The 57671-nt window shown below is 40.5% G+C and carries 57 protein-coding genes, 1 pseudogene and 1 riboswitch (2 of these 59 cut by a window edge); of the genes and pseudogenes, 51 read left to right on the top strand and 7 right to left on the bottom strand.

Going from position 1 to position 57671, the window contains the following annotated elements:
* Nucleotides 1-282 carry the start of a glycoside hydrolase family 27 protein gene (locus DW005_RS02950; RefSeq protein ID WP_242989344.1) on the bottom strand. 894 nt of this gene lie to the left of the window's left edge, so 282 of the gene's 1176 nt are visible here — the first part of the coding sequence; the start codon lies at nt 280-282; its stop codon lies off the left edge, out of view.
* A 91-nt stretch (nt 283-373) separates the two neighbouring features.
* On the opposite strand from DW005_RS02950, the gene DW005_RS02945 reads away from it, so the two are divergent.
* The 7 genes from DW005_RS02945 (at nt 374) to DW005_RS02915 (ending at nt 6067) form a co-directional block, all read left to right on the top strand.
* A complete protein-coding gene (locus tag DW005_RS02945; RefSeq protein WP_022377453.1) occupies nt 374-598 on the top strand; it encodes a hypothetical protein in 225 nt (74 codons plus the stop codon).
* 82 nt (nt 599-680) lie between these two features.
* Nucleotides 681-1088 carry a hypothetical protein gene (locus tag DW005_RS02940; protein WP_117478089.1) on the top strand — a complete coding sequence of 136 codons (408 nt, stop codon included), beginning with the start codon at nt 681-683 and terminating at the stop codon, nt 1086-1088.
* 54 nt (nt 1089-1142) lie between these two features.
* Nucleotides 1143-1958, top strand: a complete 816-nt coding sequence (locus DW005_RS02935; protein ID WP_117478088.1) for a DUF5685 family protein — start codon at nt 1143-1145, stop codon at nt 1956-1958.
* Complete coding sequence (locus DW005_RS02930; protein WP_347461375.1) at nt 1955-2620, top strand: DnaJ domain-containing protein; 666 nt, start codon at nt 1955-1957, stop codon at nt 2618-2620. The genes DW005_RS02935 and DW005_RS02930 overlap by 4 nt, the downstream gene beginning before the upstream one ends.
* On the top strand, nt 2611-3138 hold the full coding sequence (locus DW005_RS02925; protein ID WP_117478086.1) for a hypothetical protein: 528 nt from the start codon (nt 2611-2613) through the stop codon (nt 3136-3138). The genes DW005_RS02930 and DW005_RS02925 overlap by 10 nt, the downstream gene beginning before the upstream one ends.
* A 122-nt stretch (nt 3139-3260) precedes the next feature.
* Complete coding sequence (locus DW005_RS02920; RefSeq protein ID WP_117478085.1) at nt 3261-4235, top strand: beta-ketoacyl-ACP synthase III; 975 nt, start codon at nt 3261-3263, stop codon at nt 4233-4235.
* Between the two features lie 50 nt (nt 4236-4285).
* Entirely contained in the window at nt 4286-6067 is a 1782-nt protein-coding gene (locus DW005_RS02915) for a SpoIID/LytB domain-containing protein (RefSeq protein WP_181974922.1), read from the top strand.
* Here DW005_RS02915 and DW005_RS02910 read toward each other — a convergent pair.
* Nucleotides 6018-6899 carry a YihY/virulence factor BrkB family protein gene (locus tag DW005_RS02910; RefSeq protein ID WP_117478083.1) on the bottom strand — a complete coding sequence of 294 codons (882 nt, stop codon included), beginning with the start codon at nt 6897-6899 and terminating at the stop codon, nt 6018-6020. The genes DW005_RS02915 and DW005_RS02910 overlap by 50 nt on opposite strands.
* Nucleotides 6900-7088: 189 nt before the next feature.
* Between DW005_RS02910 and DW005_RS14115 the strand changes: the two are divergent.
* The 6 genes and pseudogenes from DW005_RS14115 to DW005_RS02885 all read left to right on the top strand — a co-directional run.
* A pseudogene (locus DW005_RS14115) lies at nt 7089-7775 on the top strand (glycoside hydrolase family 11 protein); the annotation flags it as partial.
* Nucleotides 7776-8585: 810 nt separating this feature from the next.
* Nucleotides 8586-8753 carry a hypothetical protein gene (locus DW005_RS13745; protein ID WP_022376885.1) on the top strand — a complete coding sequence of 56 codons (168 nt, stop codon included), beginning with the start codon at nt 8586-8588 and terminating at the stop codon, nt 8751-8753.
* A gap of 142 nt (nt 8754-8895) precedes the next feature.
* On the top strand, nt 8896-9915 hold the full coding sequence (gene pheS / locus DW005_RS02900; RefSeq protein WP_117478081.1) for a phenylalanine--tRNA ligase subunit alpha: 1020 nt from the start codon (nt 8896-8898) through the stop codon (nt 9913-9915).
* Nucleotides 9916-9927: 12 nt separating this feature from the next.
* Entirely contained in the window at nt 9928-12366 is a 2439-nt protein-coding gene (gene pheT, locus DW005_RS02895; protein ID WP_117478080.1) for a phenylalanine--tRNA ligase subunit beta, read from the top strand.
* 33 nt (nt 12367-12399) lie between these two features.
* A complete protein-coding gene (locus DW005_RS02890; RefSeq protein ID WP_117478079.1) occupies nt 12400-12885 on the top strand; it encodes a VanZ family protein in 486 nt (161 codons plus the stop codon).
* A gap of 13 nt (nt 12886-12898) precedes the next feature.
* Nucleotides 12899-13228, top strand: a complete 330-nt coding sequence (locus DW005_RS02885) for a DUF6142 family protein (RefSeq protein ID WP_022376889.1) — start codon at nt 12899-12901, stop codon at nt 13226-13228.
* Here the strand turns inward: DW005_RS02885 and DW005_RS02880 are convergent.
* Nucleotides 13212-14006, bottom strand: coding sequence for a hypothetical protein (locus DW005_RS02880; protein ID WP_117478078.1), 795 nt, complete (start codon nt 14004-14006; stop codon nt 13212-13214). The genes DW005_RS02885 and DW005_RS02880 overlap by 17 nt on opposite strands.
* A gap of 142 nt (nt 14007-14148) precedes the next feature.
* Here DW005_RS02880 and DW005_RS02875 point away from each other — a divergent pair, with 142 nt between their 5' ends.
* The 6 genes from DW005_RS02875 to DW005_RS02850 all read left to right on the top strand — a co-directional run bounded on the left by DW005_RS02875 (nt 14149) and on the right by DW005_RS02850 (nt 20446).
* Nucleotides 14149-14793, top strand: a complete 645-nt coding sequence (locus DW005_RS02875; protein ID WP_117478077.1) for a cell wall hydrolase — start codon at nt 14149-14151, stop codon at nt 14791-14793.
* A 99-nt stretch (nt 14794-14892) separates the two neighbouring features.
* Nucleotides 14893-16377 (top strand): threonine synthase, encoded by a 1485-nt coding sequence (gene thrC, locus DW005_RS02870; RefSeq protein ID WP_117478076.1) that lies wholly within the window; start codon nt 14893-14895, stop codon nt 16375-16377.
* 15 nt (nt 16378-16392) lie between these two features.
* A complete protein-coding gene (hisA, locus tag DW005_RS02865) occupies nt 16393-17166 on the top strand; it encodes a phosphoribosylformimino-5-aminoimidazole carboxamide ribotide isomerase (protein ID WP_117478075.1) in 774 nt (257 codons plus the stop codon).
* Nucleotides 17167-17350: 184 nt separating this feature from the next.
* Nucleotides 17351-17839: a cell wall hydrolase gene (locus DW005_RS02860; RefSeq protein WP_181974921.1), complete on the top strand. Its 489-nt coding sequence runs from the start codon at nt 17351-17353 to the stop codon at nt 17837-17839.
* 73 nt (nt 17840-17912) lie between these two features.
* The gene (locus DW005_RS02855; RefSeq protein WP_117478113.1) at nt 17913-19574 is read left to right on the top strand and encodes a glutamine--tRNA ligase/YqeY domain fusion protein; all 1662 of its coding nucleotides are present in this window, start codon (nt 17913-17915) and stop codon (nt 19572-19574) included.
* Nucleotides 19575-19600: 26 nt separating this feature from the next.
* A complete protein-coding gene (locus tag DW005_RS02850) occupies nt 19601-20446 on the top strand; it encodes a DUF2225 domain-containing protein (protein ID WP_022376896.1) in 846 nt (281 codons plus the stop codon).
* Here DW005_RS02850 and DW005_RS02845 read toward each other — a convergent pair whose 3' ends face one another.
* Entirely contained in the window at nt 20447-21166 is a 720-nt protein-coding gene (locus tag DW005_RS02845) for a DUF6062 family protein (RefSeq protein WP_117478073.1), read from the bottom strand.
* Between the two features lie 187 nt (nt 21167-21353).
* Here DW005_RS02845 and DW005_RS02840 point away from each other — a divergent pair, with 187 nt between their 5' ends.
* Entirely contained in the window at nt 21354-21641 is a 288-nt protein-coding gene (locus tag DW005_RS02840) for a hypothetical protein (RefSeq protein WP_207658723.1), read from the top strand.
* Between the two features lie 273 nt (nt 21642-21914).
* Complete coding sequence (locus DW005_RS02835) at nt 21915-24713, top strand: chitobiase/beta-hexosaminidase C-terminal domain-containing protein (RefSeq protein WP_117478072.1); 2799 nt, start codon at nt 21915-21917, stop codon at nt 24711-24713.
* 108 nt (nt 24714-24821) lie between these two features.
* On the opposite strand, the gene DW005_RS02830 is transcribed toward DW005_RS02835, so the two are convergent.
* Nucleotides 24822-25049, bottom strand: coding sequence for a DUF6061 family protein (locus tag DW005_RS02830; RefSeq protein ID WP_008119346.1), 228 nt, complete (start codon nt 25047-25049; stop codon nt 24822-24824).
* Nucleotides 25050-25466: 417 nt separating this feature from the next.
* Between DW005_RS02830 and DW005_RS02820 the strand changes: the two genes are divergently transcribed.
* From DW005_RS02820 to DW005_RS02770, 11 genes are all read left to right on the top strand, one after another.
* The gene (locus DW005_RS02820; protein ID WP_117478071.1) at nt 25467-26342 is read left to right on the top strand and encodes a helix-turn-helix transcriptional regulator; all 876 of its coding nucleotides are present in this window, start codon (nt 25467-25469) and stop codon (nt 26340-26342) included.
* Nucleotides 26343-26779: 437 nt separating this feature from the next.
* Complete coding sequence (locus tag DW005_RS02815) at nt 26780-27379, top strand: YitT family protein (protein ID WP_117478070.1); 600 nt, start codon at nt 26780-26782, stop codon at nt 27377-27379.
* 53 nt (nt 27380-27432) lie between these two features.
* On the top strand, nt 27433-28179 hold the full coding sequence (locus DW005_RS02810) for a class I SAM-dependent methyltransferase (RefSeq protein ID WP_117478069.1): 747 nt from the start codon (nt 27433-27435) through the stop codon (nt 28177-28179).
* A gap of 121 nt (nt 28180-28300) precedes the next feature.
* A complete protein-coding gene (locus DW005_RS02805; RefSeq protein WP_117478068.1) occupies nt 28301-28567 on the top strand; it encodes a hypothetical protein in 267 nt (88 codons plus the stop codon).
* Nucleotides 28564-28920 (top strand): GNAT family N-acetyltransferase, encoded by a 357-nt coding sequence (locus DW005_RS02800; protein WP_117478067.1) that lies wholly within the window; start codon nt 28564-28566, stop codon nt 28918-28920. The genes DW005_RS02805 and DW005_RS02800 overlap by 4 nt, the downstream gene beginning before the upstream one ends.
* 550 nt (nt 28921-29470) lie before the next feature.
* Nucleotides 29471-29755 carry a co-chaperone GroES gene (gene groES, locus DW005_RS02795; protein WP_022376906.1) on the top strand — a complete coding sequence of 95 codons (285 nt, stop codon included), beginning with the start codon at nt 29471-29473 and terminating at the stop codon, nt 29753-29755.
* Nucleotides 29756-29784: 29 nt separating this feature from the next.
* Nucleotides 29785-31410 (top strand): chaperonin GroEL, encoded by a 1626-nt coding sequence (gene groL / locus DW005_RS02790; protein WP_117478066.1) that lies wholly within the window; start codon nt 29785-29787, stop codon nt 31408-31410.
* Nucleotides 31411-31436: 26 nt separating this feature from the next.
* Entirely contained in the window at nt 31437-31952 is a 516-nt protein-coding gene (locus DW005_RS02785; protein WP_117478065.1) for a hypothetical protein, read from the top strand.
* Nucleotides 31953-32158: 206 nt separating this feature from the next.
* Entirely contained in the window at nt 32159-34201 is a 2043-nt protein-coding gene (locus DW005_RS02780; protein WP_117478064.1) for a methyl-accepting chemotaxis protein, read from the top strand.
* 103 nt (nt 34202-34304) lie between these two features.
* The gene (gene guaB / locus DW005_RS02775; RefSeq protein WP_022376910.1) at nt 34305-35762 is read left to right on the top strand and encodes an IMP dehydrogenase; all 1458 of its coding nucleotides are present in this window, start codon (nt 34305-34307) and stop codon (nt 35760-35762) included.
* Nucleotides 35752-36453 carry a peptidoglycan recognition family protein gene (locus DW005_RS02770; protein WP_242989343.1) on the top strand — a complete coding sequence of 234 codons (702 nt, stop codon included), beginning with the start codon at nt 35752-35754 and terminating at the stop codon, nt 36451-36453. The genes guaB and DW005_RS02770 overlap by 11 nt, the downstream gene beginning before the upstream one ends.
* Before the next feature lie 22 nt (nt 36454-36475).
* On the opposite strand, the gene DW005_RS02765 is transcribed toward DW005_RS02770, so the two are convergent.
* Both DW005_RS02765 and rpsT read right to left on the bottom strand, forming a co-directional pair.
* Entirely contained in the window at nt 36476-36958 is a 483-nt protein-coding gene (locus DW005_RS02765) for a dCMP deaminase family protein (protein ID WP_117478062.1), read from the bottom strand.
* 205 nt (nt 36959-37163) lie between these two features.
* On the bottom strand, nt 37164-37427 hold the full coding sequence (rpsT, locus tag DW005_RS02760; RefSeq protein ID WP_022376913.1) for a 30S ribosomal protein S20: 264 nt from the start codon (nt 37425-37427) through the stop codon (nt 37164-37166).
* Between the two features lie 204 nt (nt 37428-37631).
* Here rpsT and gpr point away from each other — a divergent pair, with 204 nt between their 5' ends.
* The 19 genes from gpr to def form a co-directional block, all read left to right on the top strand.
* On the top strand, nt 37632-38594 hold the full coding sequence (gene gpr, locus DW005_RS02755) for a GPR endopeptidase (protein ID WP_022376914.1): 963 nt from the start codon (nt 37632-37634) through the stop codon (nt 38592-38594).
* A gap of 3 nt (nt 38595-38597) precedes the next feature.
* Nucleotides 38598-39743: a stage II sporulation protein P gene (gene spoIIP, locus DW005_RS02750; protein WP_117478061.1), complete on the top strand. Its 1146-nt coding sequence runs from the start codon at nt 38598-38600 to the stop codon at nt 39741-39743.
* Between the two features lie 142 nt (nt 39744-39885).
* Complete coding sequence (locus tag DW005_RS02745) at nt 39886-40215, top strand: helix-turn-helix transcriptional regulator (RefSeq protein WP_022376916.1); 330 nt, start codon at nt 39886-39888, stop codon at nt 40213-40215.
* Nucleotides 40212-40943 carry a LytTR family transcriptional regulator DNA-binding domain-containing protein gene (locus DW005_RS02740; RefSeq protein ID WP_117478060.1) on the top strand — a complete coding sequence of 244 codons (732 nt, stop codon included), beginning with the start codon at nt 40212-40214 and terminating at the stop codon, nt 40941-40943. Before DW005_RS02745 ends, DW005_RS02740 begins: the two co-directional genes overlap by 4 nt.
* A gap of 13 nt (nt 40944-40956) precedes the next feature.
* On the top strand, nt 40957-41613 hold the full coding sequence (locus DW005_RS02735; protein WP_117478059.1) for a histidine phosphatase family protein: 657 nt from the start codon (nt 40957-40959) through the stop codon (nt 41611-41613).
* Between the two features lie 93 nt (nt 41614-41706).
* Nucleotides 41707-42264 carry an ECF transporter S component gene (locus DW005_RS02730; protein WP_022376919.1) on the top strand — a complete coding sequence of 186 codons (558 nt, stop codon included), beginning with the start codon at nt 41707-41709 and terminating at the stop codon, nt 42262-42264.
* Between the two features lie 33 nt (nt 42265-42297).
* Nucleotides 42298-43425 (top strand): alanine--glyoxylate aminotransferase family protein, encoded by a 1128-nt coding sequence (locus DW005_RS02725; RefSeq protein WP_117478058.1) that lies wholly within the window; start codon nt 42298-42300, stop codon nt 43423-43425.
* Nucleotides 43426-43503: 78 nt separating this feature from the next.
* Nucleotides 43504-45918 carry a homocysteine S-methyltransferase family protein gene (locus DW005_RS02720; RefSeq protein WP_242989342.1) on the top strand — a complete coding sequence of 805 codons (2415 nt, stop codon included), beginning with the start codon at nt 43504-43506 and terminating at the stop codon, nt 45916-45918.
* Between the two features lie 15 nt (nt 45919-45933).
* A complete protein-coding gene (locus DW005_RS02715; RefSeq protein ID WP_117478057.1) occupies nt 45934-46866 on the top strand; it encodes a glycosyltransferase in 933 nt (310 codons plus the stop codon).
* Nucleotides 46863-47783, top strand: coding sequence for a glycosyltransferase family 2 protein (locus tag DW005_RS02710; protein WP_117478056.1), 921 nt, complete (start codon nt 46863-46865; stop codon nt 47781-47783). The genes DW005_RS02715 and DW005_RS02710 overlap by 4 nt, the downstream gene beginning before the upstream one ends.
* 29 nt (nt 47784-47812) lie before the next feature.
* The gene (locus DW005_RS02705) at nt 47813-48838 is read left to right on the top strand and encodes an LCP family protein (RefSeq protein WP_117478055.1); all 1026 of its coding nucleotides are present in this window, start codon (nt 47813-47815) and stop codon (nt 48836-48838) included.
* A gap of 85 nt (nt 48839-48923) precedes the next feature.
* Nucleotides 48924-49427 carry an acetolactate synthase small subunit gene (gene ilvN / locus DW005_RS02700; protein ID WP_022376925.1) on the top strand — a complete coding sequence of 168 codons (504 nt, stop codon included), beginning with the start codon at nt 48924-48926 and terminating at the stop codon, nt 49425-49427.
* A gap of 77 nt (nt 49428-49504) precedes the next feature.
* A complete protein-coding gene (gene ilvC / locus DW005_RS02695; protein ID WP_022376926.1) occupies nt 49505-50527 on the top strand; it encodes a ketol-acid reductoisomerase in 1023 nt (340 codons plus the stop codon).
* Between the two features lie 671 nt (nt 50528-51198).
* On the top strand, nt 51199-51879 hold the full coding sequence (locus DW005_RS02690) for a single-stranded DNA-binding protein (RefSeq protein ID WP_117478054.1): 681 nt from the start codon (nt 51199-51201) through the stop codon (nt 51877-51879).
* A gap of 43 nt (nt 51880-51922) precedes the next feature.
* Nucleotides 51923-52094, top strand: a riboswitch (Lysine riboswitch).
* Nucleotides 52095-52184: 90 nt separating this feature from the next.
* Entirely contained in the window at nt 52185-53072 is an 888-nt protein-coding gene (dapA, locus tag DW005_RS02685) for a 4-hydroxy-tetrahydrodipicolinate synthase (RefSeq protein WP_117478053.1), read from the top strand.
* Between the two features lie 35 nt (nt 53073-53107).
* Complete coding sequence (gene dapB, locus DW005_RS02680) at nt 53108-53869, top strand: 4-hydroxy-tetrahydrodipicolinate reductase (RefSeq protein WP_117478052.1); 762 nt, start codon at nt 53108-53110, stop codon at nt 53867-53869.
* A 13-nt stretch (nt 53870-53882) separates the two neighbouring features.
* A complete protein-coding gene (murF, locus tag DW005_RS02675) occupies nt 53883-55286 on the top strand; it encodes a UDP-N-acetylmuramoyl-tripeptide--D-alanyl-D-alanine ligase (RefSeq protein WP_181974920.1) in 1404 nt (467 codons plus the stop codon).
* Between the two features lie 4 nt (nt 55287-55290).
* Nucleotides 55291-57534 (top strand): primosomal protein N', encoded by a 2244-nt coding sequence (priA, locus tag DW005_RS02670; RefSeq protein ID WP_117478050.1) that lies wholly within the window; start codon nt 55291-55293, stop codon nt 57532-57534.
* Between the two features lie 31 nt (nt 57535-57565).
* Nucleotides 57566-57671: the start of a peptide deformylase gene (gene def, locus DW005_RS02665; protein ID WP_022376932.1), read on the top strand. The gene runs 386 nt beyond the window's last position; only the first 106 of its 492 coding nucleotides appear in the window; its start codon is at nt 57566-57568; its stop codon lies off the right edge, out of view.

Genomic DNA, 57671 nt, shown 5'->3' with positions numbered 1-57671 from the left:
TCCCTTGTCATGGATGTAGTCGGCAACCGCCCTCATGCCATGTGGAAATTTTTTAGGGTCGGCAACTAGATGACCGTTTTCGTTTCGTTCTTTCAGACTCCAGCAGTCATCGATAACAAGATATTCGTAGCCGGCATCTTTATAGCCGTCTTTTACCATGCAGTCTGCAATTTCAAAAATAAGGGATTCGTTAATATCCCATGTAAATGTATTCCAAGAATTCCATCCGAGCGGAGGTAAAAATCCCAGTGCCCTTGTGTTTTCGCTCATATTTTCGTTCATAGATAAACGCTCCTTGATTTTTTTTTAATTCTATTATAGGATATTACTCAGGGCAAAACAATGGATTATTATGTAAAGGATGTGTATTATTATGAGTAAACCACGTGCGATTCGTAACCGTAAGAGTGAAATGATAAGCTGCTGGGTGTGTGCTGCCTTTATTGCTATTTTGTTTATTGGAAAAAATCTGCTGATTGGTTCCGGTTCTATGGGCGTATTTAACACCGCACTTATTATTTTATTTGTCGTATGGATTTTGATTTCTTTGTTTTATACTATCCAGTATTTTAAATGGAAGAAAGCAAATAATATGTAAAAGATTCATAGGAAGTTCACAAAATAGGTGTATCCTTTAGTATGTTTTATTTTATATGGGACAGGTGAAAGGATGTGATGATATGAATTGGTTTCGACGGATGATGTATGGCAGATATGGAAATGATCAGTTTGGAAATTTCTTGTTTGTCCTGTATTTACTATTATTTGTGTTACAGCGGATTTTTATAAGAACGGTGGCGGCACCGATATTTGCACTTGTCAGTATGCTTGTGATTGTACTTTATTTCTTCCGCTGCTTTTCGAGAAATATTGTGAACCGCCAGAGAGAAAATCAGAAATTTTTGAAATTCTGGAACCCGGTAAAAAACTACTTTAAGTTTTGCAGACTTCGTATGAAAGAGCGGAGTGGAACAAAAAAGTTATATCGATGCCCGAAGTGCCACCAGACCATTCGTGTGCCAAAGGGACGTGGAAAAATTGCGATTTCGTGTCCGAAATGTCGATTTGAATTTATTAAGAAAACGTGATGAGTTAGAGACTTCCTATGTGTCTGAATTGTTACCGTTTATAGGAGAAACTGGATGTTTGGTTATGTAACGGCAAATAAACCGGAATTAAAGATAAGAGAATTTGCCAGATACAAAGGATATTACTGCGGACTGTGTCATACACTTTTGAAAAACCATGGCAGGCGCGGACAGATGACACTTACTTATGATATGACATTTCTTGTGATTTTATTGAGTTCTTTATATGAACCAAAAGAGGAAGAAATGAGAAAGCACTGTCTGATTCATCCGGCAAAGAAGCAGTATATGATACAGAATGAAGTATCGTTTTATGCGTCGGACATGAACATTCTTTTAACGTATGACCACTTAAAAGATGATTGGGAAGACGAAAGAAAAATAAGCGGTTTTTTGGGGATGAAGGTTTTTGCTGCAAAAAAGAAAAAGATTGAGAAAAAGTATAAAAGACAAGCTGAGGCAATTGAAAAAGCACTAAAAGAACTTGCAGAATTAGAGAAAGAAAATTGTCAGGATATTGATGCAGCAGCGAGACCGTTTGGCAGTCTGATGGCAGAATTGTTTGTTTGGAAAGAGGATGCTTTTCAGGAGATTTTACGTGCTTTTGGTTTTTACCTTGGTAAATTTATTTATATGATGGACGCCTTTATGGATTTGGCAGACGATGAAAAAAAAGGATGCTATAATCCGTTTATGAACCGAATCGGAGAAGAAGACTTAGAAGAAACAATAAGAGAAATGCTGGATGGAACACTTCGGATGGCAATTGCCGAGTTTGAAAAGTTACCACTGGAACAGGATTTACCGATTTTAAGAAATATTTTATACGAAGGTGTCTGGGTGACGGATGAAAAGAAACGGAGGAAATGATGACAAGAGACCCATATTCAGTATTAGGAGTGACAAGAGGAGCAACGGATCGCGAGATTAAAAAGGCATACCGCACATTAAGCCGGAAATATCATCCGGATTCCTATTCGGATGAATCGCAGAAAAACTGGGCGGAAGAAAAATTCCGCGAAGTACAAGAAGCTTATAACCAGATTGTTAATGAGCGCTCCGGTAAGACAAATCAAAGTTACGGCGGTTACGGTGATGGCGGAGAATATACCGAAGAAGACCAGCATTTGATGGCTGCGATGAATTACATCCGGGCACGTCGTTTTAATGAGGCGATTAACGTGTTAAACAGTATGGAAAACAGAAGTGCCAGATGGTATTATTTCAGTTCGTATGCAAACCTTGGCTTGGGAAATAATGTGGTTGCGATGGATTATGCCAAAAGGGCAGTCGAGTTAGACCCTTCTAATCCTGAATACCAGCAGTATTATCAGCAGCTGCAGCGTGGAGGCGGTGCAAGTCCGTTTGGTGGAAATCCATTTGGCGGTGGTTATGGCGGCTACGGCAGTTACGGTGGCTATGGAAACTACGGTGGCGGCAGTGCATGCGGAACCGGCAATCCCTGTTGTGATTTGTGGATTGCTGATTCTTGTTGTGAATGTATGGGAGGAGATTTGTGCTCATGCATGTAAATAAGACGAAGAAAATAGCAATATTAGGTGTATTCGCAGCACTGAGCACGGTTTTTACGGTGCTTGGTACTGTTATTTCTGTAAATACCGTGTTTTTTACAGCATTGGCGGCATATCTGTTAGGAATTATTGTAGTTCGCTTTGGAATCAAAGAGGGAATCCTTTTTTATTTTGTTTGTGCAGCACTGGACTTTTTTGTGAATCCGGATAAGATGCATGTGATTTTATATCTTGCACTTGCTGCTTACATACTTTTATCAGAAGGGATTTTTTTACTGATGCAAAAAAAGAATCCGAAAGAATGGGTTCATTGTGTAATAAGGCTTATGATATTCCTTTTAATATATGTTCCGATGATATTCTTTTTTCCAAAACTTTTATTTGGAGATGTGATGCAGAAAATGACCGCTTTTTACCCACTGTTAATTCCTGCCGGTGTGATCGGATGGTTTGTTTATGATGTCGCGTACCGGGTGTTTAAACGTATTTTTTATGAGCGGTTTCATACAATAATTTAATGAATAAGACAAAAAGTAGTCCGAAAAATGCCAACACGTAGTATTGATGACTACGATTGACAAGTGGCGTAGTAAGGCTTTATACTATACAATGTTTGAATTTAGGATAAAGGGGAAATGTTATGTCAGTCAGAATTATAGGAACCGGCAGCTACCTTCCAAAAAAAGTAGCGGATAATAACTTTTTGTCAACCATCGTGGATACAGATGATGAGTGGATTCGACAGCGAACCGGTATAAAAGAAAGACATCTCTCGAATGGAAAAGAAGGAACGACTTATATGGCTGCTCATGCGGCAGAGGCTGCACTGGAAAATGCAGGGATAGGAGCCGATGAGTTAGATCTGATTATTGTAGCCACGGTATCGGCGGATACGTATGTGCCAAGTACATCCTGTTCGGTACAGGGAGCAATTGGCGCGATACGGGCAACTTGCTTTGATATTAATGCTGCGTGTTCCGGATTTTTATTTGCCTTAAATACGGCGTATGCTTATATTGAAATGGGAATGGCAAAAACAGTTCTTGTGGCTGGTGCTGAGACTCTATCTCGAGAGGTGGACTGGTCAGACCGAGGTTCCTGCATTTTGTTTGGTGATGGATCAGGGGCTGCGATTGTTCAAAAAGATGATTCTAATGTGGGAGGACTGATTGCCAGTGTGACCGGATCAGATGGTACACAGGGTGATGTACTTACGTGTAAAGGTCGTGGAATTCAAAATCCATTTCATAATTCTAAACGAAAAAAAGACTATATCCGCATGGATGGTCAGGCAGTGTTCCGGTTTGCCGTTACCATGGTGCCACGTTGTGTGAAGCAGATTTTGAAAAAAACAGAAACAGATGTAGATGACATTAAATTCTTTGTACTGCATCAGGCAAATGTCAGAATTTTGGAACTGATTGCGAAACGACTGAAGGTGGACATTGATAAGTTTCCGATGAATCTTGACCGTTATGGAAATACATCGTCTGCAAGTATTCCGATATTACTTGATGAGTTAAACCGTAATCATTTATTAGATCGAGGAGATAAAATTATTTTGTCAGGCTTTGGTGGTGGATTAACTTGGGGCGCAATGCTCATTGAATGGTAATATATATAACCCTCTTTGCATAAACTATAATGCAAAGGGGGATTTTTATTTTGAGAAGGACAGGCAGAGTAATTATTGTATTTTTTATTGTGTTTTTTTGTATGGCCGGATTGTGGCTGTTTCAGTCCTTTCGGGAGAGTCGTGTCGTAAAGACAAAAAAAGAGTATCGCAATGTGTACATAACCGATGTAAAACAACAGAAAGTTGAGGGAATCTGGCGCGGGCAGAAAAAAACGTGGCAGCTTCGTTCTGCTGTTTCCAAAGAAAAAATAAGCGGGGTAGCAGACTTGATTGAAGAGCAGGGAAAAGTTGTAAAACTTCGGAAAAAACCGGATATGATTCAAGGAAAAATTCTGCGTATTATGGATAAAAAACTGCAGATTGAAAATTATGGTTTCGTTTCATTGGATGCAGAATTTTGTGTTTATCATCTGAAAAGTGATGGCATAGTGACACCGGGTGAAGTAAGCGAATTATCGGTAGGGGAGTCGGAGGCAAAATATGTCGCGGCCTCCGGAAAAATCTGCGCGGTACTGCTTTATGAGAGGGCGGAAAAGACAGCAAAAATTCGTGTAATTTTGCAAAATGAAAAGAATCATTCCTATGATTTTCCAAATGTCTGTTTTTCAGCGACAACCGGGTATACCGTGGTTGCCGGAAAGAAGAAGACACATTTTGATGCATCAAAAAAGCAAAAACTGACGGCACAAAACGTGACGGAACATATTGTAGTGATACCGGATACGGGTGGTAAAATCCGGGTAGAGAGTGTAAATAAGCAGTATGGACATCCGGAGTACCGGGGCATTTTTGAAATTGATTTAGTGGACAAGGCATTACATATAATCAATGAGCTGCCATTAGAGGAATATTTATATAGTGTTGTGCCAAGTGAAATGCCGACCGAATATCAAAAGGAGGCATTGAAAGCGCAGGCAGTATGCGCCAGAAGTTATGCCATCAAGCAGATGGCGGGAAAAAGGCTGGCAGCTTTAGGTGCGCACGTCGACGATAGTGTGGCATTCCAAGTGTATAACAATCTGCGTGAGGATGCTGCGTCCATCGCAGCGGTTAATGAAACAAAAGGGCAGGTTGTTTTTGCAGAAAACCAAGTGGCAGAAACTTATTTTTATTCTGTTTCTGCAGGAGTTTCTGCCGGGATTAAGGAGGTATGGTTTGCGAAAAAAGACAGAAGTTATCTTATGCCGTGCGTGTTGTTAGGAGATAGTAGGAAAACACTGGATTTGCAGAAAGAAGCGGATTTTTCTAAATTTTTGAAAGATGAAACAAAAAGTTATGATGCCAATTCGCCATGGTATCGCTGGCGGACAACCGTGTCTGAAAAACAATTGCAGCAATTTATTTCCGAAAAGATAAAAAGCCGGTATGAAAAAAATCCGACACAGATTCAGACAAAACAAAAGGATGGAACATTTTTCAGTACCGGACAGACAGAGTTAGGAGAAATCAAAAAAGTAGAAATTCTAAAAAGAGGAAAAAGCGGTGTGGCAGTGATGGCGCAAATTACAGGGAGCAAAAATACACTGCGGATTTACACAGAATATAATTTAAGAAATTTGTTTGGCGGAGAGAAATTAATTTATTTAAGAAAAGATAAAAAAGAGGTATCGGGACTTAGTTGTCTGCCGAGTGGATATTTTACAATAGAAAAAAAGGGAGATTCTTATATTTTCACCGGAGGCGGTTATGGACACGGCGTTGGGATGAGCCAGAACGGTGCCAATCAAATGGCAGCTCAGGGAAAAAAGTGCGAGGAAATTCTCAAATTTTACTTTTTAGGTAGTATTTTACAATATCAGAAATCCGTCTGAGGTCATTGATGGGGTGAATGCTGTGGTAGGTTTGCAGATATTTGTTTAAAAGCGCACCAAGAAAAAGAAAAGTGATGCAGAAATAAAGCCACAACATCAAGAAGACAATGGATGTCAAACTGCCGTAAATCGATGAAATCGTGCCCCAGGTATCCACATAAAAAGAATACAGATACGAGAACGAAATCCAGAGAAAGGAAGACAGGATGGCACCCGGAAGTTCTTCCCTAAACAACGCATGGCGGCCCGGTATAAAATAGTACAAAAAGGCGAAATAAATCGTAAACAGTAACAGAGAAAATGCCGAGCGCAGCAAAAACAAAAGTAATGTCATGTGCTGCATAAACGGCAGAAAGTGATTAATCAACTGGATAATCTGGTTGCCAAAAACAAGAAGAACTAAGCTGATAATAATCATAATTGTAAACAAAACGGTATCTAAGATGGAATGAAAACGTCTTGAAAAAAAAGAACGGTGTTTATCCAATCCATCACTATATATTGCTTCCAATTCATAGGCAATACTGGCAAACCCTTTTGAACCGGCCCATAATGCGGAAATAACGGTAGCAGAAAGAATGGTCGTAGATGCCTCAAACGATTCATTCAGCCAAGTTGAAATAAGGGAACTTAAACTGGCAGGAATGACCTTCTGTACGGAGGCAAGAAGAACCGCTTCACTGATGGGAGTATGCTTTAACAAGGTAATAAAAAACATTAAAAAAGGAAAAAAGGACACCATGATAAAAAAAGCAACCTGTGCCGCATGAATGGAAATGCGATTGCTTTTAATATTTTTTATGGACCAGATATAAAGGTTATTTGTTTCCATCGAATGACTCCTTTCTTCTTTGCTGTGCTAAGTATATGCAATTCTCGGGGAAAAATCAACATAAAATGCATGCAATTTGCACAAAAACTAATAGTCATATAACCAAAAAACTATAAAAAATCAACAAATATAGTATTTACATTATAGCCAAAATGTGGTATTTTTATGTCAGAGAAAGGAGGTTGCCAAATGCAACGAAACAAACTTATGGGTGTTGTAGCATTGCTTTTATGCATCGGAATGATGATTCCTTCCGTATCAGCTCAGGCAGCTACGACGATCTACAACGAAAAGACCGGCGTTGAAGACGGTTATGATTACGCATTGTGGAAGGATTATGGCGATACAAGCATGACCTTAAACGGTGGTGGAAACTTCAGCTGCTGGTGGGACAACATTGGGAATGCGTTGTTCCGCAAAGGAAAAACCTTTGACTGCACAAAAACATATTCCCAGATTGGTAACATTTCCATTGATTATGGATGTTACTACCAGCCAAAAGGAAATTCTTACCTTTGTGTATATGGCTGGTCCAGAAACCCGTTGGTTGAATATTACATCGTAGACAGTTGGGGAACCTGGCGTCCGCCTGGAGCTTCTTCCAAAGGACAGATTACAGTCGATGGCGGAACGTATGATGTATATGAAACAACTCGTTACAATCAACCGTCAATTGACGGTAACACAACATTCAAACAGTACTGGAGTGTACGTACAAGCAAACGTACAAGCGGAACCATTTCGGTGACAGAACACTTTAAAAAATGGGAAAGCCTTGGCATGCCGATGGGTAAACTCTATGAAGTAGCTTTGAATGTAGAAGGTTACCAGAGCAGCGGTTATGCGGATGTTTACAAAAACAATCTGACGATTGGGGGAAGTACATCCGGTGGAAGTACTGGTGGAAGCAGCTCAGGAGGAAATACTTCCGGTGGAAGCAGCAGTACATGGAATGGGCTCACGGTACAGTGTGAGGACATGACACTGGGCGGCTCATATGCAAGTAAAATCAGCTCTCCATTTAATGGTGTTGCCTTGTATGGAAACAATGATTCCTGTTCATATACGCAGTATTTTGGATACGGAACACATGACTTTACATTGCGTGGCTGTTCAAACAACTCAAAGATGGCGCAAGTAGACTTATTTGTAGGCGGTCAGAAAAAAGGAACGTTCTACTATGGCGGAAGTTATCCGGCAGAATATACGATTAAAAATGTAACACACGGACTTGGCAATCAAGAGGTAAAACTCGTTGTGACAAGTGACGATGGTACATGGGATGGTTATATTGACTATTTGACAATCAAATAAGATGTAGTTTTTAATGAAATAATTCGACTGAAAAGTTTGCACTTCGTGGGCGCTCTCGCTCGTTGAGTGCGTAACAGCAGGGGCACTGAAACTACCGGTGCCACCTGCCGACGCACTCAAAACCCACTCAGTGCAAAACTTTTCAGTTGAATTTTTTTTGATTGAAAACCCATCTAACTGACTTGTTAAAGCAGTAGCCTGTGCCAAGCAATCGTTGCCAGTTTTTAGAATTCCAGTAATTTAGCAAGAAAAGATTTGTACCCACAGGATGTAAACTTTTCTTACTAAATTACGGAAACTAAAAACTAAAACCCTTCCATCGAACACTTGACAGAGAACAACCATATATGCTAAAGTGTAAAAGGTTTCATTATGAAAATGACGCAGAAGGTGTTGGTATTTGCCAGACAGACTGTTAATTTCCTTCAGAGAGACAGAATCATCGGCTGTAAGTTCTGTCAGGTTCCGTTAGCAGTTGAATTTCGCACCGGAGTCTTGCTTTTGAACGGTCAAAAGACAAAAGTAGAAAGTGACGGCTGATATCCGTTATCGTATTATGAGTGCTTATCATTTTGATAAGAATTTGGGTGGTACCGCGAGTTGATTCGTCCCTTGCAGAGAAATCTCTGTAAGGGGCTTTTTTAATTACAAGAAAAGAAATCTTTCAGGAAAGGAGATTATCATGAAAGAAAAATTGGAGCATATTTTAAGCAATGCGATGTCTCAAATTGAGCAGTCGGGGGAACTCGATAAATTAAATGAAATCCGGGTTGCCTTTTTGGGAAAGAAAGGAGAACTTACTGGTGTTCTTAAGTCCATGAAGGATGTGGCACCGGAAGACCGTCCAAAAGTTGGTCAGATGGTGAATGAGGCACGGGCAAAAATCGAGAGCAGTTTAGAGGAAAAGAAAGCTGCTTTTGAGCGCAAACTTCGCGAGGAAAAAATGAAAGCCGAAGTAATCGATGTAACTTTGCCCGGCCGTGAGCGAAAGATGGGTCACCGTCATCCAAACACGATTGCCTTAGAAGAAGTCGAAAAAATCTTTATCGGCATGGGTTATGAGGTTGTCGAAGGTCCGGAAGTAGAGTATGACTACTATAACTTTGAAGCACTTAACATTCCGGCAAATCATCCGGCAAAAGATGAGCAGGATACTTTCTATATTAATGATAAAATTGTACTTCGTACCCAGACTTCTTCCGTTCAGGTACACGAGATGGAAAAAGGGAAGTTACCGATTCGTATGATTTCACCGGGACGAGTATTTAGAAGTGATGATGTCGATGCAACACATTCTCCATCATTCCATCAGATTGAAGGACTTGTTATTGACAAAAACATTACCTTTGCTGATTTGAAAGGTACACTGGAACAGTTTGCAAAGAAATTGTTTGGAGAAGATACCAAAGTAAAATTCCGTCCGCATCATTTTCCATTTACTGAGCCAAGTGCAGAAATGGATGTAACCTGTTTCAAATGCGGCGGTAAGGGCTGTCGTTTCTGTAAAGGTGAGGGCTGGATTGAGATTTTAGGATGCGGTATGGTTCATCCACATGTATTTGAGATGAGTGGTATTGATCCGGAAGAATACACAGGATTTGCCTTTGGTGTCGGCTTAGAGCGTATTGCCCTCTTAAAATATGAGATTGATGACATGCGCCTTTTGTATGAAAATGACAAGAGATTTTTGGAACAGTTTTAAGGAGGTTTAAGAATGAATACACCATTATCATGGATTAAAGCTTATGTACCGGAACTTACCTGTACAGAGCAGGAATATATGGATGCGATGACGATGTCCGGAACAAAGGTCGAAGGATATGAAAAATTCGATGCAGATTTGGACAAAATTATTGTAGGTAAAATTGAGAAAATTGAAAAACACCCGGATGCGGATAAACTGGTTGTCTGCCAGGTGGCAATTGATGAGGAAGGAACAACAACGCAGATTGTAACAGGTGCTTCCAATGTAAAAGAAGGACAGAAAGTGCCGGTTGTTTTAGATGGTGGCCGTGTTGCCGGCGGTCATGATGGCAAAAAAGTTGCCGGTGGCGTAAAAATCAAAAAAGGAAAACTGCGTGGCGTGGAAAGTAACGGCATGATGTGCTCGATTGAGGAACTTGGTTCTTCAACTGATTTTTATCCGGATGCAGCAGAGGATGGTATTTATATTCTCAGTGATAATCCGGAATATAAAGATGCACCGGTTGGCAGTGATGCGATTGCCTTACTTGGCCTTCGTGATGCTGATTTTGAATATGAAGTAACAAGTAACCGTGTGGACTGCTTTGGTGTTCTTGGTATTGCAAGAGAAGCAGCAGCTACATTTCGAAAACCATTTGTTCCGCCGGTTCTAACAGAGAGTGGAAATGATGAAAAGACAGAGGATTACATTTCCGTTGAAATTCAGGCGCCGGATTTGTGTTCCCGTTATGTGGCGCGCGTGGTAAAGAATATTAAGATTGAACCATCGCCAGAGTGGATGCAGCGCAGACTGGCAGCAAGCGGAATCCGTCCGATTAACAATATCGTAGATATTACAAACTATGTAATGCAGGAATATGCGCAGCCGATGCATGCGTATGACTTAGATACAATTGCCGGTCATAAAATCGTAGTAAAGAGAGCAGAAGCCGGTGAGAAATTCCAGACACTCGATGGTCAGGAGAGAGAACTGGATTCTTCCATTCTTATGATTTGTGATGGTGAAAAATCCGTTGGACTTGCCGGAATCATGGGTGGTGAAAATTCCAAAATTACGGACGATGTAAAGACGATGCTGTTTGAGGCTGCCTGCTTTGACGGTACAAACATTCGTCTTTCCGGTAAAAAAATCGGTATGCGAACCGACGCACAGGCAAAATTTGAAAAAGGCTTAGACCCGAATACTACGATGGAAGCGATGAACCGTGCCTGTCAGTTGATTGAAGAATTAGGTGCCGGTGAAGTTGTCGGTGGCTGTGTGGACGTTTATCCGGAGAAAAAAGAGCCGATTGATGTGGCTTATGATGTTGGTAAAATCAACGCATTACTTGGTATTGATGTTTCCGAAGATGAGATGTGTAAATATTGGGAAATGGTTGATCTTGTACCGGATAAGGCAAAGAAATGTGTTCATGTTCCAACTTGGCGTCAGGATATTCTGCGCCTTGCCGATTTGGCAGAGGAAGTAGCAAGATTTTATGGTTATGATAAGATTCCTACAACGCTTCCAAGCGGTGAGGCAACACAGGGCGGTGTTTCCTACCAGACAAGCATTTGCAATATGATTCGTAATGTGATTGAGTCGTATGGTTTTTCGGAAGGAATGACTTATTCTTTTGAAAGCCCGAAAGCATTTGATAAACTGCTGATTCCAAAAGGGGATGAGCTTCGCAAGGCAATTGAAATTTCCAATCCGCTTGGAGTGGATTACAGTATCATGCGTACAACACCGTTAAACGGTATGCTTACCTCGCTTTCGACAAACTATAATCACCGCAACAAAGATGTGCGTTTGTATGAAATGGCAAATGTATATCTGCCGGAATCCCTTCCGCTTACCAAACTGCCGGAAGAAAAAATGATGTTAGCACTTGGTATGTACGGACAGGGCGATTTCTTTGATATGAAAGGCTGTGTGGAAGCAATTCTTGACAGACTTGGTATTACAACAGGTGTTACTTATGAGCCGAAAGGAGAACATTCCTATTTGCATCCTGGAAGAAAAGCGGATATAATGATGGATAGAGAAGTCCTTGGCTATCTGGGGGAAGTACATCCGGAAGTGGCAGATAATTATAATCTGGGAACAAAGACATATGTTGCTGTACTGGATGTTGCAAAATTAGCTGAAAAAGCAAACTTTGATATCAAATATCAGGGCGTTGCTAAATTCCCGGCAGTAACACGTGATATTTCTCTCGTTATGAAAAAGACAGTATTAGCAGGACAAATCGAGGAAGTAATCCGAAAGAGCGGTGGAAAGCTGCTTGAAGATTATCATTTGTTTGATATTTACGAAGGGGAAAATGTTGGAAAAGATGAAAAATCACTGGCATATTCCATTCGTTTCCGTGCCAAAGACCGTACGCTAGAGGATAAAGATGTATCGGCTGTCATGGATAAAATCTTAAAGAAACTGGAAAACTTAGGAGTAGCTTTAAGACAGTAAGATAGATTTTGGTTGTGTTTTTAGGAGGAAAAGATGAAACGGTTCATAAGCAATTTATTAACGGTATGCTTTATCTGTTACATGATTTTATTGGTCTATTTTCTCTTTTTTAGTGAGGAATATGGACGCAATGAGCCGTATACGACCTATCAGTACAATCTGGAGTTGTTTCGGGAAATTAAACGGTATCTGATGTACAGGGAGCAGATTGGCATGGTATACTTTGCTATTAATCTATTAGGAAATGTTGTGGTATTTATGCCATTTGGCTTTCTGGTCCCGGTACTATACAGAGAACAGCGAAAAGGTGTTCATTTTAAAGGGCATTATTTTAGAAGCGGACTGTTTGTTACGTTCCTTGGATTTGCCTTCAGTCTTGTCGTGGAAACCATCCAGCTCGTGACAAAAGTGGGATGTTTTGATGTCGATGATTTGTGTCTAAATACGTTTGGTGTTATTTGGGGGTATATTTGTTATTATCTTTCAAAAAAAATCATTCGTGCACTCGGAAGAAAGTGAAAGGAGACCGAATATGGAAGTACGTTTTGGAAATCGGAAAAGAATACGTTTTAGTGATAAGAAACATCCGAAACATGGAATTATTTCGGTGGTACTGGGTGTCCTTTCGATTATTATTCTCTTGACACTCTGCATTGTGTCCGGACATGCAAAAGGCAGGGCAGGAATGGAAATTGGTGCGCTCGGTCTTGCAACGATGGTACTTAGTATCATTGGATTTGTGCTTGCGGTTCGCTGCAACAAAGAAGAAGATATTTACCATGTGACACCGGCGGTTGGCTCAGTGCTGAATGGTATTATGATTCTTTTGTTTATGGTGCTGTTTATTAAAGGAGCGATTTAAGAACTTTGATTTTGTCGGAAATATCCACTACCTGATAGCGGGAGCGGTATTCCGAATCGGAAAGTTCTTCAATATAATTAACCGGATAATCTTTCAGATATCCTTTTCTTAAAAGAGTGGAAGCTGCTTTGTTATAGGCAATGGCAGCTTCTATTTCATTTTCATAGCGTCCAACTAAAAAATCACCGTTCCAGTGAATTTTTGTTTCATAATAAATCTGCCCCTGTTTTGTTTTTTGGCATACGCCGTGATAGCGGTTGATAATTACAAGATTTTCATAGCGGAAATCTCTTGTGTTTCCGTTGGCAAACAGATAATCACGTCCGGCTACGGCGTAATTTTTAATGCCATAGCGGGATAAAATATTCACCTGCATTCCGTAATCGGCAACAAAAAGATGTCCTCCGCGGCGGCTTATGGTGCGGGTGGAGTAATAAAATAAATCGTCCGTATCAAAAATCAGATAATTTTCCGGCGAAAAATAATAATGAAAATATTTCTGGAACAAATAAATCGGTGTCTTAATATAAATACCATTATCCCGAAAATTAATTAAACTAACCCATTTGGAAAAGGAGAGCACCGGATTTTCCTTTTTATATGAAGTCAGCGTTATTTCCTTTCCTGCGAGCAGTCTGCCGGCGTAAAGGTAAGCTTCGTGTGCCTTTTCTTCCGTGTCAAAGCTGCCAAGGCTGATATGCTTTCCACTGTAGGTAATCGAACTTCGAAAATATATGGTGTTGTCTTTTTTTTTCGCTTGATATACACCGGGCAGCATACGGATGCTCCTTTCCTATGTTTAAAATCTGCTATCATTGTATGCGATTTTTTGAATTATTGCAATATTGTGAATAAAAACGTAACAAAATTGTAATAATTATGTAATAACAACATATATTTGATACTAGGAGGAAAGGAAAATGATTAAAAAGAAGAAAATATTGTTTTTCGTTTATTGTCTGTTGGTTTCGGCCCTTTCCATTGGCTGGTATCCACAGAATCAGAATAAGCAGGTAAAGAAAGATATAACTTTGGTGCGAAAGTCATCAGAGAAGATGGCAGCACTGGTGGAAAATAATCAGTTTTGTTATCAGGGCGTCACAGAAACAGATATGGATGAAAGACGTATGAATGCACAGGAAGATGAAAAGCAGAGACGCACGGTAAAAACAATTGTGAGATACCGGGTGAATCTGGAGCATGGGGCGAGAAGGATTTTAGAGAGGATTGTGGAGGCAGAATCCGGCGACCAGACAATCAAGGGACGTCAGATGGTAGCAAATGTGATATTAAACCGTATGAAATCCGAAAAATTTCCGAACTCTGTGCGTGAAATCGTTTTTGCCAGCCGTCAGTTCTCGCCGGTGTCAAACGGCAGCTACTACCGCGTAAAGGTGTCAGCACGGACAAAAAAAGCGGTAGAAAAGGCGTTAAAGGAAAAAGATAATACAAACGGAGCATTGTATTTTATGTACCGCGCCGGCTCTGATTCTTCCAATGTCAGCTGGTTTGACAGAGAACTCACCAAAATATGCGAATACGGCTGTCACGAATTTTTTCGCTAAAACACGTAATTTGCAGTCTTGTATAAATTGACATTTCATGGTATTCTATGTTTAGTTTTGTTTTACCGAAATGAGTTTAGAGAAAAGGACGGAGAGATTATGAGTATCATGTACAAGAGTACAAGAAGCAATAGTGACAAAGTGACAGCATCGCAGGCAATCTTAAAAGGGCTTGCAGACGACGGTGGATTATTTGTGCCGGATTCGATTCCTGCACTTGAAGTACCGCTTGAAAAACTTGCTGATATGACATATCAGGAAACCGCTTATGAAGTTATGAAGCTGTTTCTTTCAGATTTTACCGAGGAAGAATTAAAGCATTGTATTAATGGTGCCTATGATGATAAATTCGACACCAAGGAAATTGCTCCGCTTGTTAAAAAAGATGGCGCTTATTATCTGGAATTGTTCCATGGAAAGACAATCGCCTTTAAAGATATGGCACTTTCGATTCTGCCATATTTGATGACAACGGCAGCAAAGAAAAATGGTGTTAAAAATGAAATTGTTATTTTGACTGCAACATCCGGTGATACAGGAAAAGCTGCACTGGCTGGTTTTGCGGATGTTCCGGGAACAAGTATTATTGTGTTCTATCCGAAAAACGGTGTCAGCCCGATTCAGGAGAAACAGATGCTGACACAAAAAGGAGAAAACACAAATGTAGTAGGAATTATCGGAAACTTTGATGATGCCCAGACCGGCGTAAAAGAGATGTTCCACTCAAAAAATTTAGCAGAGCGCATGAATGCAAAAGGATATCAGTTTTCCTCTGCCAATTCTATTAACATTGGACGTTTGGTACCACAGATTGTTTACTACGTATATGCGTATGGTCAGCTTCTCAAACAAGGTGAAATTACCTGCGGTGAGAAGATGAACGTAGTTGTTCCAACCGGAAACTTTGGTAATATATTGGCAGCTTTCTATGCAAAAAATATGGGGCTTCCGATTGAGACTTTGTACTGCGCATCGAATGAGAACAAAGTATTGTTTGACTTCTTCCAGTCAGGGACTTATGACAGAAAGAGAGAATTTATTTTGACATCTTCTCCGTCGATGGATATTTTGATTTCAAGCAACTTAGAGCGTTTGATTTACCGCATTACCGGTGAGGATGCAGCACAGACAAAAGTGTTTATGGATGCACTTTCAAGCAATGGTGAATATACGATTACCAAGGAAATGATGGAGAAATTATCCTGCTTTGTTGGTGGTTATGCTTCAGAAGCTGAAACTGCAGCAAACATTAAGAAGGTGTTTGATAAAGCCGGTTATATCATGGATACACATACGTCGGTTGCTTCCTGTGTTTATTATGACAAGGCAAAGGATGCCGGCTTAAAGACAGTAATTGCTTCTACGGCAAGCCCATACAAGTTTACCCGCAGTGTTATGGATGCCATTGACAAAGAAAAATATGACAGCATGACTGATTTTGAACTGGTAGATGAGTTAAATGCTCTTTCCGGTGTGAAGATTCCGGAAGCAATTGAGGAAATCCGCACTGCACCGATTCGTCATGATATTGTATGCGACAAGAGTGAGATGCAGATGACCGTAGAAAAGATTCTTGGACTGTAAAGAGAGGATAAAAGGATGGAATTTCGACCATGCATCGATATTCATAATGGTAAGGTAAAGCAGATTGTCGGTGGAAGTTTAAAAGATGAGAAAGATTTTGCAAAAGAGAATTTTGTTTCGGAGATGCAGGCGGCAGATTATGCCGCCTTGTATCGTGAAAAGGGGCTTCGCGGCGGACATATTATTTTGTTAAATGCGGCGGACAGTCCTTATTATGAAGCAGACCTTATGCAGGCAAAGGGAGCTCTTTTAGCGTGGCAGGGGGCCCTTCAGGTAGGTGGTGGAATCCATGCGGAAAATGCCGCTTCTTTTTTGAATTTTGGCGCAAGCCATGTCATTGTTACATCGTATGTTTTTGCGGGTGGAGAGATTCGTTTTGACCGTCTGGAGCAATTAGTGAAAGCGGTGGGAAAAGAGCATGTGGTTTTAGATTTGAGCTGCCGGAAAAAAGGAGATTCTTATTATATTGTAACCGACCGGTGGCAGAAATTTACTAATCAGTGTCTGGATGAAGCACTGATGGAAAAACTTCATTCGTATTGTGATGAGTTTTTAGTGCATGCTGTAAATGTTGAGGGAACCGGCACGGGTGTAGATGAGGATTTGTTAAAAATTCTTGCTAAAGAAAGTGAAATTCCGATTACATATGCCGGCGGCATTGGCAGTTATGAGGACATCGAAATAATTCAAAAAACAGGAAAAAACAGAGTCAATTATACGATTGGAAGTGCCCTCGATTTGTTTGGTGGTTCGCTCAAATTCGACACAATTGTTACAAAATATAATTAAATAAATTATAAAAGTTTTCGTAAAAACAAACCAAAAACCGTTGATTCCAGCATTTGGAAGGCGGTTTTTTTGTATTTAGGGTTGATTTTTTGTTATAGTATGTTACAATTGTTACATAAATGTTACGAAAACGATGCAAGTCGATAACAATTTTGTAACCAATAAAAATGTTAGGAGTGTAAACATGTTTTTGAAAACTTTAGTAGTACGAATGATGGCGGTTTTTGCGTTGATGGGAATCTTAATCGGGGCAACACCTTCACAGGCTGCTGAGAAAAAAAGTTATACAAGCAAGGAATTAAAAATGATGTCTGCGATTATTTTCTGTGAGGCAGGGAACCAGAGCAAAGCAGGAAAGACAGCGGTAGGAATTGTTGTGATGAATCGTAAAAAATCCGGTGTTTTTCCAAACTCGATTCAGGGTGTTCTCAAACAGCGCGGACAGTTTACTCCGGTTCGTACCGGTAAATGGCAGAAGGAAATGAAAAAATACAGCCAGGGCAAATATAAATCCGGTGCCCGTGCCAAATGTGTGCAGGCGGCAAAAATTGCTTTAGAAGGCGAAAAATGTGTTACTTATAAAGGCAAAGAAATTAAGATGAGTAAGTATCACTTTTTCAGTCAGCGTCTGTCTCATGCAAAACTTCGCATCGGCGGACACGATTTCAAATAAAATCTTGTCTAAAAAGCCTCTTTGTGTTATTATTTAGAGAGATACGCAAAGGAGGCTTTTTTTTATGCCAGAGATGAATGAAGAAGTGATTTCAAGAAATTTTATTGAAAATGAAATAGATAAGGATTTGCAGGAGGGCGTGTATGATAAAGTGGTTACGCGTTTTCCACCGGAGCCAAATGGTTATCTGCATATTGGACATGCCAAATCGATTTTGTTGAATCAGGGATTGGCAAAGGAATATGGCGGAACCTTTAACCTTCGTTTTGACGATACGAATCCACAGAAAGAAAAAGAAGAATTTGTGGACTCCATCAGCAAAGATGTGGAGTGGATTTGTGGCGAAAAACCACCGGTATATTTTGCATCGAATTATTTTGATGACATGTATGAATGTGCATTGAAACTGATTCGCAAAGGAAAAGCATATGTCTGTGATTTGTCAGCAGAAGAAATTAGAGAGTACCGCGGTACGTTAAAAGAGCCCGGCAAAGACAGTCCTTACCGAAACCGTTCGGTAGAAGAAAACCTTTCTCTGTTTGAGGGAATGAAAAATGGTGAGTTTGAAGATGGCTCCCGTGTGCTTCGTGCAAAGATTGATATGTCCTCGCCGAACATTAACATGAGAGACCCGGTTATTTACCGTGTAGCACATTTACACCATCACAATACAGGAGATAAGTGGTGCATTTATCCGATGTATGATTTTGCTCATCCGATTGAGGATGCGATTGAGGGTGTTACCCATTCGATTTGTACACTGGAGTTTGAGGATCATCGTCCGCTTTATGACTGGGTTGTAAAAGAATGTGAGTTTGAGGTGCCGCCACGCCAGATTGAATTTGCAAAAATGTATCTGACCAATGTGGTAACCGGTAAACGTTATATCAAAAAACTGGTAGAAGATGGTATTGTAGACGGTTGGGATGACCCAAGACTGGTTACGATTACTGCTCTTAGAAGAAGAGGATATACGGCTTCTTCCATTCGCAAGTTTATGGAGCTTTGTGGTGTTTCCAAATCAAACAGTTCCGTGGATTCTGCAATGTTAGAGTACTGCATCCGCGAGGATTTGAAAATGTCTCAGCCACGAATGATGGCAGTGTTAGACCCGGTTAAACTTGTGATTGATAATTACGAAGAAGGAAAGATTGAATATTTGGATGTTCCGAATAATCAGGAGAATCCGGAACTTGGTACACGTAAGGTGCCATTTGGAAGAGAGTTGTATATTGAGAGAGAGGATTTCAAGATTGATCCTCCTCGCAAGTATTTCCGTCTGTTCCCGGGCAATGAAGTACGTCTGATGAGTGCTTATTTTGTGACTTGTACCGGTTACGAAACCGATGAAGATGGAAATGTAACGGTTGTTCATGCAACGTATGACCCGGAGACTAAATCCGGTTCCGGCTTTACCGGCCGCAAAGTGAAAGGAACAATTCACTGGGTAGCTGCGGATACAGCGGCAAAAGCAGAAGTACGTTTATATGAAAATATTGTTGACGAAGAAAAAGGGGTTTACAATGAAGATGGTTCCATAAATGTAAATCCAAATTCCTTGACAATTTTGAAAGAGTGCTATATGGAACCGGCACTGAAAGAGGCAAAACCAGGGGATAAGTTCCAGTTTATGAGAACTGGTTTCTTCTGTGTGGATACAAAGGATACGACGGCAGAGCATATGGTGTTTAATCGCATTGTATCGTTGAAGAGCTCTTATCGTCCCAATAAATAAAATTTAGATGGAAACGGGGGATGACGATGTCTAATATTTTTGCAGGGTTGGAGGATTTAGGTTTTAAAAATGTTGAAAAAGTAGATGTGTATCAGGAAAGCGACAGCGAGAAGAAAAAGCAGGAAGCGGCAAAACAGGATGCCAAAAAAGAAACAAACGAAGAAGACCTGCTTTTTGACAAGAGTTACACCTGCCCGGTATGTGACCATGAGTTTAAGAGTCGTATGGTAAGAACCGGTAAGGTGCGTTTGGTTGGTGCCGATTCGGATTTGCGTCCGCGTTATATGGGAGTCGATTCCTTGAAGTATGATGCGATTCTTTGTCCAAAATGTGGTTATGCAGCACTGAACCGCTATTTTAATTTTGTGATGTCTAGCCAGGCGAAAAACATCAAGGAAAAAATTTCTGCGAACTTCCATTATCAGCCGGAAGCAGGAAAGATTTACACATATGATGATGCGCTGACAAGACATAAGATGGCACTTTTGAATACCGTTGTGAAAAACGGTAAGAGCAGTGAGCGTGCTTACACCTGTCTGAAGATGGCATGGCTCTGCCGTGGCAAGCGCGAACTTTTGATGCAGGGCGATTACAAAAAAGAAGAAGTTACAGAGCTGATTAACGAAGAAAAGGAATTGCTCTCGAATGCCTATGATGGCTTTGAAGCAGCATTTTCCAAAGAAGATTTCCCAATGTGTGGCATGGACCAGTATACAATGATGTATCTGCTCGCAGAACTGGCAAGACGTATTGGTAAAAATGATGAAGCAAAACGCTATGTTTCAAAGGTGTTAGTGGCAAGAAATGCCCAGCGCCGTATTAAGGACAAAGCGTTTGCCCTGAAGGAGAAACTTCAAGGCAAAGCGGAGTAATCAATTTTCCGATAAGATACTGTTTACTTTTGTCATAGCACGTGGGAGAGAGTCTTTTGAGTTTTTCCAAGAGGCCTCTTTGTTGCGGTAGTCGTGTTTGTCGACAAACCATGAGACGTCTTCCTGCACGCGCTTAAAGTTTGTAAGGAAGATTTCATTTAAATCGCTTGTGAAATCGACAAGTACCTGCCCGCTCAAGTGAGAAGGTGCAAGGTCATAAAGCATACCATAGTGTTCGAGACAGAATCCTTTGCTGTTTTTAAATTTCTTACGGAAATCGGAATCTTTCTCGTACAGATATAAAGTGGTCACTAAATACCGTTTGAAAGTATTTTTTATACGGTCACAAATAAAACAGGAACTTGTAGTCTGTTTGATATAATCGGAGAGAGCGGAACCGGTATCCTTCGCAAATAAGCGTTTGGAGCCGTTCCGTTTCTTTTTTTGCAGTGTTTCGACATTCTTTATGATGTTTTGCATATGGGTATTTAGAATCAGACCGAGACCGAGGCGGTTTTCAAAATCATACATCATCTGCATATGGTGGGCGCAGAATCCGATTTTATCGGTGGTCAGCCGGATGTCATCTTCCATATAGCTAGGACCCATGGCAAAGGCAACTTCGTCATCATCAAGCTTTTTTTTCATGGCACAGACCGGGCACTCGCACGGGCGGTCAAAAATGTCGTTGACTGGGATTTCGTATAATATTTCTGGCATGGTTGTCATTGCTCCTTTAATTTTTTGTTTTATTATAACATGAAATTGGGAGATTGACAGGGCAATCATAAGCAATGTTCCTATGGATGATATTTTACAGATAAAAAGGGAACATATCACAGAACCGATAAAAAGGTCGATTAAAATATATGGGAACAAACCTCAAAGATTAGCATTGATACTTAATATGGCGATTACGGAGCTTGTACTGCTGATATCGAAGATGCTTGAAGCAGCCAGAGCTATTCGGAATAAGATACTGCATACAGATGTTACGAATGCCGAAAAAACAGATTTTGCAAGCAATATAGTGGTAGATAACACAGATAATACTTCTGCTATTGAGAACATGAATGAATTTTATCTAAGCTACAAGGAATCTCAAAATGCTTATGCAGAGTATCAGCAGGAAGTTGATGACTGGAAGAAATCCAATGACAATGCAGAAACACCAATCCAGCCGATATTACTATAATATCAGATTAAAATGATTGATAAATCCTGACATTTCTGCTATTCTGAATATTATAGAAATATTGCAACGGAGGTAGACAGGCATGGCGGTCAGAGAGATAATCTTAACAGCACAGCACAGCACAGCACAGCACAGCACAGCACTCTGACTGCGCCTTTTTTTCTGTCTGATAAGGGGGATAATTTGATTTGAATTTAAAGCATGGTCATACATGGAAATTAAGAAAACGTATCTGTTCCAATACTATATTTACGAAATCAAAGGAGGATTCAGATGAAAAAATTAAAGCATAATTTTAAGAAAGGCATGGCGTTTGTTCTTTCCCTTGCTATGGTGGCAGGACTGGTTCCTGCTATGTCTGGCGGAGCAAATACGGTGCAGGCTGCAACCGGTTCCGGAACAGAACCAAGTGTGACAGCATATGCCACGAAGGACCAGTTAATGACCGCATTTAATCCGGATTCTAATGGTGATGCTACGACCATCGGCAAGCTGGTATTTGGTAAAAATAGCAGTAGCGTTGCGCAGGAATGGTACATCTTAGGAAGGGATACCGGCGTATCAGGAGATAATACCATCATCTTTGCCGCAAGTCCGATAGCAAGAAAGCAGGCGTTTGAGGATGATGATTCCAACAAGAAGACTTTTGCTTCAAGTTTTGGAGTATATGAAACCAATCCATCAGATGTATATCAAAACCACTACGGAGCAAGTGAACTTCGAGTGGCGTTGAAGAATATGGCTACGAATACATCTTACTTCACCACAGCAGAGCAGGGCTTGATGAATCCTACCACAGTGACAACAAATGACATACTGAATAGTACAATCTATACCACCACAGACAAGCTGTATGCACTGACGGCAGATGGTGCCGGTTTTCCCTATACAACCATAAAAGTAGGAAGTGATAACAATACAGTACTTGCCGAGAGTAGTTACTGGAGAAGCGGAGAGTTATTCTGGCTGCGCTCGCCTAGCGACCTCGATAGTAGTGATAACATTGCGTGGGTCGCTTATCCGGGCAAGTATGTCTACGGCAGCATTGTCAGCACCAAGTTCGCAGTTCAGCCCGCTTCCAATCTGAATCTGTCATCTGTGCTCTTCGCATCTGCTGCGACAGCAGCATCATCTGATAAAGCAGAGGCAAGAACAATCGCAGACGGTACGGCGATGACTTTAAGACTGGACGGAACAGGTAAGGATATTGGTACAGCAACATATAACACCACAACAGGTGATATTAAGGCGGTGAAGGGTGCTACCTCACAAACCGTGGCACTTGTCGTGCAGGGCAATGACGGAACAAATAACTGGTATTACAGCAAGAAGATTACAGGAACAGATGTTGTGAACGTATCTGATATTGTGGCAGAATCAAATACACCGGCATCAATCGATTTATCAGCCTGCAAAATCTGGCTGGAAGCTACAGACAGTACGGAAAATCTGACTTATGCGGTCAATGCAACTGAGACAACAATTAAAATAATTCATTCAGTAGCAATTACAGATATTGAAACTCCGGTGTCAAATACTGCATTGGACACCGAAGCATCATGTGCAACCACAGGTGTAAGTAGCACCACACCACAGATTACATGGACATCAAGTGATACCACAGCAGGTTACAATACAAGCTACACGGCAAGTATTACACTTACAGCAACTACAGGCTACGAATTTATTGATTCCACGACAGCTACCGTATCAGGTAATAACGCAACAAGCATTACAAAGAATACGGACGGAACACTTACGGTAACATATGATTTTCCTGCCACAGCAAAGGATAGATTGATAAGTATCACGACACCACAGGCGATAACCGTAGCGAACGGAACTGCTTATAGTGACATGAATCTGCCGGAGCAGGTAAATATTGTGACAGAGGGTAATACGGTAAGTAGTGCATCGGTCACATGGAACACCACTACACCGGCAGGCGGAAGCTATGAACCGTCTGAATTAACCGAGCAGACCGTAATCTTAACTGGAACGGTAACATGTCCTGACAGTATTGATGATAATGGAATTCCGCTTACCACAACCATTACCATCACCATCAGTGCGGCAGGCATTGTTGGTGCTCCGACAGTAAATTTGGCAGCAGGAACCTATACAGAGAATCAGTCGGTAACACTTACTTCTTCCACAGAAGGAGCAACGATTTATTATACTACCGATGGAAGTGAACCAACAATTACCGGTGGTGTACCTGCCGGAACAACAGCACAGTACACAGCACCGATAGCGGTAACAGGAACAGAAGGACAGAGTATTACAACTACCATCAAAGCAATTGCAGTAAAGGACAGAATGCAGAATAGCAGTGTAGAGACATTTACCTATACCATTCAGATTCCGGTACCGAAATATGAGGTGACCGTAACGAATGGAAGTGGTTCAGGAAATTATGCACAAGGCTCTACAGTAACGATTACTGCAAACACAGCACCAAATGGACAGCGTTTTAAGGAGTGGACGATAGAGAGTGGAAATATAACACTTGCAAGCAGCACAAGTGACACAACAACATTTGTAATGCCAGCAGGAGCAGTAAGTGTGAAAGCAAATTATGAAGCGATTCCAACCCCTGTATCTTACAAGATTTTGGATGGCGCAAACAGTGATTGGAAGCAGAATACTGAGGAAACTATTACAATCAGAGGAAATGGTGATTTTTCCAAGTTTGTTGGTGTAAAAATAGATGGAAACACTATTGATGCTAAGAATTATACCGCAAAGGAAGGCTCTACAATTATTACCTTAACGACAGACTACCTGAAGACACTTTCTATAGGAACACATACATTTGAAATTGTATGGACAGATGGTTCGGCCAGTACAAACTTTACAGTAAGTAAGAATGATTCCGGTAGCGAAACACCAAAAGATGATGACAAAAACAAAAATGATGATAGCGGAAGTCAGACAGGTGATAATCACCATATAACTGCCCCACAGACAGGAGATAATAGTCATCTGACTTTATGGATTTCTTTGTTAGGAGCGTCATTAATAGGATTACTGGCAACGTTATATATGAGAAAGAAAAAGGATAATGAATAATATGCGCCTTTAGACAAGGCATATATATTCAGTAAAGGGGATAGCTGGCACGAAAGAAATGCTGGCTATCCCCTCTGTATATATGGTGGTATATGCAGAGTGTTATTCTTATGCGTCTTCTGCATCTACCCACATCTGCATAGTTCCATCAAGATATAGCTTAACATACTCTAGTGGCTCATCAATCGCAAGAGCATTTAACGAACATTGTGAGCAGGGAGTAGTTTTTAGTCCATCCTCTGCCTTATTACAGTCAATGCGTAACATATATCCAGCAGATGTGTAGATATCAATGCTGTTGTGATACATATTGTATTCTGCGTAAATGGTATTCATGTTGTGTCTCCTTAAAATCAAAAAATATTGAAGCATTTCAATCAGTTCACCATGTCAGTTTTATTTTGTGTTATATGATTTTCTTTGTCTCCGCTGCCGCTTCGGTCGGCACAGAGCAGATGTCCACTGGACATCTGCTCTGTGCCCTTATTTTTTCCCTTATCAGAGTTCGTAAAAACCTGTGGGAAGATATAACACAAGGGAAAGTCTAAGGGAAAGTTCACCTACCACAAACTTAGTGTTTTCAATGGCTCGTGAGAAATTTAGTAACAAAATATAACAGTTATTAAATTCCTTAGAATAGGTGAAATCTCAATCGGAATTTGTAAGTCTGTTACAGTATTGATAAAAGAGATTATTCATGATACAATATCCGAAAAATCGGAAATGGAAAGATAGAGGAAAGAATATTGCATCATGAAGATATATGAGAGAATATTTGCGAGACTTGAAGAACTACATATGAGCCAGACGAAACTATCCAGAAGAACTGGTATTGCGACCAGCACAATTAGTGATTGGCGGAAGAAACAGATTAATCCACAGGCGGATAAACTGGTGTCTATATGCAAGGCACTAGATATGACACTTGTGGAATTGCTTTGCGACGAAGAAAATGCGGAACAGACAGCCTACATAGATTATGTAACAGATGAAAATTATATAATTGAATTGTATCGACGATCAGATACAGAGAGTAGACAAAGAATGATCAGTTACCTTGCACTTCTTGATGTCTGCAAGCAAATCAACGATAGTAGCCAATCGCAGCAGAGGAATGTTTCTGTCATTCAGGACATTGATGGAAATAATATTGTGGTGATTAACGATATCCGGTTTAAGGGAAAACGTTCCATCAATTGGAAGGAAGTGCGGGCGTATTTGAAAGAATATGTCGGTGACTTTTATAAGGTGGCGTCTACTGGCGATGTTATATATATCGGATCTGATCTGCCAAGTGAATATTCGGGATCAGTATATACCAAAAGGCTGAACGGAGCAGTTGCAAAGGCTAAAGCGAATGCAACACAGGGAATTCCTGAAATGATAGAAATTTCAACAGGCAGATATTTTAGAGAAAATAATAAGGGGAAACATAACTGGAGTGCAAGGAATGGCTGGTATAGATATGATACTTATTTTGCATTACCGGTATATGGTGATAATGAAGATATTGAAAGATATAACGTATTTCATGCATCTTTGATAATAAGGCATGCAAACGATGGAAAAATGTATTTGTATGATATTCTAGATATAAAAAAAGAAACGAGCACCCCGTTGGAGCCATAAGGCTTTACTTGGCACAAAACCCATTTCTTTTATGAATAGATAATACAATATGGTAGAAAAAATGTCAATCCGAATATTCGAAAATTAAGACGTTAAGATGGTGTTTATGTATAATATAAGTAGCATAATTGCAACTAGCAATATATTGGCTTAGATTCTGCGTTGGTATACGATGATTTTGGAGGTAGTTAGAAATTTCATGGTGGCTTAATGAAATAGATAACTTCAAGTTTGTAACACCAAAATATATAATCTTGACAAAAAAGAATAATATATTTATTATTATACCTAAATTGATAAAGAGCTTGTCTCGGCATGGATGAAGACTATAGATTTTACTGTTTCTGAACATAACAGTGTGTCTATAGTCTTTTAATTTTATTGGGAAATTATAAATATAAGAATTGCTGTGCCAAAAGCAGAAAGGGGTTATGGCAATGAGCAGATTAGAATGGATAAAGAAAATAATTATAATAGTGGTTGGTTCCGTGGTGGCGGCATATGGAATCACGCTTGCCTTATATGCTGGGTTTGGTGGTGCAACTCTTGCCGTTTTGTGGCAGGGTATTTCTGAAACTTTTCATGTAAGTATAGGTATGGCATCTATGATTGTAGCCATAATTATGATTACATTTGCATTTTCCTACGACAGATCACAGATACATATTGGTACAATTTTATATCAGATTGTATATAGCTTTTGTGTTGATTTATTTGCAAATATACATGTGTACAGTGCGCATTTGTGGGTAAATGCACTTATCATGTTATTGGGTATAATCCTTTTTGCAATGGGAACGGGAATCTATGCGGCAGCTTCTTTAGGGCGTGGTTCTTATGAGGCATTGACATTTTCGCTTGCAGATAAGAATGGCTGGCAGGTAAAAGCTGTGCGAATGATACTTGATATTGTGATGGTTGTTATTGGAGTTATTCTTGGCGGAAAGTTTGGGTTATGTACTATTTTGACAATTATTCTGTCGGGACCGGTTATTCAGTTTACAGTATCAAAGACAAAAAAAGTGTTTAATATCTGAATCACGATTGTGTTATAATGAGGGAAAAGTAAATTGGAGGTTTATGAAAATTTATGAGTGAATGGAATGCAGCTTTATATGATAATAAACATGATTTTGTCGCGGAATATGGAAAGGGACTTTTAGAGTTTGTGTCTGAGAATAATAATCAAAGTATTCTTGATTTGGGCTGCGGAACCGGAATTCTTACAGTACAATTAAAGAAGCTGGCAGAAGTGGTGATTGGTGTTGACAGTTCGGAAAGCATGATAAAACGGGCGCAACAGCAGTATCCTGACATAAAATTTATAGTTAGTGATGCACTGGCATTACCATTTGTAGAACAGTTTGATGTTGTTTTTTCAAATGCTGTTTTTCATTGGATAACAGACCATAATGCGTTGTTGAATAATATACATAAAGTATTGAAACCAGGCGGATTATTGATATGCGAATTTGGTGCTAGTGGAAATATTGCAACAATCGAGAATGCATTTATGAGAGTGAGCAAGGATTTGAGATATGAATACAGTCCTAAGTTTAATTTTCCGACAAGTGAGCATTTTGCTGCCTTATTAAGAAAGAACGGATTTGTTATTGATAAAATATATGATTATGACAGACCAACGCCATTAAAAGATAATGAAAAAGGTTTAGCGAACTGGATGAAACAGTTTTTTGCCTCTGACTTGGAATTAATGACGGAAAAGATGCAGACAGAAGTTATTAAAAATGTTGAGGATTTAACGAGAAAGTCTCTTTGGAATGGAAGTCAGTGGATTGCTGATTACCGCAGACTAAGGGTGATTGCGCATATATGAATCGGAAATTGTTTATGGAGGATAGGCGTAATGGATATTGATGTTGAACTTGCAGCATATGAGAAAGGATTAGGAAAATTATACGAAAACCTGCCCAAATATGTACACGGAGGTGATGCAAGTGATAAAAGCAGTAATATTTGATATGTATGAAACACTTATAACTCTTTTTGATAGTCCATTGTATTTTGGAACTCAGATGGCGTCAGATGCGGGTATTGCAGAAGGAAGATTCCAAGAAACATGGCGTGCAGAAGAAAAAAATAGAACGACAGGAAAAATCACTTTAGAAGAACTACTGGAAAGGATACTTCGAGAAAATAATTGTTTTTCGGAAGAGAAAATGAATTATATTTACATTTACATGAAAGTATTGTTCCGGAAATGACAGAGCAATTAAATAGAACATGGTCAACTATTGTTCAGGATAGAAATCATCATATTGTTATAAAAGTTGTGGATAACAAAATAGTATCTTCTTGTGTTTGTGTAATCATACCTAACTTGACAAGAAATGTAAGACCGTATGCTATTATAGAAAATGTTGTTACACATAAAGATTATCGTGGAAAGGGATATGCATCGGAATGTTTAGCATATGCTAAAGAAATAGCTAAAAAGGAAAACTGCTATAAAATGATGTTACTCACAGGTTCCAAAAAGGAATCAACTATGGAGTTTTATAAAAGTGCGGGATATAATTGTTCCGATAAAACAGCCTTTGTGCAATGGATAGAATAAATCAGGTGTTTGCACCTGTTGTTGGGATTCTTGTAATGTTAATTTAGTTTGTGACTGGTTGACTAGATTTTTTAAAATTGTAAATCCGGTCAACCATTTTTCAGACAAAAGGTGACTGGAAAATCATATTTTGCTAAATAGGTCATAAAAATCGAAAAAATAAATGACTGTATTTGTAATTATGCAAATTTAGGTCAACTTAGACCTCGTAGAAGTTGACTTTATATAGAAAAAAGTATAAACAAGTCAACGCAAGAGAGAAAATTGGGTGACCGTAGAAAGATTTTTTTAGAATTAAGTCAACCTAACAACTATTTTGTTTTCTAAATTCCTAAAATTCAATGTAGATTCAAAAAGATTACCACGAAAAATGAAAAAATAAGAATAAACGAGAAAAAAAGAGCATAAGTTAGATATAGTGGCAAAATGCGGAAATATGGAAATGCATAAGGCATTGCATTTCTTTTGATTATTGCATATTATAGAGCCAATGGGTTAGCACTCGTCAGATTGGAGTGCTAACAAGATATAAGAAATGGAGGAATCAAACATGAAATTAGTACCTTTAGGTGACAGAGTTGTATTGAAACAGTTAGACGCAGAAGAGACCACCAAATCCGGTATTGTACTGCCGGGGCAGGCACAGGAAAAACCACAGCAGGCAGAGATTATTGCTGTTGGACCGGGTGGTGTTGTAGATGGAAAAGAAGTAAAAATGGAAGTAAAAGTTGGCGATAAAGTGATTTACTCCAAATATGCCGGAACAGATGTAAAATTGGACGGCGAGGAGTATGTAATTGTTCGTCAGAGTGATATTTTGGCAATTGTAGAGTAAAGGATTGATTTGATAGGAGGAATTTAATTATGGCTAAGGAAATTAAATTTGGCGTAGAAGCAAGATCTGCATTAGAAGCAGGTGTAAATAAACTGGCAGATACCGTTCGTGTAACACTTGGACCAAAAGGAAGAAATGTTGTTTTGGATAAATCTTTTGGTGCTCCATTGATTACCAATGACGGTGTAACAATCGCAAAAGAAGTTGAATTAGAAGATGCCTTTGAAAATATGGGGGCCCAGTTAGTAAAAGAAGTAGCAACGAAAACAAATGATGTTGCCGGTGATGGTACAACAACAGCTACCGTTTTGGCGCAGGCTATGATTAATGAAGGAATGAAGAACTTAGCAGCCGGAGCAAATCCGATTATTCTCCGCAAGGGAATGAAAAAGGCAACAGAGACAGCTGTTGATTCCATTCGCAGCATGAGTTCTAAACTTTCCGGTAAAGAGCAGATTGCAAAAGTTGCAGCAATTTCTGCCGGTGATGAGCAGGTTGGTGAAATGGTTGCCGATGCAATGGAAAAAGTAACCGGTGACGGTGTTATTACAATTGAAGAATCCAAGACAATGAAGACAGAACTGGATATGGTAGAAGGTATGCAGTTTGACCGTGGTTATTTGTCTGCTTATATGGCTACTAATATGGATAAGATGGAAGCAGAACTGGATAATCCGTATATCTTGATTACCGATAAAAAGATTTCTAATATTCAGGAAATCCTTCCACTGCTTGAGCAGGTTGTTCAGGCAAGTGCAAGACTTTTGATTATTGCTGAGGATGTAGAGGGAGAAGCTCTCAGCACATTGGTAATCAATAAACTTCGCGGAACCTTTAATGTAGTTGCTGTAAAAGCTCCTGGTTATGGTGACAGAAGAAAAGAAATGCTCAAAGATATTGCAATCCTTACCGGTGGTCAGGTAATTTCCGAAGAACTTGGCTTGGATTTGAAAGAGACAACGATGGATCAGCTTGGACGTGCAAAATCTGTAAAAGTTCAGAAAGAAAATACAATCATTGTTGATGGTGAAGGTGATAAAGCAGAAATCGAGGCAAGAATTGCACAGATTAAGAATCAGATTGAAGAGACAACATCTGATTTTGACCGTGAAAAACTTCAGGAAAGACTTGCTAAATTAGCTGGCGGCGTTGCTGTTGTACGTGTTGGTGCAGCAACTGAGACAGAAATGCAGGAAGCAAAACTTCGTATGGAAGATGCTTTAGCAGCAACAAGAGCAGCGGTAGAAGAAGGAATTATCGCAGGTGGCGGTTCTGCTTACATTCATGCAAGCAAAGAAGTTGCTAAGATGGCTGCCTCTCTTGAGGGAGACGAAAAGACCGGTGCCAACATTATTTTGAAAGCACTGGAAGCACCACTTCGCCGTATTGCAGAAAATGCAGGTCTGGAAGGTTCTGTTATCATTGATAAAGTCCGTTCTGAGAAGCCTGGATTTGGATTTAACGCATTGACAGAAGAATATGTAAATATGGTAGACAATGGTATTCTTGACCCGGCTAAGGTAACAAGAAGTGCATTGCAGAATGCAACGAGTGTAGCGTCTACCTTGTTGACAACCGAGTCTGTTGTTGCTAATATTAAAGAAGATGCACCGGCAATGCCAGCAGGCGGTGCCGGCGGCATGGGCATGATGTAAATAGACGAAAGAACTAGGAGGATTGGATGGAACAATCATACGCAGAAGCGAACGCAAAAAAGAAAACGACGGGGTCAGTCATTGCTTTAAAAATTATATTGATTATTTTGGTAATTCTTGTTTTTTTAGCATCAATACTGATTTCGATATCGACAAAAATTAATCTGTTAGTATTAATCGGAGTAGCAGCAATCTTTGGCTTGATTTGGTATTGGCCGAGATTCCGTGTGGAATGGGAATATGTATTCTGTGATGGACAGCTTGACTTTGATATGATACAAGGCGGAGAGCGTCGAAAGAATATTCTTCGAATTGAAATTGAGGATGCGGATGCGATTGCCCCAATTCAGTCCACAAAACTGGATGGATACAGGCACTTGGAAGTGCGCGATTATTCATCAATGAATGAAAAGGCGAATGTTTACGGAATTGTAACAAGACTTCCGGAAAAGGACGAGAAAGTAATGATTCTCTTTGAGCCAACGAGCCGTATGGTTGAGTTGATGCAGAAGAAATGTCCGGAAATTGTGTCGCTGTCCTAATAATAATGTGCCAAATAAAAGAAAACAGTACCTTATCTTGATTATGTCAACATAAGGTACTGTTTTCTTTTATTATACGTAATAAATCAAATACGTAATAAATCAAAAATAGTACGTAATAAATCAAAAGTGGTGCGTGATAAATCAATACAAACAAAAAGGAATGTGATAGAATAAAAAAATCGGAAAAGAAAGGACGACTAAAGATGAAAAACAAAAAGTTAAGCACCACAATTACAATTACTATTTCCATTGTTGCTGCTGTTTGCATACTGGGATTGTTTTTGTTTGCAAATGGAAGTATGACATCTGTAATGAAGAAAAATAGCATGGATAACATGAAAACTTCGCTTGAATCTAGGCAGAAGGTCATTGAAGACTATGTAAATAATGCGGAAGACCAGCTGGTTTCTTACAGTAAGGGAATCGAGATTGTGAAGCTTTTAGAAAATCCTACCGATTCGGAAATTCAAAAAAAAGCTCAAAAGTATACAGAAGATTATTATAAAGAATTGTCCGGATGGGAAGGTATTTATGCCGGAGAGCCAAATACGCATGTAATTGTTCACAATAATCCGAAAATTGTTGGAATGACGACTAGAAAAGGAGAAGCACTAAAACAATTGCAGGACGCGATGAAGGAATCGGATCGCTTGTATAATGCAGGAATTATTGTTTCTCCTGCTTCGAAAAAGTTAACGCTTTCTATGTATTGCCCGGTTTATAAAGGGGATGAAATGATTGGATATGTCGGCGGTGGTCCTTTTGGAGAACAACTTCAGAAGAGTTTGGATGCGTTAAAAGTAGAAGGACTTGATAATGCGTCCTTTACCATGATTAATACAAAGACAAATACATATATTTTCAGCAAGGATTCGAAAAAGATTGCGAAAGAAATCAAGGATCCGATGCTCCTTAATATTTCGGAAAGTGCCAAAAAAGGAGCCGGTAACCAGGTTCATGAAATCGATTACAAAGATGCTGATGGAAAAGATTGTGTAGGTGTTTACCGCGTGTTAAATGACCGCGGCTGGGCCGTTGTAATGACGGATACAGAAGACGAAATATTTGCAATGGCAAATACCAATCGTAATACGCTTGGATTTATCTGCCTTGGCTCTTTCTTACTCATTATGCTGCTTACTTATGTTGTGATTCGATTCTGTCTGAATCCTTTGAAAGTAGCAGAAAATGCCATTTTGAATTTGAAAGATCTGAAGTTGAATAAAGATGAAAGAATTGAGAAATATGTCAACGGAAAAAGTGAAATTGGCCACATTGCTACGGCGATTGATTCTTTGTATCGTACATTTGATGCCATTATTGATACACTTAATTCCTGCTCGGTATCGCTTCTTAAATCGGCAGAGAAAATCACTTCTTCCTCAGAAGAATTATATGATTGTGTAGGTGATAATGCAGCAACGGTAGAACAGGTAGTGGCTGGTGTTACACTTACGGAAGAGGCTGTAGAACAGGTTGGTAAGGAAATTGGACGTATTTCCGAACTTGTATCAGATGTTGGCAGAAAAGTCAGTGATGGAAGCGAGCGCAGCGAAGAACTGATTCAGGAAGTTCAGAAGATGAAAGATACGGCTAATCAGTCATTAGATGCCAATCGCGAAAAGATGGTATGGAATGAAAATAATATTGAGAAGGCAATGAAAGAATTGCAGTCATTGTCACGCATCAATGAGATGGTTGATCGAATTCTAGAGATAACAAGCCAGACGAATTTGCTTTCTTTGAATGCTTCGATTGAGGCAGCGAGAGCCGGAGAGGCAGGAAAGGGATTTGCCGTTGTTGCCAGCGAGATTGGAAATCTTGCGTTGAGTTCATCCGAGACTGCGACGGAAATTCAGACGATTTGTAAAGATGCGAACAAAAACATTGATTATGTAAGGCAGTGTTTTGTTTCTATTTTGGATTATTGGAAGACGGATGTTACAAAACAGTTTACAGACTTTATTGATATGTCGAATGAATACAGCACATCGATTGGCTCGATTGAGAAATTGATTCGTGGAATTCAGAATGTGACAGATTCTGTTTCGGATGGCGTTGTTGCAATTTGTGATCAGATGGAACGTGTGGAAGGAGCCACAGAGGAAAATTCTCAGGGAATGGAACGCATTATCGATAAGATTGAGACAACTAAGACAAGTGCGGAGGCGATTTCTTCCGTAACACACGAAAATCAAAAAAATGCAGAGGAAATTCGTGATATTGTGAAAAAATTTACAAAATAAAAAATCGCTATTAAGGATTGACCAAAATAGTTGACAACCCTGTCAATATTCGATAAAATAATAAAAATACAAATAGAATACAAAAAAGAGAGGAAGAGAAAAGATGGGAACTATTATTGGTGAAGGCATTACATTTGACGACGTATTATTGGTACCCGCATATTCTGAAGTAATACCGAATGAAGTTTGTTTGAAAACTCATTTGACAAAGGACATTGAATTAAATATCCCTATGATGAGTGCAGGGATGGATACGGTAACAGAACACCGCATGGCAATTGCGATGGCACGTCAGGGTGGTATCGGAATTATTCATAAGAATATGTCTATAGAGGCGCAGGCAGAAGAGGTTGATAAGGTAAAACGTTCGGAGAATGGTGTTATTACGGATCCATTTTATCTTTCTCCGAATCATACATTGGCAGACGCAGATGATTTGATGGCAAAATTCCGTATTTCAGGTGTTCCGATTACAGAGGGACCAAATAAAAAACTGGTTGGTATTATTACAAACCGTGATTTGAAATTTGAAACCGATTTTACGAAAAAAATCAGTGAGTGTATGACATCAGAAGGGCTCGTGACAGCACCGGAAGGTATTACATTAGAGGAAGCAAAACAGATTCTGGCAAAAGCCCGTAAGGAAAAACTGCCAATCGTAGACAAAGACGGAAACCTGACCGGACTTATCACAATTAAGGATATTGAAAAACAGATTAAGTATCCAAATTCAGCAAAGGACAAGCAGGGCAGACTTTTGTGTGGTGCCGGTGTTGGTGTAACGGCTAATATCATGGATCGTGTGAAAGCGCTGGTAGATGCACAGGTAGATGTCATTGTTATTGATACGGCACATGGTCATTCCGCAAATGTATTAAAAGTTGTAAAAATGGTTCGTGACGCATATCCGGATTTGGGCATTATCGCAGGTAATGTGGCAACCGGAGAAGCTACCCGTGCTTTGATTGAAGCCGGTGTTGATGCAGTAAAAGTTGGTATCGGACCTGGTTCTATCTGTACAACCCGTGTGGTTGCCGGTATTGGTGTACCACAGATTACTGCAATTATGGATTCTTACAACGTAGCAAAAGAGTATGGTATTCCGGTAATTGCCGATGGTGGTATTAAGTATTCCGGAGATATGACAAAAGCAATTGCGGCCGGTGCAAATGTTTGTATGATGGGAAGTATTTTTGCCGGTTGTGACGAGAGCCCGGGAAGTTTTGAATTGTTCCAGGGAAGAAAGTATAAAGTATATCGTGGCATGGGTTCCATTGCAGCGATGGAAAACGGAAGTAAAGACCGCTATTTCCAGCAGGATGCTAAGAAATTAGTTCCGGAAGGAGTAGAGGGACGTGTTGCATACAAAGGTTCAGTAGAGGATACGGTATTCCAGTTGATTGGAGGAATTCGTTCCGGTATGGGATATTGTGGAGCAAAGACGATTGAAGATTTGAAGGAGAACGGACACTTTGTGAAAATTTCCGCTGCTTCTTTGAAGGAGAGCCATCCACATGATATCCACATTACGAAAGAGGCACCAAACTATAGTGTCGAATAAAAAAAGAAGATACTCTTCGCGGACGAGAAAAAGACGGACGTCGAAGAGAGGGCGCTGCGCACTGATTATCAGTGTCGCAGCGTTTTTCATCCTTTTATGCTGTGTGATTGTTTCCTTTATAGTGAGAAATAACCGAGACAACACCGTGCAGGCACAAAAAATACTTCCGAAATTATCGATACAGACAAAACTGATTCAGAAAAATAAATATTCGAGACCGGGAATTGCGCTTAGAAAGGTGAAAGGTGTTGTCGTTCACTATACGGCAAATCCGGGAACGGATGCAGAAGACAACCGAAATTATTTTAATAATCTGCCAAAAATTAATGCCGGAAAACAAAAGGCGACTTATGCCAGCAGCCATTTTGTGATTGGCTTAGAGGGACAGATTGTTCAATGTATTCCGTTAAATGAAATTGCCTACGCCTCCAATGGGAGAAATTACGATACCATATCCATTGAGTGCTGTCATCCGGGAAAAGATGGAAAGTTTAACAATACAACCTATCAGGCGCTTATTGAACTGGTTTCGTATTTGTGTTTGAAATATGATTTGACAAAAGAACAAGTGATTCGTCATTATGACGTGACGGGGAAACTTTGTCCGTTGTATTTTGTGAAACACGAAGATGAATGGAATCAATTGAAAGATAAAATAGAAAAAAACTGCCAAACCATTTCCAAGTCTTAAAGGATGGGTGGCAGTTTTTTATTTATAAAGTCATGTGAATTTCTGTTTCCTGTGGTGAATAGGCATGGTATTTGATTCCTGCGGATTTCATCATTTTTTTTGATGCAAGGACAGAAGCGGTGTTGGCATATTTATCTTCGGCGTAGATGACCTCGCAGATACCGGACTGAATTAACGCTTTCGTACATTCATTGCAGGGAAACAGCGTAGTGTATATTTTTGCCCCTTTTAAATTTGTGCCAGTATAATTGAGCAGTGCGTTTAATTCCGCGTGGCAGACATATAAATATTTAGTCTGCAGCGGGTCATCGCTGTCGCTGTCCCATGGATAAATATCATCGGAGCATCCTTGTGGCATACCATTATAGCCAACTGATAAAATTTTGTTATCCTTTCCTACAATGCAGGCACCGACGCTTGTGTGTGGGTCTTTACTGCGCATGGCGGAAAGCTTTGCAATTCCCATAAAATACTGGTCCCATGAAAGATAATTCGTTCGTTTCATAAATGCCTCCTTGTGTGTAGATGCAGTTATTCAGGATGCCCCGCTCTTAAATATTCGCCATTTTGAACACTTCGTGTTCTATTTCGCCTTTTACAGTGCTCCTGAATAGTTATTTGCCTTTTGTAAAAAAGAAGGAGCCGTTTACCAGCTCCTTTCTATTCATTCGACGGGTAGAATTGTAGTTGCAGTACGACTGCCCTCTACATTACGCAAGTTTGTTTACAGCGATTGTTAAACGAGAAACTTTTCTTGCAGTAGTATTCTTGTGATAAATACCTTTTTTAGTAGCTTTATCAAGTTCTGATACAGCAGCTTTCAATGCAGCTTCAGCAGCAGCCTTATCGTTTGCAGCGATAGCAGCATCAACTTTCTTCACAGCTGTTTTTACACGAGAACGAACAGATTTGTTTTTCTCAGCTCTTTTTTCAGCTACTAAAATTCTTTTTTTTGCAGATTTAATGTTTGCCAATTCCAGCACCTCCATCGTAATAATTAAATTCATTCTTTGTTTGGTTTGGCTTGTCGGACACGGACAACAGCACAAACACACCTAATTATCTTATTATATATACCACATATTGTCAAGTAAATAGTTGCAAATTAACATAAAAAATAAAAAATAGGACACAATAAATTTGTGATTGGATGCAAAACAGTGCAGGAGGCGGCAAAAATGACCGAAAAACGGACGGACTTAGCATTAGAGGCAAGAGAGAGTTTTCCCAGAAATCATGTGGAAATACAGGGGGTTGTTCTGGAAAAGAAAAAATGTCTGCAAGGCAAGGTGAAAATTACGACGGTAATTATTCGGGATGAAGCAGGCAGCAAAGCAATGAAAAAACCAAAAGGAACTTATATTACAATCGAATCACCACTTATGCTTCATGGAGATATTGACGAGAGAGAGCCATTTTTGCTCTGTGTCTGTGAACAGTTGGAAAGTATGATAAAGGGACTTCGTAAAAAGAGCGTTTTGGTTGTTGGATTGGGAAACCGGGAAGTCACCTCGGATTCGTTAGGACCGAAAATGACAGACGCCCTTTTTGTGACGAGACATTTTAAAGAAGAATTTGGTGCATCTTTTATGCAGGAAAATGGATATGGCTGTGTGAGTGCGATAGCACCCGGTGTCATGGCGCAGACCGGAATTGAGACTGAAGAGGTATTACAGGGGATTATACGGAAGACAAAACCGGATTTGGTAATTGTTGTGGACGCATTAGCATCCAGAAGTGTGCAAAGGCTTTGTACAACGGTACAGATTACAGATACGGGAATTGAGCCTGGTGCTGGCGTTGGAAACCGCAGGAAGGAACTAACCAAAAAGACGCTTGGAATTCCGGTTGTTGCAATTGGTGTTCCTACGGTTGTAGATGCGGCAACCATTATTTCCGACCATTTGGAGCATGTATTAGAGAAACAGGGGTATTCGGAGGAGGAAATTGAGCGGTTTATTTATGAAATTCTGACCGAGGAAACAACCGATGTGATGGTAACGCCGAAAAATATTGACGAATCGGTAAATCAAATTAGTAAAGATCTTGCAAAAGTATTAAATCATTGTTTTCAAAAACGGGATAATTATGGAAACAGCAGCATATCCTTTTATGAAAAAGAAGATATGAAGAGAGAATGAAAAATGAAGTTTGGCATGCGGGTCGCAATTGGGGTGTTTGTCACCTCTTTAGCAGGAGCGCTTTTTGTTATAAAAGATGCAGGGAAAATGGAAATAGCAGAGGAAGCGGGAAGATTTCTTGCAAAGGAGAGTTGTTTTTGCCTTTGGAATGGACAAGAAGGACGATATGTGTTAGCGGAACTCTTAGGGGGACAGTCTTATTTTGAGCCAAATCAGGCGCTGGCAGAAAGTGATGCGGGAAAGGAAAAACTGGCAGTAGTTGAAAACCGTGAACTGCAGGAAGGACAGATACCAAAACCAAGTGAGCCGCTTATTGGTGACGTGGAAGAAGAACAGCCGGCAGTGGAAGTGTCAAGCCAGGTTGTCCGCCGCAAAAACAGTGCGGTGGAACAATTGCGGGAGTCACTCAGTGTGGATTATTTGTGGAAAAATTTTTATATTATAGATTCAACGACTTCTGTGACAAAAAAGCAGTTTGATGTGGCTGCGATGTTACATAAAAATTTGAAATTAAAAAAGGAAAAAGGGAAAAAACAAATTTTGATTTATCATACGCATGGTGCTTCGGAAGAGTTTTCAGACAGCAAAAAAAACGATATTAACGATTCCGTTGTCGGCGTTGGTACAGAACTTACAAAAGAACTGGAAAAAAGGGGATATTCCGTTTACCATGATACGACGAGATATGATTCTATTAACGGGGGCATTGACAGGAGTCTTGCATACAATAAATCACTGGAAGGGGTTCAAAATATACGAAAAAAAAATCCGGGTATTAAAGTGCTGATTGATTTGCACCGCGATTCGGTCGGTAAAGGAAAACATACGTATACTACTATTCAAGGGAAAAAAACGGCGATTGTCATGTTTTTTAATGGTATGAGCAGAACAAAATCGGGTGCCATTCCTTATTTATACAATCCGAATCTACAGGGAAATCTTGCGTTTAGTCTTCAGATGAAATGCACGGCTATGGAATACTATGAAGGATTTACCAAACCAATTTATTTAAAAGGATACCGCTACAATCTGCATTTGGAACCACGTTCGTTATTGATTGAGCTGGGAAATGAAAATAATACGGTAGAGGAAGCAAAAAACGCAGCAGCACCTTTGGCAGATGTGTTGGATAAAGTGCTTTCTCAGTGATTGCGGTATACATTTTTGAAATTTTTTATGAAAAAAAACAGAAAAAAACCTTGTAATTTGGTGCTTTGTCGTTTTGCGTCAAAAAAAGTCGTCCAACGAGCGCTTCTTTTTGGTAGAATAGAGACTAAGGAGGAGAAAAATTATGGTTCAAGAACAAAATGAAATTATTGGAAGACGTTTACAGGATGTGAGAGAAAGTGCCCATATGGATTTTTATGATATGGCAAAACTGCTCCGCGTGAGTGTAGGACATTATCGAAAGATTGAGAGAGGAGTGTATGGGCTGGATGTTGAAAAACTTGTTATTCTATATGAGAAGCTCGATGTAGATCCGCTGTATCTGTTAGCTGGCAGGCAGAAGGCAAGACGGGAATCAGTGGATTCACATCTTGCGATACGAAACCGCAGGGTGTGTGAACTGCTCGAATACTGCAAGCAGCAGCTAAGTGATGAAGGAGAGGAGTATCGGTGACAAAAGTTCTTGTTTTCTCAAAGTCAAATCCGATTAAAGACTGGGAAGCAGCCAAATGGAATCTTCAATTCTTATGTGTCGAAAGTCAGCAGGAAGCAATCCATATGTTAGAGACAAACACCATTCATGTTGTAGTAGTAGATATAGAGGAGAGGGAACAGGAAGGACTAGCCTTTGTTTCTTGTCTGAGAGGCTTACAGCGTTTTTATCTGCTCCCGGTGATTTTACTGGCAAAAGATGATACGTATGAAAGTCTGGCATTTCATGTATTTCATTGTTTTGATTATGTGATAAAACCAATTGAGAAAGAACGATTGGAAAAACTACTTCACTGGATTGACGGACGTTTTGATAACAAGGGTTCTGCAAAGGCGCTGGTGATAAACACACGGCTTGGTATACACATGTTTGAGGCAAAGGATATTTTGTATCTGGAAATCTGCAATAAAACGCTGTATGTTCATACCCGGTATGATGTCTTTTCGTTTCCGTACCGCAAACTTGGTGTCTGTATGGAGCAGTGTGGCGGTGACTTAGTGCAGTGCCATCGCTCGATTGCAGTAAACTGTTTGTATGTAGAAAAAATTGATTATGTAAATCGGCGGATTTGTCTGGTAAAGCAATATGGAAATGTCGCACTAGGAAGAAAATATATGAAAGGTCTTCGCAAACAATTTGACGAAAGAACACGGATTTCGTATACTGATAGTGTTTTTTCAGAGAGTTAAGGAGGTGCGAAAGATGAAAGATATCTTTTTGATTCGGCATGGAAGACAGTGCTCTAAATTGTGTAATGTCGATGTTTCTCTGGATGAAAGTGGGCGTAAACAGGCAAAACTTGCCGGAAAGCGTCTGATTTCTTATCAGTTGGAAAAGTTATACTGTTCACAGTTGATTCGCGCAAAAGAAACGGCAGAAATTATTGGACACTGTGTGAATCTGCCGGTTGAAGAAGTGGCAGACATCGAAGAAATCCATTTTGGTGGATTTACCGGGAAAACGGATGAACAGATTCGTACGGAATATGCTGAGTTTCGTAAGGAACGTGCGGCTCATAAAGAAGACCTTCCCTATCCGGAAGGCGGTGAGTGCGGATGTGATGTTGCTAGGCGAGTCATGCCAAAAATCAAACAAATTTGTCAAAGAGAGGAAAACAGAGTTGCTATTGTAACGCATGGCGGCGTAATACGCTCGGTGTGTGCCGATATTCTTCATACCGGTCAGGAGAACAAATTAAAATTTGGAATCGACCTCGAAAATACAAGTTTTACCCATTTGATTTACGATGAGGATAGAGACTTTTTTATTCTGGAGCGTTTTAATGATTTTGCTCATTTGGAGTCTCATCCGGAGTTACTTCGAAAAAACTGGAAAACATCTTTGGAGAGAAATGGATGAAAACTGGCATGGTAAAAAAATAAGAAACTGGCAGTTTTCATATAGCCAGCCTTTTGTATAATAAGAGAGAAATTTATACAGGAGGACAAAACAATGGATTCAAAAACAAAACAACAAACAGTACAGATGGGTACAGGAAAGATTACAGTATCCGAAATTACGATGTGCGGCGTATTTGCTGCCTTGACTTTTTTACTGACAAGATACATTCAGGTGCAGATTATACCGGCAAAAGGTGGTCTGGTTCACTTAGGTAATGTTCCGATGTTTTTTGCAGCAGCATTTTTCGGCAAGCGTGTTGGTGCGATTTGCGGCGGCGTTGGTATGGCATTATCGGATGTACTTTCTCCATGGATTGTATATGCTCCGGCAACTTTGATTGTAGTTGGTCTGATGGGCTTTGTATTTGGTTTAATTGTAAAGAAAAAACCAACGATTGTTAATCTGATTGTGGCAACGGTTGTTGTTCTTGCAATTAAATTAGTTGGTTATTATTTGTTTGAGGTATTGCTTACATCAAGTTTTGTTGTGCCGCTGGCTTCGATTCCGGGCAACATTATGCAGATTGTAACAGGAGCAATTATTGCTATTCCGATTATTTTGGTATCACGTGTCGGTATGGCAAAGGTAAAACGTTCTATGGAAGCTTAATGGCGAAAAGAACGGACAGAAAGGATGATAAGAATGTATCAGATGATGACACCGGGACCTACGATGCCGGCAGCTTCTGTAATGGAAGCAAGAAGCAGGGCGTTTGCAAACCCGGATGTAGATGAGACATTTTGTGAAGAATACCATCAGGTATGCAAAGATTTGTCAAATCTTCTTGGCACTGACAACGAGACTTATGTATTGGGCGGCGAGGGGATTCTTGCCTTGGAGGCTGCCTGTGCAACCTTGACAGAGCCGGGGGATAAGGTGTTGGTTATTGATAATGGTATTTTTGGAAGAGGCTTTGCTGATTTTGTAAGTCTTTACGGCGGAGAGCCAACCTTATATACCGTTGATTATCACTATCCGATTGTAATAGAAGATTTAGCAGAATACTTAAAAGAAAATCACGATTTTAAGTACGCAACAGTTGTTCACTGTGATACACCAAGTGGTGTGCTCAATGATATCAGTAAGATTTGCCCGCTGTTAAAGCAGTATGGGATTCTTACGGTAGTCGATGCGGTTGCCTCTATGTTTGGTGAAGATGTGAAAGTCAATGAATGGCAGATTGATGTGATTTGCGGCGGTTCACAGAAAGCTTTGTCGGCGCCTCCCGGACTTGCGTTTGTTACAGTGAGTGAGGATGCCATGAAAGCGATGGAAAGCCGGAAAACCAAAGTGGCTTCTTTCTACTGTAATATTCTTGCATTTAAGAACTATTACAAAGATAAGTGGTTTCCATACACGATGCCAATCAGTGATATTTATGGTCTCTGTGAGGCGGTAAGACTGGTGAAGGAAGATACCGAGCGTGTAGCCCGCCATCATAAGATTGCTGGGGCAGTAAGAAAAGCAGTGAAAGAAGCAGGTTTATCTCTTTATCTGGATTACGGAGATTCCGCTACTGTGACTGTTATTAATGTGCCACAGGGACTGCGTGATATAGATATTATCAACACTATGAAAGATAAATACGGTATTCTGATATCCGGCTGCTTTGATGTTCTTGCCGGTAAAGTAATCCGTCTTGGGCATATGGGAAATAATGCAAGAGTTGAGAAGGTGGCAGATATGTTATCTGCGTTTACGAAGGCATTAAATGATTTAGGTTTTTCCTGCCGGTGTGATATGAAAGAAAGTTTTTACCGCAGCTTATAAGCGAAGATTGCAAAATCCCTCTTTTCATGATATTCTATTGTGAAATGGGGGATTTTTTGAAAGTGAGGCAACAAAAGAGTGGATTTTAGAGAATTTTTACGACAAGGATTTGTGGTATTAGACGGCGCAACCGGTTCAAATTTACAGCAGGCCGGTATGAAAAGCGGGGATTGTCCGGAGCAGTGGATTGCAAAACATCCGGAAGTGTTTATTGACTTACAGTGCCGATATATTGAGGCAGGTTCGGATGTCCTTTATACACCGACATTTACCTGTAATCGAATTAAATTAGATGAATATGGACTTGCGTCTAAGCAGGAAGAACTTACGAAAACATTGGTGGGTCTCACAAAAGAAGCAATTCGCAGAAGTAAAACAGACCGCAAAATTTATGTTGCCGGGGATATTTCCATGACCGGGCAGCAGTTGGAACCGATTGGAAGTATGCCGTTCGAAGAACTGGTAGATGTTTATAAACAGCAGGTTCGTTTGTTGGCGAAAGAGGGCGTCGATTTATTTGCGATTGAGACGATGATGAGTTTGCAGGAATGCCGTGCTGCCTTGCTGGCGGTAAAAGAAACTTGTGACATACCGGCGCTTGTGACGCTTACGTATCAGGAGGATGGACGGACGTTATATGGAACGAGCCCTGAGACAGCATTGGTTGTTTTGCAGTCGATGGGGGCAGATGCCATCGGAATTAACTGTTCGACAGGACCGGATAAGATGGTAGATGCGGTAAAAGTGATGGCGGAATATGCTTGTGTTCCGCTTGTCGTAAAACCAAATGCCGGACTGCCGTTTTTGCAGGATGGTGTGACGTGTTACGATATGGATGCTGAGAGTTTTTCAGAGGCAATGATGCCGCTTGTGGATGTTGGGGCAACTGTGCTTGGCGGATGCTGTGGAACAACGCCGCAGCATATTCAGAAACTTGTCGGCCGGTTAAAAGAGAAAAAAGCAAGAGAAATTCCGGAGAGGAAAAGTATACGTGCCTTGACAACAGAGCGCAACATTACACCGATTTCATTAGATGGAAGATTTCGAATTGTCGGCGAGAGAATCAATCCTACCGGGAAAAAAGAACTGCAGGAAAAACTGCGTGCGGGTGATTTGAGTCTTGTTATGGATATGGCAGAAGAACAGGAAAAATTAGGTGCATCAATTCTGGATGTCAATATGGGAATGAATGGAATTGACGAAAAAGAGATGATGTTGCGTGCGGTTAATGAGTTGACAATGACAGTGGATTTGCCGCTTAGCATAGATTCGAGTTATGTTGACGTTGTGGAAAGTGCCCTTCGTATTTATCCGGGACGAGCTTTGATTAACTCGATTTCTCTGGAACCGGAAAAGTTTGAAAAATTAATACCGATTGCAAAAAAATACGGTGCAATGTTTATTCTGCTTCCTTTGTCAGATGCCGGACTTCCAAAAGATTTGGATGAGAAAAAAACGATTATCCATACAATATTAGACGAGGCAAAACGTCAGGGAATGGCAGAAGAAGATATTGTCGTGGATGGTTTGGTGGCTACGATAGGAGCAAATAAAAATGCCGCGCTTGAAGTGTTGGAGACGATACGCTACTGTAAAAATGAATTGGGTGTGGCAACAATTTGCGGTCTTTCCAATATATCCTTTGGACTGCCGGAACGAGTTTTTGTTAATACAGCATTTTTAACACTTGCGATTGGACAGGGACTTACGATGGCAATTGCGAATCCATCTCAGACGCTGCTTGTCAATGCCGCACTTGCTTCGGATTTGCTTTTGAATAAAGAAGAAGCGGATTTGCATTATATTAATGGTGTGGCGGGAGCTGTGATTACGCAGAGCCAGCCAAAGAATGAAGTAGCAGAGGAAGACGGCCACCCGTTGTATTTGGCGGTTGTCAAAGGAAAGAGCGGACATGTGCTTGAACTTGTGGAAGAAGAACTGAAAAAGGGAACCGAGCCGTCTGAGATTATTGATAAGTATTTGATTGCGGCAATTAATTATGTCGGCGAATTATTTGAGCAGAAGAAATATTTTCTCCCTCAGCTTATTGCCAGTGCCGAAACGATGGAAAAGGCGATTAACCGTTTAGAGCCGCTTTTGGAGGCAGCAAGAGGGAATGAAAAACTGGCAACTATCGTGGTGGCAACCGTAAAGGGCGATATTCACGATATTGGGAAAAATCTGGTGGCACTGATGCTGAAAAACTATGGGTATCATGTCATTGATTTAGGAAAAGATGTGGAAACACAGACAATTTTAGATACTGCGAAAGCTGAGAATGCTTCGATTATTGGTCTGTCTGCCCTTATGACAACGACGATGATGGAGATGAAAGAAGTTGTGGATGAGGCGAAGAGACAGGGCGTAAAAGCTAAGATTATTATTGGAGGCGCAGTAGTGACAGAAAGTTTTGCTGAAGAAATTGGAGCAGATGGCTATTCGGCAGATGCCAGAGAGGCGGTTAAAGTAGTAAATCGTCTGCTTGAGAAGTAAGAAGAGGGGATTTTGATGGTGGTTGATGTAATTATTCCGGTATACCGTCCGGAGAGAGAAAAATTGACAAAACTAATTGACTGGCTGAACAAACAGACTGTAAAACCTTCACATGTATTTTTTATGCAGACGTTAGTTGAGGAAAAAGAAGATGAAGAAGTTTTACAGATGTTACAAAAGGCGGAAAATGTGGAGATTGTTCCGATTGAGAAAAAGGATTTTGACCATGGCGGCACCAGAAATAAAGGGGCGGCCTTGTCAAAGGCAGATTATATGCTCTTTATGACGCAGGATGCAGTTCCGGTTGATGCTTACCTTATTGAGAATTTGGTACGGGCAATGGAAGAGGAAGAAGCCGCAACAGCCTATGGAAGACAGTTGCCGGATGATACGGTTGGTGTGATTGAACATTATACAAGAGAGTTTAATTATCCGGCAAAGAGCTATGTGAAATCCAAAAGGGATTTGGAAACAATGGGCATTAAAACGTATTTCTGCTCAAATGTCTGCGCAATGTACCGTAAAGATGTATATGAAAAAATGGGCGGCTTTGTGCTTCATACCATTTTCAATGAAGATATGATTATGGCATCGAAAGTGATACAGGCAGGATATAAAATTGCTTATGTGGCAGAGGCGATGGTTATCCATGCTCATAAATACACTTACAGACAGCAGTTTACGAGAAATTTTGATTTGGCAGTTTCCCAGCGCCAGTATCATGAAATTTTTGATGGGGTGAAATCGGAATCCGAGGGAATGCGGTTAGTGAAAAACACGATGAAATATTTGTTCCGTCATGGAAAATGGTATCTTGTGCCGGATTTGATTTTCCAAAGCGGCTTTAAGTTTTTAGGATACCGGTTTGGCAAGAAGTATGATAAACTTCCGCTCTGGCTGGTAAAGAAATTTTCGATGAATCCATCGTATTGGAGGGATAAGGAGTGAAAGAACAAGTTGAGATTGTTATGGCAACATATAATGGTGAAAAATATATAAAAGAGCAGTTGGATTCCTTGCTTTCACAGAGTTATCCGGATCTTTTAGTGGATGTATGTGATGACGGCTCTACGGATGACACAGTTTCGATTGTAAAGGAATATGAAAAAAAGGACAGTCGTGTACGTCTCTTTGAAAATAAGACAAATCAAGGGTATATAAGAAATTTTATGTCTGGCATTGTTCGCTGTGACAGCCCGTATATTATGCTGTGTGACCAGGATGATATCTGGAATTGGGATAAGGTAGAGCTTACCTTGGAGAAAATGAAACAGATGGAGAGAGAAAATCCGGAAAAGCCGGTGCTTGTCTTTACCGATGCCATGAATTTTGACAGCAGTACCGGAAAAAAACTGGGACGTTTTCACGAAATGAGTCATTTGAATGTAAAAAAGGTTGACACCGCGCATCTTTTTATGGAAAATAAGTGTATTGGCTGCACCATTATGATGAACCGGGCAATTCTTCCGTATTTGAAAGAGCTGCCGGAAGAAATACGGGTGCATGACTGGTGGCTTGCTTTGATATGCAGTCACTTTGGTGCCATTGGATATTTGCCGGAGGCGACGCTTATGTACCGCCAGCATGAAGGAAATCAAATCGGAGGAACATCGTATTCCGGTTACTTAAAAAAAAGAGTTTCCAAAATGAAAGAGCAGCGGCAGGTACTTTTTGACACGTATCGGCAGGGAAAAGCTTTTTTGCAGGTCTTTGATTCAAAGATGACCAAAGAACAGAGAAAAACGGCAACGAAGTTTGCGGCAATGACGGATGCTTCCTTTTTGGGACGACGCTATCTGGCATTGCGGTATGGTTTTTTGAAAAGCGGTCTGATTCGAAATGCAGGATTGTTTTTCTTATTATAAATACGAGAGAATAGAAAGAGAGGCCTGATATGGGTAAAACAAAAGCGGGAAAAGGGAAGATTGTGGCAAGAGTATTTCTTGTGATTGGAATTTTGCTGTCGATGACGGCAGGCAGTGGTTTGGCTTATGTTAAGCATACCGGAGATAAAATGTTGGGTTTGATGAATTATGACAAATCGAATAAAGTATCCGGGATGGATTTGAGTAAATATGCGTTAGACAGTGATACAGAAATTGTGAATATTTTATTGGTTGGTGCAGATAAGAATCTGGATGAACAGGATAAGGATGTTGAGAGACGTTCGGATTCGATGATGATTGCAACCTTGGATATTAAACATAACAAGCTGAAATTGACTTCTTTGATGCGTGATATGTATGTGGATATACCGGGATATGGCGGTTATAAATTAAATGCTGCTTATTCCTTTGGCGGTATCAAATTGCTTTATAAAACATTGGCGAAAAATTTTGGTATCAAATTAGATGGTTACGTAGAAGTGAATTTCGACGCCTTTGTTAATGTTATTGATGAACTTGGCGGTATCGAGGTAAATCTGACTGACTCAGAGGCACTGAATCTTCGCCAGACCAATTATATCAAACGAAGAAAGTACCGCAGTGTGAAAAAGGGAAAACAAATCTTTAACGGGCAGCAGGCACTTGGCTACTGCCGGATCCGTCATGGTAAGAGACAGCCGGACGGTCATTATCCGGGCGTTTATACGGCAAGCGGAAAAGGAGATGATTACGGAAGAACAGAACGTCAGCGTCTGACGATGCAGGCAATTCTTAAGAAGGTAAAACAGTTGTCTCCGGAAGAGATGATTGAACTGGCAGAAGTGATTATGCCAAACGTAAAAACAGATGTAGATGAGCGGGATATTTATTCATATCTGCTTGCTGTTGTACGGATGGGGACGACAAAAATCCATCAGTTCAGCCTGCCGATTGAAGGCGGCTATACAAGCCAGACAATTCGCGGTCAGTCGTGCCTTGTGCCGGATTTGCCAAGCAACAAATCCGCACTTAAAAAGTTTCTCTTTAAGAGTTGACAATAAAGACCTATATTGCTACAATTAAATGAGCGTTATTTCAGATTAATACGCTAGGATATTCGATAAAGAGGGGGCATATCCCATGAGTAAAGTAGTTTTATCTATATTAGTAAATAATACCTCCGGTGTGTTGAGCCGTGTTGCCGGTTTATTTAGCCGCCGTGGTTATAATATTGACAGTCTGACTGTTGGTGAGACAGAGAATCCGGCATTTTCCCGTATGACGGTATCCGTTACGGGGGATGATATTGTGCTGGAGCAGATTGAAAAACAGGTTAATAAGTTAGAAGATGTAAAATCCGTCAAACAGCTTACCGGTGAAGCATCGGTATGCCGTGAATTGATATTGGTTAAGGTTGAAGCAGATAAAGACGCAAGACCGGCCATTAATGCGATTGTTGATATTTTCCGTGCGAAAATTGTAGATGTTGCAGATAATTCAATGATGATTGAGTTGACGGGTAATCAGGCAAAACTGGACGCTTTTATCAAACTGATTGAGGGCTATGAGATAAAAGAACTGGTACGTACCGGTATTTCCGGTTTGGCTCGTGGTTTTTATGATGGAGCCAAAGAGAGTAAGTAATTTACTACTTAGAAAACCATCCACGGGATTTTATCCCGGATAGGCTTTAAATACAATTAATTTAGGAGGCTGTAAATATGTCAGAAGCAAAGATTTATTACCAGGATGACTGTAACTTGGCAGCACTGGACGGTAAAACAATTGCCGTAATCGGTTATGGTAGTCAGGGACACGCACATGCATTGAACGCAAAGGAGTCCGGATGCCACGTAATTATTGGTCTTTATGAAGGATCAAAATCATGGAAGAGAGCAGAAGAGCAGGGATTTGAAGTATATACGGCAGCCGAAGCTGCTAAAAAAGCTGATATCATCATGATTCTTATCAATGATGAACTGCAGGCAAAAATGTACAAAGAGTCCATCGAGCCAAACTTGGAAGCAGGCAATATGCTTATGTTTGCTCATGGTTTCAATATTCACTTTAATCAGATTGTTCCACCGGCAGACGTTGATGTAACGATGATTGCACCAAAAGGACCGGGACATACGGTACGCAGCGAGTATCAGGCAGGAAAAGGTGTTCCTTGTTTGGTAGCAGTACATCAGGATGCAACAGGAAAAGCTCTGGAACTTGCACTTGCTTACTCCCTTGCAATTGGTGGTGCAAGAGCCGGCGTTTTGGAGACAACTTTCCGTACAGAGACAGAGACTGACCTCTTTGGTGAGCAGGCTGTTCTTTGCGGTGGTGTTTGTGCATTGATGCAGGCTGGTTTTGAAACTTTGGTAGAAGCTGGTTATGACCCAAGAAATGCATACTTTGAGTGTATCCATGAGATGAAACTTATCGTTGATTTGATTTACCAGAGTGGTTTTGCAGGCATGAGATATTCCATTTCTAACACAGCAGAGTATGGTGATTATGTAACAGGACCAAAAATCATTACAGAGGATACAAAGAAAGCCATGAAGAAGATTCTTTCCGACATTCAGGATGGTACTTTCGCAAAAGACTTCTTGCTTGACATGTCAGAAGCTGGCGGACAGGTTCACTTCAAAGCTATGAGAAAAATAGCTGCTGAGCATCCATCAGAAGTAGTTGGTGAAGAAATCCGTAAATTGTATAGCTGGAATGGCGAAGATAAGTTGATCAACAACTAATTTTAAGATATAAACAGATAATTAAGAAGAAACCCGGTTCATTTTGTGAATTGGGTTTCTTTTTTTGTGCCTCTTTTTTAGGTTCCGTAATTTGCCAGAAAGGCTTTGCTTTTCGTGGGCACTTTCGTTTGTTGAGTACGCAGCGGTATGGGTGCTTATGCTGACGCATATACAAGCACCTTATACCGGCGTACTCAAAACCCACGAATCGCAAAGTCTTTCTGGCAAATTACCGGAAGCGTAAAAGACCCCCAAAAAAATATTTATCGCAACCCAAAACTGTGTTTAGAAATTGACGCTGCTCTTTTAAGTTTTCATAATTTTAGTATAAAGTCTTTGTGGGGAGTGGGTTTTGAGTGCGTCAGTAGGTGGCACTGGTAGTTTCAGTGCCCCTACTGTTACGTACTCAATGAACGGAAGTGCCCACGAGACGCAAAGCCTTTATACTAAAAGTAAGAAAAACCTAAAAAAGAAACATCATCTATTGCCTAAAAACCATTTCATGATTTTTATTGCAAAATATTAGAATATATGATATGATGACAAAACGGTAAAAATAAAATAAAAAATATTAAATATAAGTTCTAAAAATGAATTATACGACATATATATAGTTATGTATAGAAAAATGCTTGATTCAAGCAGACAAAAAACAAAGGGGGTCATGAGAAATGGCAGATAAGATTTTGGGAAACAATCAGGTGAATATTTATGGTGAAGTGGTAAGTGAGTTTGCTTTTAGCCATGAAGTGTATGGTGAAGGATTCTATATGGTGTATCTTTCGGTAAAACGATTGAGCCAAGTGTATGACAAGATTCCGCTCATGGTATCGGAGCGGCTTATTGACATAACGAAGGATTACCGAGGTATGTATATGGAGGCGAGTGGACAGTTTCGCTCTTATAACCGTCATGAAGAAAATCATAACCGGCTTGTTTTATCCGTGTTTGTAAGAGATTTACATATAGACGAAGAAGAGATGGAAGTAGAGAAACCGAATTATATTTTTTTGGATGGTTATTTGTGCAAACCACCGGTTTATCGAAAGACACCGCTTGGAAGAGAAATTGCGGACCTTTTGATGGCTGTCAATCGTCCGTATGGCAAATCCGATTACATTCCTTGTATCTGCTGGGGAAGAAATGCTCGTTATGCCGATGGATTTGGTGTAGGAGAACACGTTCAGCTGTGGGGACGGATTCAGAGCCGTGAATACCAGAAGCAGGTTGGTGATGAGGAATATGAAACACGCGTTGCTTATGAAATTTCCGTCAGCAAATTGGAGTGTGTGGAAGAGAGTAATGAGATTACTGCGGCCTGTGTGATTGATGAAGAAGATAAAAAAGAGTGAACTAATGCTTGACCGCTAAAGGGAAGAGTGATATTCTTTTATATAGAAAGGTAGAGGCGCGGACTTTATCAGTAGCAAATCGGACATGACAGGATGGATGATGATTTGTGAAAGGAACGTCTGCCGAAGGAGAGGATTGCCTGCACATGATTCTTCTGGGCATATGGTAAATAATCATATGACTGTCATCGCTATGATGGAGTGCTACTCGTTATCGAAAACAATGAGGAGTTGGCACGTGTGTCAGCTCCTTTTTTTGCAATCCATTCATAAGCACAAAACGTAATTCAGAAAGGATGAAGAAAATGGCTATTTTTACTGGAGCAGGTGTTGCATTGATTACACCAATGAATGACGACGGAAGTGTGAATTATGAAAAATTGAGAGAACTGTTAGAGTTTCATGTGGCAAATGAAACAGATGCCATCATTATTTGCGGAACAACCGGTGAGGCATCGACACTGTCAGATGAAGAACATTTGGAATGTATTCGTTTTGCCTGTGAAGTAATTAATAAACGGATTCCGGTTATCGCAGGAACCGGTTCGAACTGCACACAGTCGGCAATTGAGTTGTCAAAAGAAGCAGAGAAAAGTGGAGTGGATGGACTTCTCTTAGTTACTCCATATTATAACAAGGCAACACAGAATGGTTTGAAAGCACATTACAAAGCCATTGCAAAAGAAGTTAATGTTCCAATTATTTTATATAATGTACCAAGTCGTACGGGTACCAGATTAGCACCACAGACAGTTGTGGATTTGTGTCATGAAGTACCAAATATTGTCGGCGTAAAGGATGCGACAGGTGATATTTCAGAAGTTGCGGAATTAATGAGTTTAGCTAAGGGAACCGTTGATGTATATTCCGGAAATGATGACCAGATTGTGCCGGTTCTTTCCCTTGGCGGTAAAGGCGTAATTTCCGTATTATCAAATATTCTGCCAAAAGAGACCCATGATATGGTGGCAAGCTATCTTGATGGTGATGTGGCAAAGAGCTGTGAGATGCAGTTGAAATATTTTGATTTGGTAAAGGCTTTGTTCTGCGAAGTAAATCCGATTCCTGTAAAGAAGGCATTGAATCTGATGGGAATGGAAGTGGGCAGTTTGCGTCTGCCTCTTACAGAAATGGAAGATGCAAATGCAAAGAGACTGGAAGAGGAAATGAGAAAAGCCGGCGTTATCAAATAATTAGTTACGATTGAAAAAGAATTAGGAGGAAGACGATGACTCGAATTATTATGTGCGGATGTAATGGTGCAATGGGGCGCATGATTACCGGAATTGTAAATGAAGATGCTGAGGCAGAAATTGTAGCAGGAATTGATATGGTGGATACGAAAGAACATTGTTATCCTGTTTTTCAGAAATTAGCAGACTGTGATGTAGAGGCAGATGCTTTGATTGATTTCTCGACACCAAAAATTTTGGATGATATTCTTACATTCAGCAAAGAGAAAAAAGTGCCGGTAGTACTTTGCACAACCGGATATGACGATGAGCAGCTTGCTAAAATTGAAGAAGCAGCAACACAGACAGCCGTTTTGAAATCTGCGAATATGTCACTTGGTATCAACACACTTTTGAAGCTGGTGCAGGATGCGGCAAAAGTATTTGCTACAGAAGGATTTGATGTGGAAATCGTAGAAAAACATCACAACCAGAAACTGGATGCTCCATCCGGTACGGCACTTGCATTAGCGGATTCTATTAATGAGGCAATGGGAAATCCATACGAGTATGTTTATGACCGCTCGCAGAGAAGACAGAAACGTGATAAAAAAGAACTTGGCATTTCCGCAGTGCGTGGTGGTACGATTGTCGGCGACCACGATGTGATTTTTGCCGGTAAAGATGAAGTGATTACATTTTCCCATACTGCCTACAGTAAAGCTGTATTTGGAAAAGGCGCTGTGGCAGCGGCAAAATTCTTAAAAGGAAAGACAGCGGGCCGTTACGAGATGGCAGATGTCATTGCGGCAAACTGATAGGGGTGACAAGATGAGACAGGTTCAGATAAAGGATATTGTGAAAGCAGTCGGTGGTAAACTTGTTTGGGGCGATGAAAATGCTGCCGTGACAAATGTTTCAACCGATTCAAGAGAAGTAAAGACTGGAACCTTATTTGTGCCAATTATAGGAGAGCGTGTGGATGCGCACCGTTTTATTCCGGATGTGTTGGAGGCAGGGGCTTCTTGTGTATTTTTTTCGGATGACAGAGAGAAGGAAAAGAAGGGTGCCGGAATATACGTTTCCAATACACTTTTGGCAATGCAGAAATTTGCTGCCTGGTACCGCAGTAAACTTCCGGTAAGAATCATTGGTATTACCGGAAGCGTTGGAAAGACAACGACGAAGGAAATGATTGCTGCCGTACTGGAAACGAAGTACCGCACGGTTAAAACTTACAAGAATTTAAACAGCCAGATTGGTGTGGCACTGATGATGTTTGAACTGGATGAAGATACAGAACTTGCCGTGATTGAAATGGGAATCAGTATGCCGGGTGAAATGGATCGGTTAGTCGAGATGGTAAAACCGGAATGCGCGGTTTTGACAAATATTGGTGTTTCTCATATTGGGAATTTGGGCTCAAGAGAAAACATCTGCAAAGAAAAAGGAAAGATTGTTAGTTATCTTCCGGATGGCGGTACGCTGTTTGCCAGCGGCAACGGAGATGTGAGACAATTAGTTGAGACACAGGTTCCGTCCACCCGCTGCAAAGGGAACTATAAGGTTTCTTACTATGGAACAGAGTCCGGCTGTGAGTATTTTGCGGATGAAATGAGTGCAAATGAGGACGGACAGAGTTTTGTGTATCATGACAGCGAGGGAAAAGAAAAAGTTTTGCTGTCTGTGATGGGAACCCATAATGTAAATAATGCCGTGATTGCGATAGCAATTGGCCGCAAGTATGGCGTGCCGGTAAAGGATGCCATTAAGGCTTTGAAAAATTACAAGCCGATTGCGATGCGTGGTGTTGTGCATGATATAAATGGGATTCACGTTGTTGATGATACTTACAATGCAAGCCCGGATTCGATTACGAGTAATCTTCATGCACTGTTTGATTATCCGGGAAATGGCAGACGAATTGCCGTTCTTGCGGATGTACTGGAACTGGGAAAAGATTCCGGAAAACTTCACGAGGGAATCGGACAGTTTATCATAGAGGAACAAAATAAGGGACGCAGGCTTGACTACCTCTTTACGGTTGGAAAAGAAGCGGCTCACATCAGTGATTATGTAAAGGCACATAGCGATATCCCGGTTTTTTCTGCAGAGTCTAAAGATGAAGTAATGAAAGAATTGGAAACAAAACTTCAAAAAGAAGACTGGGTACTGGTAAAAGGTTCCCGTGGAATGAAAATGGATGAAGTTGTGAAACGACTGATAAAGGAGTGACAGGTTGTTTGCAGATATTATCGTAGATTTGTCGGTGGAAGCACTCGACCGGACATTTCAGTATATAATTCCGAAACAATGGGAAGGTGAAGTGTTTGCCGGGTGCTGTGTCAAAATCCCCTTTGGAAGGGGAAATCGTCTGATTCGCGGTTATGTAATGAATATAACGGAACAGGCGGCATGGCCGGTTGAACGGATGAAGGAAATTTCTGAGATTGAGAAAAAGGAACTTCCGGTAGAATCTAAGTTGATTCAGTTGGCAGCATGGATTCGACAAAGATATGGAACAACAATGAATGAAGCATTAAAAACGGTGCTTCCGATTCGGAGGCAGATTAAGTCAGTGGAAGAACACTGGCTTAATTTTGCTTTGCCCGAAGATGAAATGAAGAAGGAATTAAACCGCTGTCTGTTAAAGCATTATAAAGCAAAAGCGCGCCTCCTGCAGGGAATGTTTGCAGAAGGTGGACAGATGACAAGCAAGCTGGCGGCAAAAAAATATAAGATTACGAAACCCGTGATTGACAGCATGGCGAAGGCGGGATGGATTACTGTTACAAACCAAAAGAAATATAGGAATCCGGTCTTTGATGGAAAGGCATCTTCCGAAAAAAAGATGTTGAATGAAGAACAGCAGACGGTAGTGGATGCATTTACCGGAGACTACCGGCAGGGAAGGCGGACGACGTATCTGCTATATGGTGTTACCGGCAGTGGAAAAACGGAAGTCTATATGGAAATGATACAGGCAGTTTTACAGGAGAACAAACAAGTTATTATGCTGATTCCTGAAATTGCACTTACTTACCAGACGGTAGTTCGTTTTCAAAAGCGGTTTGGAGATCGGGTAACGGTATTAAATTCCAGAATGTCAGAAGGAGAAAAATACGACCAGTATGAGAGGGCAAAACAAGGAGAAGTGGATATCGTTGTCGGACCACGCTCCGCTTTGTTTATTCCATTTTCAAATCTGGGACTTATTCTCATTGATGAAGAACATGAGATGAGTTATAAAAGTGAAAAGCCGCCCAAATATCATGCAAGAGATGTGGCGATTGAGAGAGCAAGGCAGAGCGGGGCAAGTGTTGTATTAGGCTCCGCGACACCGTCAGTTGAGAGCTATGAGAAGGCGAAAACGGGAGAGTATACACTTCTTACGTTACCGCACCGAGTAAACCATGTCAGTATGCCAAAGGTTTATGTGGCGGATTTAAGGAAAGAATTAGAAGAAGGAAACCGCTCAATTTTCAGCCGTGTGCTGCAGGAGAAAATCGAGGAACGGTTAAAACGAGGGGAGCAGACCATACTATTTTTAAACCGGCGTGGATATGCAGGCTTTGTTTCTTGTCGCAGTTGTGGTTTTGTGTTAAAATGTAGTCATTGTGAAGTTTCTATGACGGCACACAAAAATCATGTCGGTGATGTAGATACATTGGTCTGTCATTATTGTGGACATGCAATCGCTATGCCAAAGACATGCCCATCGTGCGGTTCGCCATATATTGCAGCATTTGGGCTTGGCACGCAGAAAGTCGAGGAGATGCTGAATAAGCGGTTTCCCGCGGCAAGGGTTCTTCGGATGGATGGAGATACAACAACGGGAAAACACGGACATGAAAGTGTCCTGACACCCTTTCGTAATGGCGAAGCAGATATTTTAATTGGCACCCAGATGATTGTAAAGGGGCATGATTTCCCTAATGTTACGCTCGTGGCAGCATTAGCGGCTGACATGAGTTTATATGCGGGGGATTACCGAAGCAGTGAGCGCACATTTGAACTGCTTATGCAGGCAAGCGGCCGCGCCGGGAGGGCAGAAAAAGCCGGGGAAGTTGTGATTCAGACTTATAATCCGGAGGAATACTCAATTCAGGCGGTTGCCGGGCAGGATGCCGAATATTTTTACGAAAATGAACTGGCATTCAGGCGGCTTATGAAGTATCCGCCATATTCGCAGATGGCGGCGATTCTCATTCTATCGGAAGAAGAGAACGAAGCGAAAACATTGAGCGAAAAACTGGCAGAAAACATACATTCTGTGTGCGGTGATGCAGTTACGCTTATTGGTCCGTCAAAAGCCGGGTTAAGCCGCGCCAAAGACAGGTACCGGTATGTTCTATATGTAAAGAGCATGGACGAAGAAGCAATGGCTTGTGTCAGAGAAATTGCAGAAGAAGCAAACCGCCGTGTCGTAAATCAAAAAACATGCAGTGTGCAGTATGACAGAGACCCGGTAAATGGTTACTAAATCTAAGAAAAGAAAAGGCAGGTAGGAAAAAATGGCAATTCGTAACATTCGTATGATTGGTGATGATATTCTCACCAAAAAATGTAAAGTAGTAAAAGAGATGACAGAAAAAAATAAAGAGTTAATTGCGGATATGT

The sequence above is a fragment of the Clostridium sp. AF36-4 genome, from assembly GCF_003435975.1.
Taxonomy (GTDB): Bacteria; Bacillota; Clostridia; order Lachnospirales; family Lachnospiraceae; genus Eubacterium_F.
The sequence above is the reverse complement of the archived record's forward strand: the minus strand, read 5'-3'. Positions and strand labels throughout refer to the sequence as shown.

Bases quoted from the DNA above. Each gene is read 5' to 3' on its own strand.
- DW005_RS02945 (WP_022377453.1), top strand. From the start codon at position 374: ATGAGTAAACCACGTGCGATTCGTAACCGTAAGAGTGAAATGATAAGC.
- DW005_RS02940 (WP_117478089.1), top strand. From the start codon at position 681: ATGAATTGGTTTCGACGGATGATGTATGGCAGATATGGAAATGATCAG.
- DW005_RS02935 (WP_117478088.1), top strand. From the start codon at position 1,143: ATGTTTGGTTATGTAACGGCAAATAAACCGGAATTAAAGATAAGAGAA.
- DW005_RS02930 (WP_347461375.1), top strand. From the start codon at position 1,955: ATGATGACAAGAGACCCATATTCAGTATTAGGAGTGACAAGAGGAGCA.
- DW005_RS02925 (WP_117478086.1), top strand. From the start codon at position 2,611: ATGCATGTAAATAAGACGAAGAAAATAGCAATATTAGGTGTATTCGCA.
- DW005_RS02920 (WP_117478085.1), top strand. From the start codon at position 3,261: ATGTCAGTCAGAATTATAGGAACCGGCAGCTACCTTCCAAAAAAAGTA.
- DW005_RS02910 (WP_117478083.1), bottom strand. From the start codon at position 6,899: ATGGAAACAAATAACCTTTATATCTGGTCCATAAAAAATATTAAAAGC.
- DW005_RS13745 (WP_022376885.1), top strand. From the start codon at position 8,586: ATGAAAATGACGCAGAAGGTGTTGGTATTTGCCAGACAGACTGTTAAT.
- pheS (WP_117478081.1), top strand. From the start codon at position 8,896: ATGAAAGAAAAATTGGAGCATATTTTAAGCAATGCGATGTCTCAAATT.
- pheT (WP_117478080.1), top strand. From the start codon at position 9,928: ATGAATACACCATTATCATGGATTAAAGCTTATGTACCGGAACTTACC.
- DW005_RS02890 (WP_117478079.1), top strand. From the start codon at position 12,400: ATGAAACGGTTCATAAGCAATTTATTAACGGTATGCTTTATCTGTTAC.
- DW005_RS02885 (WP_022376889.1), top strand. From the start codon at position 12,899: ATGGAAGTACGTTTTGGAAATCGGAAAAGAATACGTTTTAGTGATAAG.
- DW005_RS02880 (WP_117478078.1), bottom strand. From the start codon at position 14,006: ATGCTGCCCGGTGTATATCAAGCGAAAAAAAAAGACAACACCATATAT.
- DW005_RS02875 (WP_117478077.1), top strand. From the start codon at position 14,149: ATGATTAAAAAGAAGAAAATATTGTTTTTCGTTTATTGTCTGTTGGTT.
- thrC (WP_117478076.1), top strand. From the start codon at position 14,893: ATGAGTATCATGTACAAGAGTACAAGAAGCAATAGTGACAAAGTGACA.
- hisA (WP_117478075.1), top strand. From the start codon at position 16,393: ATGGAATTTCGACCATGCATCGATATTCATAATGGTAAGGTAAAGCAG.
- DW005_RS02860 (WP_181974921.1), top strand. From the start codon at position 17,351: ATGTTTTTGAAAACTTTAGTAGTACGAATGATGGCGGTTTTTGCGTTG.
- DW005_RS02855 (WP_117478113.1), top strand. From the start codon at position 17,913: ATGAATGAAGAAGTGATTTCAAGAAATTTTATTGAAAATGAAATAGAT.
- DW005_RS02850 (WP_022376896.1), top strand. From the start codon at position 19,601: ATGTCTAATATTTTTGCAGGGTTGGAGGATTTAGGTTTTAAAAATGTT.
- DW005_RS02845 (WP_117478073.1), bottom strand. From the start codon at position 21,166: ATGCCAGAAATATTATACGAAATCCCAGTCAACGACATTTTTGACCGC.
- DW005_RS02840 (WP_207658723.1), top strand. From the start codon at position 21,354: ATGGCGATTACGGAGCTTGTACTGCTGATATCGAAGATGCTTGAAGCA.
- DW005_RS02835 (WP_117478072.1), top strand. From the start codon at position 21,915: ATGAAAAAATTAAAGCATAATTTTAAGAAAGGCATGGCGTTTGTTCTT.
- DW005_RS02830 (WP_008119346.1), bottom strand. From the start codon at position 25,049: ATGAATACCATTTACGCAGAATACAATATGTATCACAACAGCATTGAT.
- DW005_RS02820 (WP_117478071.1), top strand. From the start codon at position 25,467: ATGAAGATATATGAGAGAATATTTGCGAGACTTGAAGAACTACATATG.
- DW005_RS02815 (WP_117478070.1), top strand. From the start codon at position 26,780: ATGAGCAGATTAGAATGGATAAAGAAAATAATTATAATAGTGGTTGGT.
- DW005_RS02810 (WP_117478069.1), top strand. From the start codon at position 27,433: ATGAGTGAATGGAATGCAGCTTTATATGATAATAAACATGATTTTGTC.
- DW005_RS02800 (WP_117478067.1), top strand. From the start codon at position 28,564: ATGACAGAGCAATTAAATAGAACATGGTCAACTATTGTTCAGGATAGA.
- groES (WP_022376906.1), top strand. From the start codon at position 29,471: ATGAAATTAGTACCTTTAGGTGACAGAGTTGTATTGAAACAGTTAGAC.
- groL (WP_117478066.1), top strand. From the start codon at position 29,785: ATGGCTAAGGAAATTAAATTTGGCGTAGAAGCAAGATCTGCATTAGAA.
- DW005_RS02785 (WP_117478065.1), top strand. From the start codon at position 31,437: ATGGAACAATCATACGCAGAAGCGAACGCAAAAAAGAAAACGACGGGG.
- DW005_RS02780 (WP_117478064.1), top strand. From the start codon at position 32,159: ATGAAAAACAAAAAGTTAAGCACCACAATTACAATTACTATTTCCATT.
- guaB (WP_022376910.1), top strand. From the start codon at position 34,305: ATGGGAACTATTATTGGTGAAGGCATTACATTTGACGACGTATTATTG.
- DW005_RS02765 (WP_117478062.1), bottom strand. From the start codon at position 36,958: ATGAAACGAACGAATTATCTTTCATGGGACCAGTATTTTATGGGAATT.
- gpr (WP_022376914.1), top strand. From the start codon at position 37,632: ATGACCGAAAAACGGACGGACTTAGCATTAGAGGCAAGAGAGAGTTTT.
- spoIIP (WP_117478061.1), top strand. From the start codon at position 38,598: ATGAAGTTTGGCATGCGGGTCGCAATTGGGGTGTTTGTCACCTCTTTA.
- DW005_RS02745 (WP_022376916.1), top strand. From the start codon at position 39,886: ATGGTTCAAGAACAAAATGAAATTATTGGAAGACGTTTACAGGATGTG.
- DW005_RS02735 (WP_117478059.1), top strand. From the start codon at position 40,957: ATGAAAGATATCTTTTTGATTCGGCATGGAAGACAGTGCTCTAAATTG.
- DW005_RS02730 (WP_022376919.1), top strand. From the start codon at position 41,707: ATGGATTCAAAAACAAAACAACAAACAGTACAGATGGGTACAGGAAAG.
- DW005_RS02725 (WP_117478058.1), top strand. From the start codon at position 42,298: ATGTATCAGATGATGACACCGGGACCTACGATGCCGGCAGCTTCTGTA.
- DW005_RS02715 (WP_117478057.1), top strand. From the start codon at position 45,934: ATGGTGGTTGATGTAATTATTCCGGTATACCGTCCGGAGAGAGAAAAA.
- DW005_RS02705 (WP_117478055.1), top strand. From the start codon at position 47,813: ATGGGTAAAACAAAAGCGGGAAAAGGGAAGATTGTGGCAAGAGTATTT.
- ilvN (WP_022376925.1), top strand. From the start codon at position 48,924: ATGAGTAAAGTAGTTTTATCTATATTAGTAAATAATACCTCCGGTGTG.
- ilvC (WP_022376926.1), top strand. From the start codon at position 49,505: ATGTCAGAAGCAAAGATTTATTACCAGGATGACTGTAACTTGGCAGCA.
- DW005_RS02690 (WP_117478054.1), top strand. From the start codon at position 51,199: ATGGCAGATAAGATTTTGGGAAACAATCAGGTGAATATTTATGGTGAA.
- dapA (WP_117478053.1), top strand. From the start codon at position 52,185: ATGGCTATTTTTACTGGAGCAGGTGTTGCATTGATTACACCAATGAAT.
- dapB (WP_117478052.1), top strand. From the start codon at position 53,108: ATGACTCGAATTATTATGTGCGGATGTAATGGTGCAATGGGGCGCATG.
- murF (WP_181974920.1), top strand. From the start codon at position 53,883: ATGAGACAGGTTCAGATAAAGGATATTGTGAAAGCAGTCGGTGGTAAA.